Below are 57,671 nucleotides of genomic sequence, written 5' to 3' on the forward strand. Positions count from 1 at the left end.
CGCGGCGCTGGCCCGGCCGGGGGGGGGGGCGGCCCCCCCCCCCCCCGGGGGGGGGGGGGGGCCCCCCCCCCCCCCCCCCGGCCGCTCTCACTCCGCCTCGAACTCCGAGAGCAGGGCGTCGAGGGAGTCGTCGCCCTGCCCGGTCGCGATGATCTGCCGGGCCATCTCGTGCAGGGTCAGCTGCTCCAGGAACAGGGTGATGGGGACGTCGAGACCGAAGTCGTCCCGCAGGCAGCCGACCAGGTGGACGGCGGTCAGCGAATCGCCGCCCGCCGCGAAGTACGTCATCTCCGGGTCGTCGGTGTCCGACAGCCCCAGGGCCTCGGCGAGCAGCGCGCGCACCCCCTGCTCCAGACCGCCGGAGGCATCGCCCCGCTCCGGCTCCGGTCCGACCGGCGCCGCCGTGCCCAGCCGGTACGCACCGTGCCGCTCCCCGGCGAAGGGGTACGTGGGCAGCGCGACCCGGCGGCCGCCGCCCTCCCGGACGACCGGTTCGCCGGCCAGCCACGCCTCGCCCAGCGGGTCGGGGCCGCCCTGGCCCAGCGGACCGCCCTTGGCCAGCTCGTTGAGCAGCTCCGCCGCCTCGGCCGTGTCCCCGGCCCGGACGTAGCCGCGCACGGCCAGTGGGGCACGGCCCCGGTGCAGGGTGTACGCGGTGTCCGCGAGGGACGGAGCGCCCGGCGCGCGCAGGGCCTTCGCCAGCCGGCCCGCCAGCGCGGAGAGGTCCTCCCTGGTCCGGGCGGACAGCAGCAGCACCTCCGGCCCGTTCTCCGCGTCCGGCTCCCCGGCTCCCCGGGGCGGCGCCTCCTCCAGGACGACATGCACGTTGGTGCCGCCGATACCCACCGAGCTCACCCCGGACCGCCGGGGGCCGTGCTCCGGCCGGGGCCAGGCCGCCGTCCGCTCGATCAGGTGGAACGGCGAGTCGTCGAAGCCGAGTTCGGGGTGCGGGCGGCCCGGGTCGGCGTTGGGCACCAGGATCGCGTTCTCCAGCATGAGCACCGACTTGATCAGCGCGGCGACGCCCGCCGCCGCGTCCAGATGCCCGATGTTCGACTTCACCGAGCCGATCCCGATCCGCCCGGTGCCGAGCGCCCCCTTGAACGCCGCGCCGGCCGCCGCGGCCTCGATCCGGTCGCCGAGCGCGGTGGCCGTGCCGTGTGCCTCCAGGTACTGGGCGTCGGCCGGGTCCAGCCCGGCCGCCGTCCACGCCTCCACGACGGCGGCGGTCTGCTGGTCCACGCCGGGTGCGGTGAACCCGACCTTGGTCGCCCCGTCGTTGGTGACGGCACTGCCCCGGACGACCGCCCGGATCGGGTCGCCGTCGGCGAGCGCGTCGGAGAGCCGGCGCAGGACGACGACGCCCACCCCGTTGCCGGGGACGGTGCCGTCGGCCCGCTCGTCGAAGGGGCGGCAGCGGCCGTGGCGCGAGTAGATCCCGCCCTGCTGGTGGACGTAGCCCCGCCGGTGGACCGCGTCCACGGCGACGCCGCCGGCCAGTGCCGTGTCGCACTCGCCGAGCAGCAGCGACTGCACCGCGAGGTGAACCGCCGTCAGCGAGGTGGAGCAGGCCGTCTGCACGGACATGCTCGGCCCTTCGAGCCCCAGCCGGTAGGAGAGCCACGGGCCGAGGAACTCCCGGTCGGTGAGGATACGGACCTGGAGCGCGCCGATCGACGCGGCGAGGCGCGGATCGGTCTGCGCGGCCAGCATGTGCTCGGTCGGGCCGCCGCCGACGTACACCCCGGTACGGCCGCCGCCGAGCGGGTCGCGGCCGGCGTCCTCCAGCGCGGCCCAGGCCGTTTCCAGCAGGAGCCGGTGCTGCGGGTCGAGGGCCGCCGCCTCGGTGCGGTTGAAGCCGAACAGCTCCGCGTCGAACCGGTCCGCGTCCGCCAGGTGCCCCTTGGCGGGTACGTAGTCGCGGCCGCGGACCTCCTGCGGGTCGGCGCCGTCGGCGAGCAGCTCCTCCTCGGTGAAATCGGTCACTGAGCAGTGCGCGTCGAGCAGGTTGGCCCAGTAGGCGTCCAGGTCGGGGGCGCCGGGGAACCGGCCGCTCATCCCGACGACCGCGATCGCGGAGTCGGCGGCGAGGGGCTCGTTGGCGCTGATGTTCTCGGTCATCGGGTGGAACCTTTCCGGGAGGTGAGACGGCGGGCCGCGGCGGTGCGTCGTGCGTGCCGGTCACCGCCGCGCGCGGCGGCCGTGTCGGCGGTGGGCGTGGGGTCGGGCGCCCCGGAGCCGGGCTCGGCGGCCGCGGCGGCCGAGTGGTCCAGGAACGCCGCGAGGGCGCTGACGGTGGGGTGGCGGAACAGGTCGACCAGGCTCAGCTCGCCGTACGTACCCCGCTGGCGCAGGGCGGACAGGACGTTCAGCAGGCGGATCGAGTTGCCGCCCAGGTCGAAGAAGTGGTCGGTGACGGCGACGAGTTCGACGTTCAGCACCCGGGCCCACAGACCGGCCACCAGCTGCTCGGTCGGGGTGCCCGCGACGCTGGTCGAGCCGTCCGGGAGGCACCGCACGGTGGCGGGCTCCGGGAGCCGGGCCCGGTCGATCTTGCCGTTGCTGCTGAGCGGCATCTCGTCCAGGCGCACGAACACCTCGGGCACCATCGAGCCGGGCAGCCGCCGGGCGAGATGGGCGCGCAGATCCGCGTCCGGCGGGGCCTGGCCGTCCCGGCCCACGACGTACGCCACCAGCCGCTGGGCGGTGCCCGTGCCGCGTACGGTGGCGGCTGCCAGGGCGACTCCGGGGGCGCCCGCCAGCAGGGTCTCGATCTCGCCGAGCTCCACGCGTACGCCGCGCAGCTTGACCTGGAGGTCGGAGCGCCCGAGGTAGTGGATGAGGCCGTGCGCGTCGATCCGGCCCAGGTCCCCGGTGCGGTACATCCGGCTGCCCGGGGCGCCGTGCGGGTCGGCGACGAAGCGTTCGGCGGTCAGGGCCGGCCGGCCGATGTACCCCCGCCCGAGCGAGGCGCCGCCGACGTAGATCTCCCCGGCGACCCCGGCGGGGACCGGCCGCAGCAGTTCGTCGAGCACGGCGATCCGGGAGCCGGGCACCGCCCCGCCGAGCGCCACGGGCTCGCCGGGGGAGAGGTCGCCGGTGGTCGCGTAGACGGTCGTCTCGCTGGGTCCGTACGCGTTCACGATGCGGCGGCCGGGCGCGGCGAGCCGCTCCACCAGCTCGGCCGGGCACGCCTCGCCGCCGACCGCGACGGTCCGCAGCTCGGGCAGCTGGCCGGTCAGGTCGGGCAGCAGCATCGCGGCGGACGGCGGCAGGAACACATAGGTGATCCGGGAGTCCCGCAACCGCTCCAGCAGGGCCTCGCCGATCCGTTCGTCCTCGCTCGGGACGTGCAGCTCGGCACCGGCCACCCAGGGGAAGAAGAGGTCGGACACGGCGACGTCGAAGCCGAACGACACGAACTGGAGCACCCGGTCGTCGGCGTTGACCGGGAAGGAGTGCCGGACCGCCCGGGTGAGGTTGAGCAGTGCCCGGTGCTCGATCGCGACGCCCTTGGGGACACCGGTGGAGCCCGAGGTGAACAGCACATAGGCGAGGTCCTCCGGGCCCGGCGCGGTGCGGCCGGCGGGGAGGCCGGACGGGGGCGGCGGGTCGGTGACGGCCGGGCGGTCGATCCGGATGCACGGTACGCCCAGGTCCTCGCCGCGCCCGGCGGTCTCCTCGGCGGTGATCAGCAGGCCGGTGCCGGAGACCGTCACCATGTGGCGGAGCCGGGCCTCGGGGTGGGCCTGGTCCAGCGGGACGTACGCGCCGCCCGCCCGCAGCACGGCCAGCGCCGCGACGCCCTGGTACGCCGAGCGGGGCATGAGCAGCCCGACCCGGAACCCCGGCCGTACCCCGGCGGTGCGCAGCCGGGCGGCCAGCGCGTCGGCCTGCTCCATCAACTCCGCGTAGCTGAGCCGTAGTTCACCGAAGACCAGGGCCGTGGCGTCGGGGTGCTCGGCGGCCCGGTCGGCGATCAGGTCGGGCACCAGGCGGTCCAGCGGCGCGGCCTCGGCCAGGCGGTCGGCGCCCGCGATCGTCCGGCGGCTCTCCTCCTCGGGGACCAGCTCCACGGTGGACAGCGGGGCCGACGGGTCGGCGAGCAGACCGTCCAGCAGCGTACGGAAGTTGACCGTCCAGCGGCGGACCGTGGCGGCGTCGAACAGGTCGCTGCGGTAGATGAACTGGGCGGCGAGCCCCTCGTCCCACCGCTCCATGAACAGATGGAAGTCGAACTTGGCGGTGTCCAGGGTCAGCGGGAGCCGCTCGGTGTCCGTTCCGGCCAGCGACAGGCCCGGCGCGGCGTCGTCCTCGTAGCTGAGCGCCACCTGGACCACCGGGTCGTGGCTGGTCTCCCGGACCGGGGCGAGCGTGTCGACGACCGCCTCGAACGGCGCGTCGAGATACGGCCGCGCCGCCTGCGTCGAGGCCCGGATCCGACGGACCAGCTCGTCCAGCGAGGGGTCGCCGGACAGGTCCACCCGCATCGCCAGGGTGTTGGTCAGCATCCCGACCATCTCCTGGAGCTCGGGCCGGTCGCGGCCGGCCGCCGGGTAGCCGATCACCAGGTCCTCGCCGCCCGAGAGCCGGGAGAGGAACGCGGCGTACGCGGCGAGCATCGTCATGAACGGGGTGGCGCCCCGTGCCGCCGCCACCTCGGCCAGGCGCTCCCTGACCCCGGCGCCGAGCAGGAACCGCTCGGTGCCCCCGGCGGCCGTACGGACCGGCGGGCGCGGGTGGTCCAGCGGCAGTTCCATGAGGGCGGGGGCGCCGCGCAGCAGCTCCACCCAGTGCTCCACGGACGCCTCGAACGCCCCGGCGGCGGCGCACTCCCGCTGCCAGGACGCGTAGTCGGGGAACTGGAGCGGAAGCGGGGCCGGGCGGTACGGCCGGCCCCCGGACTCCTCCCGGTACCCCTCGGACAGCCCCTCCAGCATCAGGCTCAACGACCAGCCGTCGCAGATCAGATGATGGGCGACGAGCAGCACCCGGTGGCTGCCGTCGTCGACGGCGAACACGGTGCAGCGCAGCAGCGGCCCCCTGCCGGTGTCGAAGGGGAGGGCGGCCTCGGCCCGGACCAGGTCGTCCGCCCGGTCGGCCGGAACACCCCGGCGGACGGTGAGCGGCACCCGGCCCCCGGCGGAGACCCGCTGGACCGGGGTGCCGTCCTCGGCGGTGCGGAAGACGGTGCGCAGCGCCTCGTGCCGGGCCACCAGCGCGTCCAGGGCCCGGCCGAACGCGATCGTGTCGAACGGCCCGCGCACTGCGAAGGCCACCGGCACGTTGTACTGCGGGGAGCCCGGGTTCAGCTGGTCGAGGACGAGCAGGCGGCTCTGGGCGTCGGAGGCGGGGAACTCGTACTCCTCGTCCCCGCCGGCCTCCGTGGCGGTTGCGTACGGGTCGATGAGATCGACGGCGTCGACGGTCATGGTGTTCAGTCCCCTCGGAGGGCGGATTCGAGGACCGAGGCGACCACGGCCGCCGGGCCCGGAGTGAGTACGTCGCTGTGACCGCAGTCCAGTTCGTGCACGTCGAGCGCGGCGGTCACGCGCTGCCATGCCTCGGTCTTCTCGGCCGTGGTCGGCCACGCGTCATGGGTCGCGGAGAAGAGCGTCACCGTGCCGTCGTAGCCGGACGGCTGCCACGCGCGGAGCAGCCGGGTGTGGTGCGCCCCGAGGTCGACCAGGGTGTGCAGCTGCTCGGTGGTCAGCCCGTCGAAGGCGCCCGGGCCGGACGCGGCGAACAGGGCGTCCCGGGTCAGCGGCCCGTCCGGCAGCGGCAGTCGCGGCGCGTGCGAGTGGTGCAGGATGCGCAGCATCTCGTCCTCGACGGCGGCCGGGTCCGGTACGGTGCCCCGGCTCTCCTCGGGCATCGGCATCGAGTCCACCACGGCGAGCATCGAGACCTCCTCGCCCGCCCGGCGCAGCCGCACCGCCAGTTCGTAGGCGAGGGGGCCGCCGAAGGACCGGCCGGCCAGCAGGTACGGGCCCTTCGGCCGGAGCGCCCGCACGCTGGGCAGGTACTGGTCGGCCATCTCGTGCAGCGTGGCCGGGAGCCGGTCCGTGCCCGAGAGGAGGGCCGGGCTCTGCAGGGTGTGCACCGGACGCTCCGGGTCCAGGTGCGGCAGCAGGTTCATGTACGACCAGCTCAGGCCGAGGCCCGGGTGCACGCAGATCAGCGGGGCGCGGCGGCCGTCGGGCCGCAGGGTCAGGACCGGGTCCAGGCTGGTGTGGTGCGGCCGGGCCGCGACCGGGGCGCGCGACGCACGGTCCGCGGCCTGCCGCAGCGGTGTCCGGGGAGCGGGGCGCGCGGTGGCGGAGCCCGCTTCGATCAGGGCGGCGAGCGCGGCCGGGGTCGGCGCGTCGAACAGGGCGGAGACCGGCAGCCGCACCCCGAGCACCGTCTCGATCTTCGACTTCAGCCGCAGGGCGGTCAGTGAATGGCCGCCCGCCCGGAAGAAGTCGGTGTCGGGGCCGACCGAGGGGACGCCGAGCACCGTGCCGAAGACGGCGCACAGCTCCCGTTCCCGCTCCGTCGCCGGCTCCCGCCGGGCCGCCGGTTCCCCGTGGGGGACGGGATCGGGCAGCGCGGCCCGGTCGGCCTTGCCGTGCCGGGTGAGCGGCACATCGTCGATCCGGGTCCACAGCGAGGGCACCAGGTGCGCGGGCAGCCGCTGTGCGGCGTGGGCCCGAACCCGGTCGCGCATCCGCTCCCAGGGCTCCGCCCGGTCCGCGGGCCCGGCCGGCACCAGCCAGGCGGCCAGCAGCTTGCCGCCCGCCGCGTCCCGCCGGGCACCGACCACCGCCCGGGCCACCCCGGGGCAGCCCGCCAGCACGGCCTCCACCTCGGCGGGCTCCACCCGGAAGCCGCGCACCTTGACCTGGTCGTCGGCGCGGCCCGCGAACTCCAGGAGCCCGTCCGCCGTCCAGCGCGCCAGGTCGCCCGTGCGGTACATCCGGCTGCCCGGCGGCCCGTACGGGTCGGCGACGAACCGTTCCGCGGTGCCGGCCGGCCGGCCCAGGTAGCCCAGGGCCAGCCCGCTGCCACCCAGGTACAGCTCGCCGGTTCCGCCCTCGGGAACCGGGCGCAGCCGCCCGTCGAGCACCCGGGCGCGGGTGTTGTCCAGGGGCCGCCCGACCGGGACGGGGCCCGGCCGGTCCGCCGACGACGGCCCGGCGGCGGTGTGCGCGGCGGCGAACACGGTCGTCTCGGTGGGGCCGTAGCCGTTGACGACGACCGTGTCCGGGCAGTGCTCCCGGATCCGGCGCACGGTGTCCGGGGCGAGGACGTCGCCGCCGGACCACACCTCGCGCAGCCCGGACAGGGCCCCGGGCGCGATCTCCGCGACGGTGCGCAGCAGTTCCGGGGTGAGCATCAGCGCGGTGACGCCCCGTTCCCGGACCATCCGCTCCACCAGTTCGGCGGTCACCGCCTCGGCCGGGGCGACGACCACCGTCCCGCCGGTCAGCAGCGGCACCCACACCTCGTACGTCGAGGCGTCGAAGGTGTACGGGTTGTGCAGCAGCACCCGGGCGTGGGCGCCGCCCGCGAAGCGGCCGTCCGCGGCGAGTTCGGCGACGGCCCGCTGCGGGACCACCACCCCCTTGGGCTCCCCGGTGGAACCCGAGGTGTACAGCACGCACGCGGCGGCGTCGGGCGGGACGGGGACGGCGGTGAAGGACGCGTCCCCGCCCTCCTCGGCGATGTCCAGCACCGGCGTGCCGCCGGGCAGTCGGCCGGTGGCCGGGTCCGGCCCGGCGACGAGGACCAGGGCGGGCGCGGCGGCGGCCATCAGCCGGGCCAGCCGCGCCGGCGGCTGCGCCGGGTCGAGCGGGAGCCAGCAGGCCCCCGCCTTGAGGACCGCGAGCTGCGCCACGACCAGCCGGGCGGAGCGGGGCAGGAGCAGGGCCACGGTCCGCCCCGGTGCCACGCCCGCCCGGACGAGCCGGGCGGCCAGCCGGTCCGAGGCCGCGTCGGTGTCCGCGTAGCTCAGCACCTCGCCGCCCTCGTCCACGGCCGGTGCGTCGGGCGTACGGGCGGCCTGGGCGGCGAACGCCCCGGCGAGGGAGGCCGGTGCGGCGGGTTCCCGGACCGGGCCGTCGGCCAGCGCCAGCAGCCGGTCCAGCTCCGCCGGCGGCAGTACGCCGATGTCGTCCACCGCCGTCCGGTCCGCACCGGCGAGCTGCTCCAGCACCCACGCCAGGCGGGCGCCGATGCCGGTCGCCCCGAGCCCCCGGCGGCAGCTCACCGACAGCAGCAGCCGCTCCTCGGCGACCGCCGCGACCGTGACCGGGTAGTGCGTGGCGTCCGCCGCCTTCACCAGCCGGAGGGCGGGGGCCGCGCCGTCGGCGGGCTCGTTGCGGGGGAAGTTCTCGAAGGCGACGACCGAGTCGAAGAGTTCACCGGCGCCCACCGCGCGCTGTACCTCGGCGGTGCGCGCGTGGTGGTGCTCCAGCAGCCGGGACTGCTCGTCCTGGACGCGGCGGAGCAGCTCCCCGACCTCCTCGCCGTCCCGCAGCCGTACGCGTACCGGCAGGGTGTTGATGAACAGGCCCACCATGGACTCGACACCGGGCAGATCGTGCGGGCGCCCGGAGACGACCGCGCCGAAGACCAGGTCGCGCGAGCCGGTCAGCCGGGACAGCACCAGCGCCCAGGCGACCTGCACCAGGGTGTTGAGGGTGACGCCGGTGTCGGCGGCCCGCCGCACCAGCGTCGCGGTGAGCGCGGCGGGGAGCCACCGCCGGTCCTGGTCGGAATCCGTCTCCGGTCCGGACGGGGCCAGCAGCGCGGGGTGCTCCAGGCCGGCCAGCGACTCGCTCCACGCGGCCTCGGCCTTCTGCCGGTCCTGACCGCCCAGCCACACCAGGTAGTCCCGGTAGGGCGCGGCCGGCGGCAGCGGGGCACCCGCCACCAGCGCGGCCAGATCCCGTTCGACGACCCCCAGCGACCAGCCGTCCAGCAGGATGTGGTGGAAGGAGACGACCAGTTCGGCCCCGTCCGTCCGGTGCAGGAACGTGGCCCGGACCAGCGGGGGGCGGGCCAGGTCGAAGCGGAGCGCCGCGTCCTCGCGCAGCACCTCCTCGGTACGCGTCCGCACCGCGTCCGGCCCCAGCTCCGTCAGGTCGACCTCTCTCCACGGCACCCGGGCGGCCTTCGGCACGACCTGGACCGGCCGGTCCAGACGCTCGTGACGGAAGCAGGCCCGCAGATTGGGGTGCCGGTCCAGGAGTGCGGTGAGCGCCTTGCGGGCCGCCGCCGCGGTGACCGAGGGACCGGCCCGGAACCGGGCCTGCACCAGATAGGGGTCGGGGCCCTCGCTCTCCCGGGCCGACTGGAAGAGCAGCCCCTCCTGGAGCGGGGAGAGCGGCAGCACGTCCGCGATGCGCGCGTTCATCGCCGTCCCTGCCCGTCGTCGGAGCCGTCGAAGGCATCGAGGTCGTCGGGGTCGTCCAGTTCGTCGAAGTCCATCTCCTGGCCGAGCAGTTCGAGCTGGTCGCCGGTGAGGTCGACGAGCGGGAAGTCGGACGGGCTGTGCGCGGCCCCGCCGTCCGGCGCGCAGTGGTCCGCGAGCACCCCGAGCGCCTCCGTCCACACCCCGGCCAGCTCCCGGATCCCGGCCTCGGTGAACACGTCCTCCGGACAGGAGAAGCTCGCCTCCACCACCAGCTCGCCGTTCTCCTCGCGGGCCAGTACGTCCACCTCCAGGGCGTGCGCGAGGGGTACGGCGTCCGGGCCGGATTCGAGCAGCCGCCCGCCCGCGGCGCCGTCCGCGTCGAACCGCCCCAGGTAGTTGAAGCGGACGTCCGGCGCCGGAAGCGCGGCGAGCGCCGGGCCGTGCTCCGGGGAGAGGTAGCGCAGCAGACCCCAGCCGAGCCCGCCGCCGGGCACCGCCCGCAGCTGCTCCTTGACGTTCTTCACCGCCTCGCCGGGCTGTCCGTCCGGGGTCACCGACGCGGCGCCGAGGTCCAGCCGCACGGGGTACTGGGTGGTGAACCAGCCGAGGGTGCCGGAGATGTCCACCCGGGCGGAGACGGTCTCCCGGCCGTGGCCCTCCAGATGGACGGCGAGCGCCGATCCGGTGCCCCGGCGCCGGACGGCCGCCGAGGCCAGCGCGGTCAGCATCACCGCGTCGGGGCGGCAGTTGAAGGCGGCCGGGAGGGTGGAGAGCACCTGGTGGCTGAGGGTCGGATCGAGGGTGAAGGTGAGGGTCCGCCGCTGTCCGCCGAACGTCCCGCCCTCGGTCAGCCGGTCCGCGCCGCCCGTCAACTGCCGTGTCCACCAAGGCAGTTCGTCGGTACGTAGCGCCGCCTCGCGGGAGAGCAGCCGGGACCACCGGGTGAACGAGGTGCTCCTCGCCGGTACCGTGTCGTCGCCGTTGCCCGCGAGCGAGGCGGCCAGCTCGTCCCCGATCACCCGCCAGGAGATTCCGTCCACGGCCAGGTGGTGGACGACCAGCAGCAGGGCGCCGGGGCGGTCGCGGCCCGGGTCGAGCCACACCGCCCGCACCATCTCGCCCCGCTCGGGCCGCAGCGTCGTCGCCCGGGCCAGCTCCGTGGCCCGCGCGTGGAGATCCGTGTCCGCGTCCACGGGCAGCCGGACGGCCGGCGGCTCTCCGGGCACGTCCTCCTCGGGCACCTCCAGCTCCCGGCCGCCGTCCTCGCCGCGCACCAGGCGTATCCGCAGCGCGGCGTGCCGCCCGATCAGTGCGGCCAGCGCCTCCCGGATCGCCGCGAGGCCGGTGCCGGACGGCAGCGGGAAGAGCATGGACTGGGTGAACGTCGAGGGGTCACGGGTCTGTTCGAGCCACCAGTGCATGATCGGGGTCAGCGGCAGCCGCCCGGTCCCGGTGTCGACCGGTTCCCCGTCCCCGTCCCCGCTGTCGGGCGTACGGGCCAGCACGGCCAGCCGGGCCGGGGTGCGTACGGTGAACACGTCGTGCGGGGAGATCACCAGACCGGCGTTCCGGGCCCGCGCGGCGAGCTGGATCGCCATGATGCTGTCCCCGCCGAGCCGGAAGAAGTCGTCGTCCGCACCGGCCTGTCCGAGCCCCAGCAGCTCCGCGAAGAGCCCGCACAGGACCTCCTCGCGCGCCGATCCGGGGAGCCGGACCGTGTCGGCGGCCCGGACGGCGGGCGCGGGCAGGGCCGCCCGGTCGATCTTGCCGTGCGAGGACAGCGGCAGTGCGTCCAGCGCCATCACGACGGCCGGCACCATCGCCGCGGGCAGCCGCTCCGAGGCGTGCAGCAGCAGCGCGTCCTCGTCGACGCGGGCCCCTCGCGCGGGCACCACGTACGCGACCAGCCGCGGGCTCTCGCCCCGGTCCTGCCGGACCACGGCCACCGCCCGCTCCACGTCGGGGTGCTCCACGAGCGCGGCGGCGATCTCGCCCGGCTCGATCCGCAGACCGCGCAGCTTCACCTGCTCGTCGCCGCGCCCCAGGTAGTGGGCCGCCCCGGTGGCGTCGCGGTGGACGAGGTCGCCGGTGCGGTACATGCGGCTGCCGGGCGGGCCGTACGGGTCGGCGACGAACCGCTCGGCGGTCAGCGCCGGGCGCCCCAGGTATCCCCGGGCCAGCCCGGGGCCCGCCAGGTACAGCTCGCCGCCCGCACCGGCCGGCACCGGGCGGAGCGAGTCGTCCAGGACGTAGGCGGTGGTGCCCGCGACCGGGGTGCCGATGGGCGGCGCCGTGCCGTCGGCGGCCAGCGGATCGGAGACGGTGATCACGACGGTCGCCTCGGTCGGCCCGTACGCGTTGTGGAACCGCCGCCCGTCCACGGCCCAGCGGGCCACCAGCTCGGGCGGGCAGGCCTCCGCGCCGACCAGGACCGCGCGCAGCTCCGGATACGGTCCGGCCGGCACGGTCGCCAGCACGGACGGCGGGACGAACGCGCAGGAGATCCGCCGCCCCGTCAGGACCGCGCCCAGCTCCTCGCCCACCAGCGGACCCGGCTCCGGCAGCACCAGCGTGCCGCCCGAGCCGAAGGCCAGGCACAGTTCGCCGACGGAGATGTCGAAGGAGGGCGGGCCGAGCTGGAGCACCCGGCTGTCACCGGCCAGTCCGACCCGGTCCAGCAGGCTCCGGGTGAGCCCGGCCACCCCGGCGTGCGTCACCACCACCCCCTTCGGGACACCGGTGGAGCCCGAGGTGTGGATGACGTACGCGGCGTCGTGCGGGGCCGGCCCGCCGGGCGCCGCCGGCTCGCCGGACCAGGCGTCCGCGTCGAGCGCGAGGACCGGCAGCCCCGCCACGGGGGAGACGGCGCCCGCCTCGGTGACCAGCAGGACCGGCGCGGCCTCGGCCAGCACCCGGCGGATCCGCTCGGCCGGGTGGGCCGGGTCGACGGGCAGACAGGCGGCCCCGGCACGCTGCACCGCCAGCGCCGCGACCGGCCAGTCGCTGCCCCGCGGCAGGGCCAGGGCCACGATCCGCCCCGGGCCCGCCCCGAGCCCGGCCAGCCGGCCCGCCAGCCGGGCCACCCGGTCGTCGAGTTCCGCGTAGCTCAGGGTGTGCTCCGGTCCCTCCAGGGCCGGGGCATCCGGGGTACGGGCCGCCTGCGCGGCCACCAGGCCGGGCAGCGTGAGCGGGGCCGGCGCGGCGGGCCCGGCGGAGTCGGCGAGCAGCCGCTCGCGCATCGCCGCGGGAACCAGGTCGAGATCGCCGATGAGCGCGTCCGGGTCGGCGGTGATCCGGCGCAGCAGCTCGACGTAGCACTCCGTCCAGCGGGCCACCGTCTCCGGGGCGAACACGTCGGTCCGCAGGCCGAAGCTGCCCTCCATGCCGTCGTCGCTGTCCTTCACCACCCCGACCAGGTCGTGCTCGCCACCGGTGTGGATGCGCTCCGGCTCCGCGAACTCCTTCAGCACCGAGACGCTCGGCTGCTGCGTCAGGTGCATGAACACCCACTGGTAGAGCGGGGCCCGGCCCGCGCTGCGCTCCGGCGCGGCGGCCGACACGATCCGGCCCACCGGGATGTCCGCGTTGGCCATCAGGTCCGGGAAGTCGACGGCGAACCCGGCGAGCAGATCGGCGAACGACCGGTCCCCGGCCATCTTCCAGCGGGTCGGCACCGCGTTCATGACGTACCCGATGACCCGGTCCAGCCCCTTGGCCGCCCGGTTGGCGATGGGGGTGCCGATCACCAGGTCGTCGGCGCCGCTCACCCGGTGCGCCAGCACCGCGAACGCGGCCATCAGCACGACGTAGACGGAGGCGCCGCGCTCACGGGCCAGCGCCCGCACCGCCGCGGTGGTCTCCGCGTCGACGTGGAAGGGGATCTGTGCGATGCCGTCGCCGGACGGGCCGGCGGAGCCGGTGCCGGGCACGGTGAGCGGGCCGGGCGGGTCGGCGAGGTAGCGCCGCCAGAAGTCGAGCCGGCTCGCGAACACCCCGGACTCCGCCAGCTCGCTCTGCCAGGACGAGAAGTCGGCGTACTGCACGGCGGGCCGGGTCAGCGGCGGCTCCTGGCCGTCGCGCAGCGCCTGGTAGGCCAGCGCGAACTCGTTCTGCAGCACATCGAAGGACCACCAGTCGCTGATGGTGTGGTGCAGGCTCAGCATCAGGGTGGAGCGCCGCTCGTCGACCCGGACGAACCGGGCCCGGACCAGCTTCTCCCGGCCCAGGTCGAAGGGGCGGTTGCGGAAGGTCTCGAACGCCTCGTCGATGGAGCGGCCGGTGCCCCGCAGGTCCTCCCGCTCCAGGTCGAAGTCCGCGTCGTCGTGGAACTCGACGTGCGGTTCGCCCGGGGTGTCGGTCACGATCCGGGTCCGCAGGATGTCGTGGTGGCTCTGGAGCAGGCCCAGCGCCGCCGCCAGGTGCGCGGGGTCGACGGGCCGGTCGAAGTGGTAGGCGGCGCACAGGTTGAGGGCGGGGGTGCCGGGATAGAGCGAGTCGTACACCCACAGGTCGTGCTGGGCGGGGCTGAGCGGCACCCGGCGCGCCGGGTCGCGCGGCGGTATCACGGCGGGTATCTCACGGGCCCGGCCCGCCTCCAGCATGCGGCGCATCAGACGGATCCGCTGCTCCCTGCCGAGCGCGGTGAACCGCTCGGCCAGGGACGGGGGCGTCGCGACCGGGGCGGTGCGCGAAACGGTGGGGGCGCTCATCACAGGTTCTCTTTCAGCTCGGCCAACCGGTGCAGCCCGGCCAGTACGTCGTCACGTCCGATCCCGAAGTCGATGAAGCAGGCGACCTCGTCGACGCCCAGCTCGGCCAGATCGGCGAGCATCTTGGCGCAGTGCCCGGGGGAGCCGAGCAGGCTTCCCCAGTTCAGATAGCGTTCGAAGGCGAAGTCGGTGAGCATCGCGGTCTGCGCCTCGCTGAGCTCCGCGGTGGTGCTGTCCGCCGCCTTGTTGGCGGCGGTCTGGCGGACGTACGAGGCGAGGTAGCTCTTCAGCGGGGCGCCCGCCAGCCGGCGGACCTCGGCGTCGTCGGTACCGACGTACGTGTGGGCCATCAGCGTGACCCGGCCGTGCGCGTCGGTGCCCCGCTGGTCGGGGGCGGCGGCACAGGCGGCCCGGTACCGGGCGATCCGGTCGGCCAGCTCCTCCCGGCTCTGCCCCACGGTCGCACCGAGGACCCCGGTGCGCAGCCGCCCGGCCGCCTCCCAGGTCTCCGGGCTGCCGGACGTGGTCAGCCAGAGCGGCAGGGTCTCCTGGACGGGCCGGGGCTGGGGTGCCAGGGAGACCGGGGCACCCGTGCCGTCGGGGTACTCGGCGGACTCGCCGGCCCACAGCGCGCGCAGCAGGGGGATCGTCTCCAGGGCGGTGCGGCGGCGGTCCGCGTACCGCTCCGGGGCGATCGCGAAGTCCCTGGAGTGCCAGCCGGTGGCGACGGAGAGCCCCACCCGGCCGTGCGACAGGTTGTCCACGACGGCCCAGTCCTCCGCCACCCGCAGCGGGTGGTGGAGCGGCAGGACCACGCTGCCGGCCCGGATACCGATCCGTTCGGTGGCGACGGCCAGCGCCGCGCTGAGCACCGGCGGGCTGGGGAAGACCTGCCCCACCTGCTGGAAGTGGCGCTCGGGGGTCCACAGCGCGTGGAACCCGAGCCGGTCGGCGGTCCTGGCCACGGCGAGGATGTCCTCGTACGCCTCGGTGTGCCGGGCCCCGCCGGTGGTGCTGTCGGCACCGAAGAACATCACGCTGAGGTCCACTGCCACTCCTCCTGCTGCTTCCTGCTCGTCTGGTTCCGGTCCTGGGCCGGTGCGCGGCGCGGCACCCGGGGGCGGCGCGGGATGGGGGACACCGTGCTGATCTCGGGTCGGGCGGTCGCCCGTTCCAGCTCCGCGGCGAAGGCGGCGACCGTGGGAGCGGCGAACAGCTGCGCCGTGGTCACCGGCCGTCCGGCGGCCAGCCGGGCCACGGTCCGTACCGCACGCAGGGAGTTGCCGCCGAGGGCGAAGAAGTCGTCGTCCGGGCCCACGCCCCGCACCCCGAGCACCTCGCACCAGACGGCGGCGACCTCCTGCTCCAGTGCGGTCATCGGCCGTCCGGCGGCGAGGGGGGTGCGGCGCCGTTCCGGCACCGGGATCCGGTCGGCGTCACCGGCCCGCCGGGGCGGAGCGGTGAGGGCCAGCCGGGACAGCGGGGTGTCGGGGGAGGCCACCTGGGCCTCCAGTGCCTCGGGCAGGGCCCGGGCGAGCCACGGGACGAACGCCTCCTCCAGGGACTCGTCGCGGTACTCGAACGTCAGGGTCAGCCCGTCCGGTTCGCCGCTCGCCGACGTGGAGTCCGTGACGTCCACCAGGAGTTCGAACCGGGCGGCACCCGTGCGCACGATCTCCACCCCGTGCTCGGCGCCGGGCAGGGCGACCTCGGCCCGCGCGTTGTTCTGGAGCGCCAGCACCACGTCGGTGAACGGCTGACGCCCCGGGGTGCGCGGCGGGTTGAGCTCCCCGACCACGTCCTCGAACGGCACGTCCTGGTGGCCGAAGGCGGCGAGGTCCGTCTCCCGCACCCGGGCGAGCAGCTCGGCGGGGGTGGGGTCGCCGGACACATCGGTGCGCAGCACCAGCATGTTGACGAAGAACCCGACCGCGTCCTCGACGGAGCCGTCCCCGGCGCGTGAGGCCACCGGGGCGCCGATCGCCAGGTCCTCGTCCGCGCCCGCCCTCAGCAGCGCCGTGGCCAGCGCGGCGTGCAGCGCCATGAAGAGCGTGGCGCCCCGGGCCCGCGCCGACTCCACCACCCGGGCGTGCGCCGCCGCGTCGAGCCGGTGCACCACGACCCGCGCCCGGGGACCGGGCACGGCGGGACGTCCGGGACGGCGCGGCAGCAGCGGCCCGCCGGCCGGCAGCCCGTCCAGCTCCTTGCGCCAGTAGGTGAGCTGGCGGGCGGCGAGGGTGTGCGGGTCGGACGCCGGGCCGAGCCGCGCCAGCTGGCGGCGGGCGTGTTCCGCGTACGGGACGTCGAGCGGTTCGAGCCCGGCGGAGGTCCCGCCCCCGGCACGTGCCCGGTAGGCGCGGGACAGGTCGCGGAACAGCGGCCGCAGCGACCAGCCGTCCCCGGCGATGTGGTGCACCAGGACCAGCAGCGCATGCGCGTCGGGGTCCTCGTCGACGGTGAACAGGGTGGCCCGTACCGGGAGTTCGGTGCGGAGGTCGAAGTGGTGGCGGGCCTCCCGCTCGATCTCCCGGTCCATCGAATCCCCGGGGGCCCGCAGCCGCCGCAGCGGGGGCCGGGCGGCGTCCCCGTCCAGCACCCGGCGTACGGGGGCGCCGCCGCACTCCTCGAAGAGGGTGCGCAGCACGTCGTGGCGGCCGGCGACATCGGCCAGCGCGCCGGCCAGCGCGTCCGCGTCGACCGGCCCCCGCAGCCGCACCAGCATCGGCAGGTTGTACGCGGCGCCCGCCCCGATCCGGTCCAGGAACCAGAGCCGGTGCTGCGCGGGCGACACCGGCAGCGCCCCCGGTACCGCGGTGGACGGGGCCGGGTCCTCGGGGGACACCGGGGGAGCGGTGTCGACGAGCGGGGCCAGCAGCGCCGGGGTGGGCGCCTCGAAGAGGGTCCGGATGTCGAGCTCCGCGCCGAGCGCGCCACGGACCCGGCCCAGCAGCCGGGCGGCCAGCAGCGAGTGGCCGCCGAGCGCGAAGAAGTCGTCGTCCGGGCCGACCTCCCCGGCGCCCAGTACCTCGGAGAAGAGCGCGCACAGGACGGCCGCGGTGGAGCCGTGGCGTACGCCGGGACCGGCCGGGCCGGGGGCCTTCGGGGACCGGGGCTCCGGCAGGGCGGCCCGGTCCAGCTTGCCGCTCGGCGTCAGCGGCAGCGCGTCCAGCGGTACGAAGGCGGCCGGGACCAGGTACTCGGCCAGCACCTCGCGGGCGTGGGCGCGCAGGACGTCCTCCCGGAAGTGCTCCCGGTCGCCGCCGCGCGGCACCACGTACGCGGTCAACTGCCGGTCGCCCGATGGGTGTTCGTGGGCGACGACGGCCGCCCGGTCGACGTCGGGGTGGCGGGCCAGGACGTTCTCGACCTCGCCCGGCTCCACCCGGAAGCCCCGGATCTTGACCTGGCCGTCGGCCCGGCCCAGGTATTCGAGGACCCCGTCGGCGCGGCGCCGCCCGAGGTCGCCGGTGCGGTAGAGCCGCTCGCCGGACGGGGCGGCGACGAAGCGCTCGGCGGTCAGCGCGGGCCGGCCCCGGTACGCGAGGGCGAGGCCCTCCCCGGCGGCGTAGATCTCACCGGTCCGGCCGTCGGGGGCCGGTCGCAGCTCCTCGTCGAGGACGTACACCCGCTTCCCGGCCAGCGGGCGGCCGATCGGCACCGGGCCCTCGCCCAGTTCGGCGGCCGCCACCGGGTGGACGGTCAGGAAGACCATGCACTCGACGGGCCCGTAGCCGTTGCTCAGCCGCAGGCGCGGGTGGCGCTCCAGGGCGCGGGCCGCGTGCGGGGCGGAGAGTGCCTCGCCGCCCACCACCAGTTCCCGCAGCCCGTCCAGCACCTGCGGGTACTCGTCGACGACGACGTTGAACAGGGAGGAGGACAGGTACAGGGAGGTGATGCCGTGCTCGGCGACGAGCCGTGCCATCGTGAAGGGCTCGGGCCGCGCCCCGGGGTGCAGGACGCAGGTCCCGCCGCTCATCAGCGGTCCCCACAGCTCCATGGCGAAGGCGTCCCAGGACAGCGGCGCGCACTGGAGCCAGACCGCACCGGGGCCGAAGGAGGCGAAGGTCTGTCCGGTGAGGGTGGCGGTGACCGCCCGGTGCGGGGAGGCGATGCCCTTGGGCCGCCCGGTCGAGCCGGAGGTGAACATCACGCAGGCGAGGTCGTCGGGCCGGACGGTGACGGCGCCGCGCGGCAGCGGCCGCGCCCCGTCCGCGTCCTCGACGTGCACCAGGTCCGTGCCGGGCGCCCCGGACGCGGCGGCCCGGGTCGTCACGACGGCGACGGCCGCCGAGTCCTCGGCCATCGCGGCCAGCCGGGCGGCGGGGAAGGCCGGGTCCAGCATCACGTAGCAGGCGCCGGCCTTGAGGATGCCGAGCACCGTCACGACGAGTGCGACGGAGCGCTCCAGGTGGACGCCGACGGTGTCCCCGGGGCGGATGCCCCGCTCGGCGAGCAGCCCCGCCAGCCGGGCGGCCCGCTCGTCGAGCCCGGCGTAGTCGATCCGTTCGTCGTCGTGGATCAGTGCGGTCGCGCCGGGCGTCCGGGCCGCCTGCTCCTCGAACCGTTCATGCACGCACCTCATCCCGCTCACCTCCCAGGTTCTCGCTGTCCCCGGCCGGCTCCCGCGGAGTGTCGAGGTCGGGCAGCAGGGTGTCGATTTCTCTGATCGAGCGGCTGGCCAGCCCCCACAGGGCCACCGCGGTCCCGCCGATCCCGGCGAGCAGCAGCATGGCCGCCATCCCGCTGCCCCGGCCGTGGCCGACGAGCGGCCCGATCAGGGCGAACAGTCCGGAGTCCCGGGCGGCCAGTGGTTCGAAGACGTGGTCGGCGAGCGGCCCGGAGACCGCCATCGCCACCGGCACCGAGATCTGCGACAGGAACATCACCGCGCCGAAGACCCGGCCCTGCCAGTCATGGGGGACCTTGGTCTGCACGATGGTCTGCATCGAGGCGTTGACCACCGTCATCAGCAGGGCGCCGACCAGGATGGCCGCGCACCAGCCGGGCACGCCGCGCACCATGCTCATCACCACCAGCGCGGACAGGCACATGCCGACGATGCCGAGCATCATGCCCCGGCCCCGGTTGGCGGGTCCGCCCCAGGCGGCCATGAGCAGCGCACCGGCCACCCCGCCGACACCGACCGAGGTGTTGACCGCGGCCAGCGCGCCGTTCCCGGCCCGGAGCAGCACCATCGGCGAGATGATCGCGAAGCCGAAGACCATCACCAGGTTGACCACGCAGAAGTTGATGATGAGTTCGCGCAGGCCGGGTACCCGGAACAGGTAGCGCAGCCCCTCGGCGGCGTCGGCGGTGATCCGGCGGCGCGGCGCGGCGGCGTCCCTCTCGGGGACCCGGTCGCCGTTGAACCGCACGATCCGGATGCCGACGAGGGCGAAGGCGTAACTCGCCACGTCGACCAGGAGGGTGGGGCCGATCCCGAAGAGCGCGACGAGCAGTCCGCCGAGTGCCGGACCGCCGATACCGGCGGCGCTCTTCGCCCCGGCCAGCAGGCCGTTGGTGCGGTCCAGCTGGTCCTTGCGGACGAGGAGCGGAACGGCCGAGGACAGCGCCGGGAACTGGAAGGCGGCACAGATGCCCAGCAGGACCGTGGCCGGGTAGACCTGCCAGGCGTGGAACGCGTCGAGGTAATGGAGCGCGGCCAGCGTGCCGACGACGAGCAGTCCGCCGATGTCGGCGACCTGGAGCGCGCCGCGTTTGGTCATACGGTCGACGATTGCGCCCGCGAACGGGCTGAACACGGCCTGCGGCAGCATGGCGCACAGGGAGAGCAGGGTGACGGAGGTCGCGCTCCCGCCGGAGGCCCACACCTCGACGATGAAGGCGAACCGGACCGCGGCGCTGCCGGCCAGCGACACCGCCTGGCCGGACCAGACCAGAAGAAAGGGGCCCATCCCCGAGAATCGGCCGGGAATGTCCTTCGATATCCGGGCGCCCATCAGGGATCGATCCCCTTGCGCACCGGCACTCGGCACATCGTGCCCGAGCCGTCGAACGGATTGGTTGCCACGCCTCAATCCCCCAGGATGTCGCATCCGTTGCGGATCTCCACGGATCCCTGTCTGAGTCGAACGGTGGCCATCATGCGGTGACCGATTACCGCTGCGTTCCCTTGGCGAACGAGCGAACGGGAAGGAAACGGGAACGGATCGGGAGGGGATCGGGAGTCCCGACGGCAAGAGTCCTCCGTGTAGCTGTCTGCAGAAGGAGTACTCACGTGAAGGACCCCAGGGATCGTTCCCCCGACGGGAAGGGAATGCGTCAGGCCCTTCAGGACCTGTCCACCGTCGAGCGGTGGGCCGAGCGGGTGGCGTCCGGCACCCTGTCCCATCCGTACGCCGCTTCGGAGTCCTGGGAGGGGCCTCAGCTGAGTGTGGAGACCAGGACCGAGAACGGCATGCACATGGTGGCCGGGATCGTGGAGTGGCCGCCCGGGGCGGACACGGGTGTGACGGTCCTGGACGAGACGGAGCGCGCGGTGCTCCGTTCCCTGGTGAGGTCGCTGCTCGATCTGGCCGGCCACGAGTCGGGAACCGCGCGCACCCGCGTGGTGCTCACCCCGCTCGGCCCCCGGGTCGCCGCCTGCCAGCTCTACGCGGAATAGCGGAGCGTTCCCGAACCGCCGCCGTCGCCCCTGGGGCGGCGGTTCGGGAACGTGCCGGAAGACGCGTGATCACCGTGCCGACCTGGCGATTCCGTTCCGTTCCCGAGGCAGTTCGGGGCGGCGGTAACAGGGCAGGAACGGTCCGGGAACGCCCGCCAGCAACATCTGTGGTGTCAGGAAGCGGAACACCGCAAACCTCACAAACACTTAGGGGCGGGACCATGGGACGCAAGCTTGCTGGGATCTTCGGAATCGTCGCCGCGACGCTGGCCTTCGGTATCGGTACCGCGGTCGAGACGGGGCACGGCTTCGGGAACGCGCAGCAGGTTGTCGCCGACGACAAGGGCCCCACGGTCATCGGGACCACGGGCACCGACGACGACAAGGGCCCCACCACCGCCACCCGCCTGCTCGCCGACGACAAGGGCCCGACCATCGTCGGCACCCTCGGCACCGACGACGACAAGGGCCCGACCCTGACCGGTACCACGGGCACGGACGACGACAAGGGCCCGACCCTGACCGGTACCACGGGCACGGACGACGACAAGGGCCCGACCCTGACCGGTACCACCGGTACGGACGACGACAAGGGCCCCACGGTCATCGGCACCACGGGCACGGACGACGACAAGGGCCCGACCCTGACGGGCACCACCGGTACCGACGACGACAAGGGCCCGACGTCCCCCGTCATGTGATCTCCCCCCTCCCCCCCCCCGCACGAGAGTCCCCCCGCACCGGTCACGGTGCGGGGGGACTCTCTGCGTGTGTGCCGTGCGCCCCGCCGCCCGTACGTTCCCGTTGGGCGGGGGCGGTGGGCGGGCGTCAGCGGCGGCGGTGCTCCGCGGGTACGCCCAGCTCGGTGAAGATCTGCTCGGCCTCCTCCCGGTACCGGGCGGCGGCCGGGTCGTTCCCGAGGGCGTCGGCCATACCGGTGAGGGCGTACGCCTGCTCGACGCGGTAACCGAGGGAGGCGGCGAGCTCGTGGGCGTGCCGGTGCAGTTCGAGGGCGGCCGCCGTGTCGCCCTGCCGGCGGCGCAGCCGGCCCACCACGTTCTCCACCTTGGCGCGGCGCAGGGGCGAGGAATTCTTCCGCATCATGTCGAGCGCCCGCTCCGCCTGGTCCGGATCGCGGACCGGCTTCCCCAGCCGGTGCTCCACGTCGGCGGAGAGGGCCAGGGTCAGGGCGAGGTTCGCCTCGTTCCCGGTGTCCCCGTACAGGGCGCGCGCCTCCGTCAGACAGCGGTCGGCCTCCTCGTGGGCGCCCAGCCCGACATGGGCGAAGGCGAGGTCGGTCATGGCCCCGGGAAGTCCCTCGTGCTGGCCCAGCCGGCGGCTCAGATCGGCCGAGCGCCGCGCCGCCTCCCGGGCCTCCTCGTACCGGCCCCACTGTTCGTACAGGGTGCTGAGGATGGTCAGGCTCTCCGCCTCGGCGCGCGGCATGTCCAGGTCGCGCTCGTGCGCGATCGCCGTCTCCATGTGCTCCAGGGCCGCGGGGAAGTCGCCGAGCAGGCTGTTGAACTGGCCGAGGATGCTCTCGCTGTGCGCCTGGGTGTACAGGTCGCCGAGCTCGATCGCGACCTCCCGGCCCCGCCGGGCGGCCTCCAGCCCCTCGGCGAGCCGCCCGAGCTTCCAGCAGGCGACGCCCAGGTTGGACAGGCTCACCCCGAGCAGCGACAGGTCCTGGAGCCGGTCGGCGGCGGCCACCGCGACCCGGCTCAGCTCACCGAACTCCTCCAGGAGACCGAGGTCGTTGAGCTGGAAGACGAGGTTGCGGGCCAGGCACACCACATAACGGTCGTGCCCCCTGCGCTCGGCGAGCGTCACGGCCGCGAGTAGCGAACCCTGCTCGCGGCGGAACCACGCCCGTGCCCGTTGCGGGGTGTCCAGGGCGGGCAGTTCCGAGGTGGAGGGATCGATCCCGGTACTGCGGCGGCGCCGCCCGGAGTACAGGAGGTCGCACGCCACCTCGGTGGTGGTCAGGTAGTAGCCGAGCAGCCGCTCCACCGCGTCGGTGTCCTCGGGCGCCTCGGCGAACAGGCTCTGCGCGAAGCTGCGGACCAGGTCGTGGAAGGTGTAGAGGCCGATCTCCGGCTGCTGCACCAGGTGGACGTCGAGCAGCATCTCCAGCAGGTCCTCCGCGTCCCGGGCGGGGACACCGAGCAGCGCGCCGGCCGCGTGCGCGTCGATCTCGTTGCCCGGGTGCAGCGACAGGGTCGAGAAGGCGTGGCGGCACTCCTCGTCCAGGGCCTGGTAGGACAGGCGCAGGGTGGCGGAGACGCTGCGGGCACCGGAGCTGAGCTCGTCGAGCCGCCGGGTCTCGTCGCGCAGGCGCTCCGCCAGGTACTGCAGGGTCCAGCGCGGGCGGTTGCGCAGCCGGGCGGTGGCGATCCGCAGGGCCAGAGGGAGGTGGCCGCAGAGCCGGGCCAGTTCCGCGGCGGCCTCGGGCTCGGCGGCGACGCGCCGGTCCCCGAGCGTCTCGGCCACCAGCATCGCGCTGTCCTCCGGCGACATCTCCCCGATGGAGATCCACTGCGCGCCGTCCAGGTCGACCAGCCGGGCCCGGCTGGTGACCATGACCAGGGAGCCGGGGGAGAGCGGCAGCAAGGGGTGGATGGCGGCGGCGTCGGCCGCGTTGTCGAAGAGGATCAGCATCCTCTTGCCGAGCAGGGTGGACCGCCACAGGGCGGTGCGGGCGGGCACGTCGTCGGGGATGAGCTGGCCCGGTACGCCGACCGCCCGCAGCAGGGTGTCGAGTGCGATGCCCGCGGTCACCGGCTGGTCGCCCGGCGTGTGTCCGCGCAGGTCGAGATGGAGCTGGCCGTCCGGGTAGTCCGGGGCGAGCCGGTGGGCCGCCCGCACCGCGAGCGAGGTCTTGCCGCAGCCGCCCATGCCGTCGATGGCCACGACGAGGGGGCCCTGCTCGCTGCCGCGCTTGGCCCCGTCGAGGATCTCGGCCAGTTCCTGGTCGCGGCCGGTGAAGTCCGCGAGGTCGTAGGGCAGGGTGCTGGGGGGCTCGGCGGGCAGCGCCACGGCCATGACGGGGGCGGCGGCGGGGGCGGGCTCGGGGCCGGCCAGTTCCGGGCTCTCCCGCAGAATGCCCTCGTACAGCTTGGTGAGGTGCGGGCCGGGGTCGATGCCCAGCTCGTCGGCGAGGAGCTCGCGTACCTTGCCGTACTCGTCCAGGGCCTCGGCCTGCCGGCCGGAGCGGTACAGGGCGAGCATCAACTGGCCGCGCAGGGACTCGCGCAGAGGGTGCCGCTCCGCCAGCTCCCGCAGTTCCACGACGAGTTCGGCGGCGTCACCCAGGGCGAGACGGAGGTCGATGCGCTGCTCCGCGGCCGTCATCCGGCGTTCCTCGAAGGAGGTGGAGGCCCGCTCGATGACCGGACCGCCTCCGCCACCGAGGACCGGTCCGCGCCACAGTTCCAGGGCACTCCGCAGCATTTCCGCGGCCTCGGCCGCCCGGCCGTCGGACGCGGCCAGCTTCGCATTGCGTATGAGTAGACCAAATTCGGCCACGTCGATTTCGCATTGCTCCTCGTCGACGCGGTAGCCGGGGCCATCGGTCACCAGGACTTCGGCGCCCCCGGGTATTCGTCTTCGGAGGTCCGCGACGGCCTTGCGCACTTGATGGGAGGCGGTGGTCGGCGGGTCCTCGTCCCAGGCGGCCTCTACCAGACGGGAAACGGGCAGCACCTTCCCGGGCTCCAACAACAAAGTGGCCAGAACTCGCTCCTGAATGACTCCGCCCAGCCGGAGCCGCTCGCCGTTGGACCAGCCCTCGATCGGGCCAAGGATGTTGAAGCGCAGCCGAAACTCCTCTGCAGTTGACACGCTTCCGCCCCCTCAGTTTTGTGCAGCCGCAGCGCTCCACCAGCGCGAAGCGATCGTATCCGCTGCCGAGGGAACTGGCGGTACCGCACCGGGAAGAGTTCGGGAATGGCTCGATGGAATCTGTTCATCGACAGCAAGCTTTCGCCGCCGCGGAAGGTACCGAGCGCACGGAGCGTGAGCGGACCGGAAAGATCCCGTTCAGGGCCGTGCGTTCCGGACAGTCCTGAATGGTCGGGTAGCCGGACATTGCGATTTCTGAGTACGTGGAGACCTAGGAGACAATGATGAATTCCCAGCCCGCACCCGGGCTCGACGTTCTGCTGCAGAATGCGCGCAAGCGGGCGGGACTCACCCAGGAACAGCTCGCCGGTCTTTCCACCGTGAGCGTGCGCGCCATTCGGGATCTGGAACTCGGCAAGGTCCAGCACCCTCGCAGGGAGACGCTGAAGCTGCTTGCCAACGCCATGCGGCTCAGCGACGCACGGCGTGTCGAACTCGAACTCGCCGTGGACACGAAGTCCGCAGGTCGAGTCTTCCAGGACATCTACGGGACCGGCCTCGCCACCCCGCCCCCTCCGCTGCGCCCGCTGATCGGGCGGCGCGCGGAACTGGACGCGCTGACCGCCCGGCTCCGCGCCGATCACGAGCGGCTGCTCACCCTGGTGGGTCTGCCGGGAGTGGGAAAGTCGCGGCTCGCCCAGGAAGCCGCCTCGGTGATGCATACCCAGTACGGGGTTCCGGTTCTCTGGGTCGATCCGGCCGACGATGCGGAACGTGCCGACGGCGCCGTCGCTAATCCGCAGGCGACCGTAACGGGATGGGTCCGCGCACTCGTTCGAAACGGTGAAGAATTCGAGGAACTTGCCGCACTCATCGGGTCGAAGGACACGCTGATCGTACTGGATGGTTACGATGTGTCACCATCTGTCACCTCTCGGCTGCTGAGTCTGCTGCGGGTCTGCGAACGCCTGAAAATACTCACGACCACCGACCGGCCCGTCCAGCTGCCCGGCGGGCGACTGCTCCCGCTGGCCCCGCTCGCGGTACCGACCGCCGCCGATCTCGCCGCCGAGGCCCCGGGCGGATCGCTCGTCGCGGACCGGCACGCCGTCGAGCTGACCCTCTCCCACGTCAGTTACATGCGGCCGGACTTCCTGCCCACCGACTCCGTCGTCACCACCGTGGCCCACATATGCCGCGCCCTGGACGGCATGCCCCAGGCGCTGGAGGCCGCCGCCTCCTGGCTGCTCCTCTACTCCCCGCGCCAGCTCCTGGACATCGCCCGGACCAGCCCGCTGATCCTGCTCGACGGGGTCACCCCCGCCGCCCCCGGCTCGGAACCGACCCTGGGGGAGCGGCTCACCGCGGCCGTGACCGGGCTCGACCCGCAGGCCGCCGAACTGCTGCGCGCCCTAGCGGAGCTGGAGGACCCGTGGACGGTGGACGGTGCGGCGCGGCGCCGCGGCACCTCCCTGGCCAGGACCGCCCGTGACGTGCACGCCCTGCTGGTCCGTGGCCTGATCCGCCGGCTTCCCACCGCCGCGGGCGAACCGGTCGGCTTCACCGTGCTCAACCTGGTCCGCGCGGTGCTCGACGCGGAGCCGACGGCGGACTCCGCCGAACTGGTCGCCGTACCCGCCGAATAGGGACCGCCCGTGCCGGCCACGGGCCCCGTTCCCCCTTCTGCTCCTGTCACCACTTCTGCCCGCACCGTCGTACCGAAAGGCACCCCACCCATGCGCAACCTGATCTCCCTCGCCGACCTCACGCCCGCCGAGCTGGACCACCTGGTGCGGCGCGCGGTCACGTTCGGCCGGGACGGCATCGTCCCGAAGCCGCTGGCCGGACGCCAGGTCGGAACGTACTTCCGCAAGTCCTCGACCCGGACCCGGACCTCCTTCTGGACCGCGGCGACCCGCCTGGGCGCCGACGTGATCACCTTCGGCCCGAACGAGCTCCAGCTCAGCACCGGCGAGACCGTCGAGGACACCGCCCGGGTCCTGGGCCAGTACCTGGACGCGCTGGTCGTGCGGACCAACGGGGACGTCGAGGAGATCCGCCGGCTCGGCAGCAGCGAGGACCTGGCCGTCGTCAACGCCCTGACCCTGGACGAGCACCCGACCCAGGCGATCGCCGACCTGGCCACCCTGACCGAGGAGTTCGGCTCGCTCGACGGACTGCATCTGCTCGCCGTCGGCGAGGGCAACAGCTCCGGCGCGGCCCTCGCGCTCGCCGCGGCCCTCACCCCCGGGCTGCGTGTCACCCTGCTCTGCCCGCGCGGCTACGAGGTCCCCAAGGAGACCCTGGACCTGGCGGCCGAACTCAGCGGCGGCAAGGCCCTGGTGAGCCAGGTCGTGACGGCCGACGACGTCGAGGGGCCGGTGGACGCCGTGTACACCAGCCGGTGGCAGACCATGGGCGTGGAGAAGGAGAACCCGGACTGGCTCGAGGACTTCGAGGGCTTCCAGATCGACCGCGCGTTCCTCGACCGCTTCTCCGGCCCGCGCACCGTCTTCCTCCACGACCTGCCCGCCGTGCGCGGCCAGGAGGTCACCGACGAGGTGCTCGACGGCCCGGCCAGCAGGGCCTGGCGGCAGGCCCACCACAAGATGACCGCCGCCGCGGCGGTCCTGGAGTGGTGCGTGGTCGGCGTCCAGGACTGACATCCGCAGGAGCGTCCGCCGCGGGAACGTCCGCGCCGCACGCCCCGCACCACCCCGCACCGCACACCGCCACGGGCTCCCGGCGGACAGAGGCCACCCCTGTCCGCCGGGAGCCCGCGCGTGCTCCGGGACCGGCCGCTCCGTGCGCCCGGGTGACCGGGTGACCGGGTGACCGCGCACCCGGTGACCGTGAGCCCCGGGAAGTGGGACCGGGGAGTGGGACCGGGAAAGGGAAAGGACGGGTGCGGGGCACGGTGTTCGTGCCTCGCACCCGTCCTTTCCCCGGACGGGCGGCCCCGGAATCAGCCACCCATCGCCGCGACCACCGAACGCGGTCGCATATCGGTCCAGTTGGCCTCGATGAATTCGCCGCACTCCTGCTTTCCGGCCTCCTCCTTCACCAGCTCCCAGCCCGCCGGCTGCTGAATCCGGGCCGGCCACAGCGAATACTGTCCCTCTTCGTTGGCCAGCACGACATAGCGGCCCTGGGGGTCCTCGAACGGATTGGTTGCCATGATTTCCACCTCGGTTGGGCGACGTTGGAAAGTGATCTCATCGGGTGCGCCTGAGTGTTTCGCTCAATGAAACGGTAGAAGGCTCGGGCCGGTCCGCCGGGCAGTGGAACGGGCAGATCGGCGGCACCACCGGCCGTACGGTCAGGCGGCCACCCGGGACTCCCGACGGGTGTGGGTGAGCGCCACACCGGTCGCGACGGTCGCCGCGCGCACCGCGCCCAGCGCCTCGCGCACCAGCTCCGAACGCTCCACCGTCATCACCCCGACGCCGGGCTGGCCTGCGCGGACGATGTTCACCGCGGCCTCGAGCACCGCGACCTGGGCCTCTCCGAGCGCCTCGCGCCGGTCGACCCGTTCCCTCACCTCCGCCAGGACGTCCGCGAGCACGTCCGCCGCGGGGGCACTGTGGCCGGTCTCTTTCATGTCGTGACTCCTCGGTCTTCCGCCGGCGGTGTGCCGCGCGCTCGGTCTGCTGGTGCAGTACGGCCAGTCTCGCCGTCCGCCGACACCCCGGCACCAGGCATTCGGTCAACTGCTGCTCTGCTGCCGCCCAGTTGCCGCCGGGGGCGCCGGAATCGCCCTCGCGGCGAATCTACGGTGGTGGCCGAAAGGAAGTTACGGGCTCGTCCCGGACCTCTTTCTCCCCTGTCATCCAATGATGTGGACGAAGCGAACAATGAATCCTGCGGAATGTGCGGCTCCTCATCGATCCGGGCCGCTGGACGTTGTTGTCACCGGACTCCAGTCCGACTCGCACACCTGGAATCTCATCTACATCCAATTGCTGATCGAAGACCTCGGGCACAAGGTCGTCAATCTGGGTTCCTGTGTCCCCGAGGACGAGATCGTCGAGTCCTGCTGCAAGCTCCAGCCCGACCTGCTGGTCGTCAGCAGCGTCAACGGACACGGTTTCCACGACGCCGAGCCGCTGATCGGGGCCATCCGGTCGCGCTGGGAGCTCACCGGCCTGCCCGCCGTCATCGGGGGCAAGCTCGGCGTGTCCGGGAACGGGGAGGAAGGGACGAAGGCCCTCATCCGGGCCGGCTTCGACGCGGTCTTCCAGGACGGTGTGGACATCGCGGCCTTCGAGTCGTACCTCGACTCCCTCCCCAAGGAGGTGGAGCGGTGACCGCCCCGGTCCAGGAGACCGCCCCGGTCCAGCAGACGCCCCCGGCCGCCCGGGCCACCGTGCACCGCCGCCCGCACTCCTTCGGCCGCTTCGTCGCCGAGGCGCAGGCCCGCGGCACGCTCGTGGTGCAGCCCCGGATGGGCTTCTCCGACCCCGCGCTGATGCGGGCCGGCCTGCTGGCCACCAGGAACGCCACCGACGGGGTCGTCGGCACGATGACGATCGACAGCTACACCCGGGTCAACGACGAGCCCTCGGCGGCCCGCGCGTTGAACGGCGGCGTCCCCCTCAACGGCTTCCCGATCACCCACTACAGCCCGCAGACCTCCCGCTGGGTCCTCGACGGCGTCGAGGACGCCGGGTTCCCGGTACAGATCCGGCACGGCTCCGCACGCCCCCAGCGCATCGTGGCCGCGCTGGCCCGGCTGGGCCTGGACGCGACGGAGGGCGGCCCGGTCTCCTACTGCCTGCCCTACGGGCGCACCCCGCTCCTGGACTCCGTACGCAACTGGCAGGAGAGCTGCGACTTCCTGGCCGGGCTGCGCTCCACCGGGGCGGAACCCCACCTGGAGACCTTCGGCGGCTGCATGCTCGGCCAGCTCTGCCCGCCCGGACTGCTCGTGGCGATCAGCGCGCTGGAGGCGCTCTTCTTCCACCGGGCGGGACTGCGCAGCATCTCGCTCAGCTACGCCCAGCAGACCAACGCCGCCCAGGACCGGGAGGCGGTGCACGCCCTGCGTCGACTGGCCGGCGAGTTCCTGCCGGACACCGAATGGCACGTCGTCCTCTACACGTACATGGGCCTCTACCCGCAGACCCGGACCGGCTCCCTGGAGCTCCTGGAGCGTTCGGCCGAACTGGCCGTGGAGACCGGGGCGGCCCGGCTGATCGTGAAGACCGCCGCCGAGGCGCACCGCATCCCCACGGTCGCGGAGAACGTCGAGGCGCTGCGGGTCGCGGCGCGGGCCGCCGCCCGCCACCGCACGGCGGCCGCCGACCGGAACCCGGCCGTGCCGACTCCGGCCGGCGACCCGGCGGACAACCCCGTGTACGCCGAGGCCCGCGCCCTGGTGGACGCCGTGCTGAACCTGGACGACGACCTGGGACAGGCCCTGCTGAAGGCGTTCGCCCGCGGATATCTCGACGTCCCCTACTGCCTGCACCCCGACAACGCGGGCCGCACCCGGAGCCACATCGACGGGTCCGGCCGTCTCACCTGGTCCGAGATCGGGGCGATGCCCCTCGGACCCGTCCGCGACCGCGGCCGGCGGCTCACCGCCGCCGGACTGTTCGACGCCCTGTCCTTCGTACAGCGCCGGCACGACCGCGTCATTCCCCGGACCGCACACCGCTCCACTCTTCCCACGGCGGCCCGTCGCCCGGCGGCCCCTCGGCAGCACACCCAGGAGGTAGCACCATGACCAGCCCGACCGCCGAGTCCCCGGACCGCTTCGTCCCTCCGTTCCCGGACTCTCCCGACCAGCACCTGATGGCCCCGACGACCCGTGCCACCCTGCGGGTGCAGAGCCGGATGCTCGCCGCGACCCGCGCCTTCCTGACCGGGCAGGGCTTCCAGGAGCTGCTGCCGCCGGTCATCGGCCCGGTCACCGACCCGGGCATCCGGGGCTCCAAGCAGGTGGACGTCGACTTCTACGGCCACAAGTACAAGCTGATGACCAGCGCGATCCTCTACAAGCAGGCTTCGCTGCTGGCCTTCGACAAGATCTTCTACATCGCCCCCAACGTGCGGCTGGAGCCGCTGGAGACGGCGGTCACCCACCGCCATCTCGCCGAGTTCCACCAGATCGACGTGGAGATCCGCGACGCCCGCCGCGAGGACGCGATGGAACTGGCCGAGCGGCTCGTCTCCCACGTCGTGGCGGAGGTCGTCCGCGAGACGCCGCAGGACCTGGAGCTGCTGGGGCGGGACGTGGACGCCTTCCGCGAGGTCGTCGAGGGCGCCTTCGGACGCACCACGCACCGGGAGGCCACCGCGGACCTGGTGGCGCTCGGCCACCCGCAGGACCCGGCCGCCGAGATCGACTGGGAGGGCGAGGAGATCCTCTCCGCCAAGTCCAGCCGCCCGTTCTTCGTCGTCGACTACCCCAAGGGGTCGCGCGGCTTCTACGACCAGGAGGACGCCGAACGCCCCGGCATCCTGCGCAACTTCGACCTGATCGCCCCCGAGGGCTACGGCGAGCTGTGCAGCGGCAGCGAGCGCGAGCACGACTACGCGGCCCTGGTGACCCGGATGCGGGAGACCGGCGAGAACCCCGCCAAGTACGGCTGGTACCTCGACCTGGCCCGCCGTGGCATCCCCGCCAGCTCCGGCTTCGGCATCGGCCTGGAGCGCTTCACCCGGTACGTCACCGGCCGCACCGCCGCCTGGGAGGCCAGCGCCTACCCGAAGCTCCCCGGAGTGGTGTCGGCATGACCACGACACTGAGCGCCGACGGCTTCCCCGAGGCCCAGGTACGGCACCGGGCCAGGGCCGGGGCGGCGGGCGCCTTCCCCGAGCTCAAGACCTACGGCTCCAGCATGCTGGGCGCCCTCCCGGCCGGCCACGACCCCGACGACCTGCTGGAACGCGCCAGGATCGTCCCGCCGGTGTTCATGCCGCAGCGGCTGGCGAAGCTCATCGACCTGGCCCGCGAACCGCTGTACACCGACGTCGCCCTGGACACCCGCATCGGCGGCTTCGCCTCCCGGCTGCCGCTCTACGTCTCCGCGTTCGGCTCGACCCAGGTCGCCAGCCACGACCTGGGCGAGGCGGCCGGACGCCAGGCCGGACAGCTCGGCATCCCGATGGTCATCGGGGAGAACGTGGTGCCCGTCAACGGCTTCCGCTCCGCGGCCGACGCCGCGGCCTCCCCGTTGATCGGCCGGATCGCCGCCTACACGGCCGCCGCCGACGACGAGCACGGCGGCGTGGTGGTCCAGCAGTCCACCGAGGACGCCGACGCCGAGGTGTGGAACCTGGTCTACAGCGACCCGGTCTCCGCACCGCTGCTGGCCACCGGCCGCCTCGCCTTCGAACTCAAGGTGGGGCAGGGCGCCAAGCCCGGCCTCGGCGGCCTCACCGTCCTGGGCCGCGACGCGGGCGACCGGGTCGCCGGACAGTACGCCATGGACCCGGTGTTCGGCGACGACAGCGAGTCGGTGCTCCGGGTCAGCAGCCCCGGCACCTTCACCGAGGAGATCCTGCGCCAGCAGATCCGGCTGATGCGGAACAACTTCCCCCGCGCCAAGGTGTGGGTGAAGCTGCACCCGGGCCGCGACGTGGCGCAGGCCGCGGCCACCGCCTGGGCGGCCGGGGCGGACTCCGTCACCGTGGACGGCGCGGAGGGCGGCACCGCCTGGGCGCCGACCGCCTTCCTCTCCCAGGTCGGCCTCCCGCTCGGCGAATGCCTCACCCGTATCGGCCGCACCGACCACTGCCTGCTCGCCAGCGGGCGGATCTGGGAGGGCGGCCGGGCCGCCAAGGCCCTGGCGCTCGGCGCCCGCGCCGTCGGCCTCGGCCGGGCCGCGCTCCTCGCCGTCGACGAGGACACCGAAGCCGGCCTGGTCCGCCTGGTCGAGTCCATCGCCCTGGAACTCCGGCTCCTGATCAGCGCCGTCGGTAAGTACGACGTCGCGGCCCTGGACGCCGAGGACGTCCTGCTGCCGACGGACACCCGCACCGGCTGACCCCGCCCCACCACCCCGCATCCGCTTCGCACTTCGCACCAACCGCACGTCATCCACCGTGGCTCCGTCGGTCTCCCGGCACGCCGCGAGACCACGAGATCCGAGCTACCGAGAAGGTGTCGAGATGTCCCAGCCGCAAACCGATCCGGCTCTCTCCCACAGCGCCGACGTCCCCGCGCACGTCGCCGCGTACAACGACACGGCCGAGAACCTCCCCGAGGGCGCTCTGCACGTACTCTTCGCCGCGCAGGCGGCCCGCACACCCGAGGCCGTCGCCCTGGTCCGCGAGGACCACAGCCTGACCTACCGGGAGCTGGACGGCGCGGCCAACGCCCTGGCGCACCGGCTCGTCGCCGAGGGCGTACGGCCGGGCGACGCGGTCGGACTGCTCTTCGACCGCTCGTTCGCCTACGTCGTCACGGTCCTCGCCGTGCTGAAGAGCGGCGGCGTCTACGTCCCCCTCGACCACCGCCAGACCGACGAGCGGCTCGCCTGGATCCTCGACAACACCGGCGCCACCCTCCTGGTCACCGACCGCCCGGCCGCCGAGACCGGCTTCGCGGCCGGCCTGCCCGCCCTGCGGCTCGACGACGCCACGGCCACCGCCGACACGGCCCCCACCGGCCCGGACGTCGAGGTCCACCCCGACCACCCGCTTTACATGATGTTCACCTCCGGCTCCAGCGGCACCCCCAAGGGTGTGGTGAACACCCACCGCAACGTCGTCGAACTCGCCCTGGACCCGGGCTTCGGAGCCGCCGCCCACGAACGGGTCCTCGCCTACTCGCCGCTGCCCTTCGACTCCTCCACCTACGAACTGTGGGTGCCGCTGCTGCGCGGCGGACTCGCCGTCGTCCTCCCCGCCCGGAAGATCGACATCGGCGAGCTGGCCGAGGCCGTCACCCGGTACCGGGCGACCGCCGCCTACTTCACCACCGCCCTCTTCGACGCCATGGCCAGCGAGGCCATCGACGGGCTGGCGCAGCTGCGCGAGATCTGGACCGGCGGCGACGTCCTGTCCGCCACCGCCCTGCAACGCGCCATGGACCACTGCCCGGACACCACGTTCGTGCACGTCTACGGCCCCACCGAGGCCACTGTCTTCTGCAGCTACCAGAGCTTCACCCCCGAGGTCCGCACCCTGGACCGGCTGCACCTCGGCATCCCGATGGCCAACACCGCCATGTACGTCCTCGACGCCGAGCTGCGCCACACCGCCCCCGGCGAGACCGGTGAGCTCTACGTCGCCGGCCCGCACCTCGCCCAGGGCTACGGCCGCCTCCCGGCCCTCACCGCCGAGCGCTTCACCGCCGACCCCTACGGCCCGGCCGGCACCCGGATGTACCGCACCGGCGACCTCGCCGCCTGGAACGAGCACGGCGAGATCGTCTTCCTGGGCCGGGCCGACCAGCAGGTCAAGCTGCGCGGCAACCGCATCGAGCTCGGCGAGATCGAGACCGTCCTCGTCCGCCACCCCGCCGTCGCCCAGGCCGCGGTCGTCGTCCGCGAGGACCGGCCCGGCGACAAGCGCCTGGTGGCCTACGCCGTACCCGTCGAGGAGGGCGCCCTGGACGGGGCCGAGATCCTCCGGTACGCGGCCGAGCAGCTCGTCGAGTACATGGTGCCCTCGGCGCTCGTCCCGATGGGCACACTGCCGCTGACCCCGAACGGCAAGCTCGACCGGCGCGCCCTGCCCGCCCCCCGGGCCGGGGCTGCCCCCGGCGGACGGGCCCCGCGCAACCCCGTCGAGGAAGTCCTCTGCGGTCTGTTCGCCCACTCCCTCGGCCTGCCGTCGATCGGCATCGACGACGACTTCTTCACCCTCGGCGGCCACTCCCTGCTGGCGACCCGGCTGGTCAGCCGGGTCCGCACGGTCCTGGACGTCCAGCTCACCCTGCGGCAGTTCTTCGAGTACCCGACCGTCGCGCTGCTCGCCGAGTACGTCGCCACCGGCGGCGGCGAGTCCGCCCGCCCCGCCCTGACCGCCCAGGAGCGCCCGGAGCCGCTGCCGCTCTCCGCGGCCCAGCAGCGGCTCTGGTTCCTCGACCAGATGGAGGGCCCCTCGGCGACCTACAACATCCCGCTGGCCGTGCGGATCCGCGGCTCCCTCGACACCGCGGCCCTGGAAGCGGCGTTCACCGACGTCGCGGGGCGCCACGAGAGCCTGCGCACCGTGTTCGGCCAGGCCGAGGGGCAGACGTACCAGCGCATCCTGCCCGCCGACGAGGTCCGGGTGGAGGTGCCGGCCACCCCCGCGACCGAGGAGGACATCGCCGCGCTGCTGACCGCCGAGGCCGAGCGGATCTTCGACCTGGCCGCCGACCTCCCCTTCCGGGCCCGGCTGTTCACCCTCGGCGAGCGGGAGTCCGTACTCCTGGTGGTCATGCACCACATCGTCTCCGACGGCTGGTCCTACCAGCCGCTCATGCGCGACCTGAGCACCGCGTACGCGACCCGCTCCCGGGGCGAACGCCCCGCCTGGGAGCCGCTGCCCGCCCAGTACGCCGACTACACCCTCTGGCACCGCGACGTCCTCGGTGACCCGGCGGACCAGGACAGTGTCGCCGCCGGTCAACTCGACTACTGGCGAAGGACGCTGGCCGACCTGCCGGAAGAGGTCACCCTGCCGTCCGACCGGCCCCGGCCGGCCGTCGCCTCCTACCAGGGCGCCACCCACACCGTGCACCTCTCCGAGGAGAGCCACGCCGCACTCGCGGAACTGGCCCGCGAGACCGGGGCCTCGATCTTCATGGTGGCCCAGGCCGCGGTGTCGACGCTGCTGTCCCGGTCCGGTGCCGGGCACGACATCCCGCTCGGCTCGCCCATCGCGGGCCGCACGGACCAGGCGCTGGACGATCTGGTGGGCTTCTTCGTCAACACCCTGGTGTTGCGGACCGACACGAGTGGTGATCCGACGTTCCGGGAGCTTCTGGACCGGGTCCGGGAGACCGACCTGGCGGCCTGGAGCCATCAGGACCTGCCGTTCGACCGGCTGGTCGAGGCGTTGAACCCGGAGCGCACCACCGCCCGCCACCCCCTCTTCCAGGTCATGCTGACCCTGACCGACGCCGCCACTCCGACGCTCGTCGCCGAACGGCTGGAGACCGAGTCGGAGTTCACCTGGCTGCGGGTCGCCAAGTTCGACCTCACGTTCTCCTTCGCGGAGCACCGGGACGCGGACGGTCGGCCCGGTGGTCTGGACATCACCATCGAGTACGCGACGGATCTGTTCGATGCCCGTACGGCGGAGTCGGCGGGTGAGCGTCTGGTGCGGTTGTTGGACGCGGTGGTGGTGGCGCCGGATGTTCCGGTGGGTGAGTTGGAGTTGTTGGCGCCGGGTGAGCGCGGTCTGCTTCTTGAGGAGTGGGCGGGCAGGGTGACCGAGGTTCCTGATGGGGGACTGGGTGGGTTGTTCGCGGCGCAGGTGGTGCGGACGCCGGATGCGGTGGCGGTGGTGGGGGAGGGGCGTGAGCTTTCCTATCGTGAGCTGGATGCGTTGGCGAATGGTGCGGCGTACCGGTTGATCGGGGAGGGGGTGCGGCCGGGGAGTCGGGTCGCGCTGTTCCAGGAGCGGTCGGTTGCCGCGGTGGTGACGACGCTGGCGGTGGTGAAGGCGGGTGCGGTGTATGTGCCGTTGGACACCCGTTATCCGGCGGAGCGGGTGGAGTTGATCGTCGGTCAGTCCGGTGTCACTCATCTGGTCACCGATCGTGACCCGGGGTCGGTGGCCGTGCCTGCGGGTGTGCGGGTGTTGGGGCCGGTGGCGGGTGAGGCGGTGGCGTCGTCGGATCCGGGGGTGGTGGTCCATCCGGACCAGCCGGTGTACGCGATGTTCACCTCGGGTTCGACCGGGGTCCCGAAGGGGGTCGCGGTCACCCACCGCAACGTCGCCGATCTGGCCGGGCAGTCGATGTACGCCAATGGGAACCATGGCCGGGTGCTGTTCCACTCGGCGATGGCGTTCGACGCGTCGACGTACGAGATGTGGGTGCCCTGGCTCAACGGCGGAACGCTCGTCGTCGCCCCCGCCGGCCACCTCGACGCGGCGGCGTACCAGGAGCTGATCGCCCGGCACGGCATCACCGCGCTGTGGCTGACGGCCGGACTGTTCCGGGTCATCGCGGAGGAGTCCCCGGAGGCGTTCGCGGGGGTGCGGGAGGTGTGGGCCGGTGGCGACGTCGTCCCGCCCGAGGCCGTACGCAGCGTACTGGCGCACTGCCCGGAGATCACGGTCGTCAACGGCTACGGCCCGACCGAGACCACCACCTTCGCCGCGACCCACCACGTCCGCCGCCCCCTGGACCATGCGGGTGCGATTCCGATCGGTGAGCCGTTGGACAACCACCGGTTGTACGTTCTGGACGAGGGGTTGCGGCTGGTGCCGCCGGGCACGCCGGGCGAGCTGTACATCGCGGGTGCGGGGCTGGCCCAGGGGTACCTGGACCGGCCGCAGCTGACGGCGGACCGGTTCGTCGCCGACCCGTACGGTCCGGCCGGTGCCCGGATGTACCGCACCGGTGACCTGGTCCGGTGGAACCGGGAGGGCTCCCTCGAATACCTGGGCCGGGCCGACCAGCAGGTCAAGCTCCGCGGCTTCCGCATCGAACTCGCCGAGATCGAGACCGCACTGACCGCACACGCCGACGTGGGCCAGGCCACCGTGGTCGTCCGCGAGGACCGGCCCGGCGACAAGCGCCTCGTCGCCTACCTGGTCGCCGCCGACGGCGCCCGGATCGATGTCACCGAGGTACGCGGTCAGGTCTCCGGGGCCCTGCCCGAGTACATGGTCCCGTCCGTCCTCATGGTCCTCGACGCGATCCCGCTCACCGTCAACGGCAAGGTCGACCGGCGCGCCCTGCCCGCCCCGCAGGTCGCCCTCACCACCAACGGACGCGCCCCGCGCACCCCGCAGGAAGAAGTGCTCTGCGGACTCTTCGCCGCCGTCCTCGGACTTCCCTCGGTCACCATCGACGACCACTTCTTCCACCGGGGCGGCCACTCGGTGCTCGGCACCCGGCTGATCAGCCGCATCCGGCGCGCGTTCGGCGTCCAGCTCGGGGTGAAGGACCTGTTCCGCAACCCCACGGTGCTCGCGCTCTCCGAGTGCGTCACCGCGGGCAGCGGCGAACAGCCCCGCCCCGCGCTGGTGCCCGAGGAGCGTCCGGAGCGCGTACCGCTGTCGTCGGCGCAGCAGCGGCTCTGGTTCCTCGACCAGATGGAGGGGCCGTCCGCCACGTACAACATTCCCCTCGCGCTGCGGCTGAAGGGGACGTTGGACCGGGAGGCGCTGCGGCTGGCGCTCACCGACCTCACCACCCGTCACGAGGGACTGCGCACCGTCTTCCCCACCGACGGGGGAACCCCGCACCAGCACATCCTGCCCCCGGCCGACCTCGAACTCCCCCTGACCGAAACCTCCGAGGAGGAAGCCACCGCACGACTGGCGGAGCTGTCCGCGGGCACCTTCGACCTGTCCGTCCAGCGACCGATCCGTTGCCACCTGCTCGCGCTCGGCGAGCAGGAGCACATCCTCCTGGTGGTCATCCACCACATCGCCTCGGACGGCTGGTCCAACGGGCCGCTCCTCCGCGACCTGGCCACCGCCTACACGGCCCGCACCGGCGGCACCGCCCCCGCCTGGGAGCCGCTGCCGGTCCAGTACGCCGACTACTCCCTCTGGCAGCAGCGTCTTCTGGGGAGTGACGAGGAACGGCAACTCGACTACTGGCGCTCCGCGTTGGCGGACCTTCCCGAGGAGGTCACGCTTCCCACCGACCACGCCCGGCCGGCCGTCGCCTCCAACAAGGGCACCATGCACACCGTGCACTGCTCGCCCGAGCTGCACGAAGCGCTCGGCGCCCTGGCCCAGCACACCGGCACCACCCTGTTCATGGTGGCCCAGGCCGCGGTGTCGACGCTGCTGTCCCGGTCCGGTGCGGGGCACGACATCCCGCTCGGCTCACCCGTCGCCGGACGCACCGATCCGGCGCTGGACGATCTGGTGGGCTTCTTCGTCAACACCTTGGTCCTGCGGACCGACACGAGTGGTGATCCGACGTTCCGGGAGCTTCTGGACCGGGTCCGGGAGACCGACCTGGCGGCCTGGAGCCATCAGGACCTGCCGTTCGACCGGCTGGTCGAGGCGTTGAACCCGGAGCGCACCACCGCCCGCCACCCTCTCTTCCAGGTCATGCTGACCGTCAGCGACACGTCCGCCGAGGCCCCCGAACTCCCGGGGCTGGAAGCGTCGTACGAGTTCTCCAAGGTGGAGACCGCCAAGTTCGACCTCACGTTCATCTTCACCGAGCACCACACCCCGGATGGCCGTCCGTCCGGTCTGGACATCACCATCGAGTACGCGACGGATCTGTTCGATGCCCGTACGGCGGAGTCGGCGGGTGAGCGTCTGGTGCGGTTGTTGGATGCGGTGGTGGTGGCGCCGGATGTTCCGGTGGGTGAGTTGGAGTTGTTGGCGCCGGGTGAGCGCGGTCTGCTTCTTGAGGAGTGGGCGGGCAGGGTGACCGAGGTTCCTGATGGGGGACTGGGTGGGTTGTTCGCGGCGCAGGTGGTGCGGACGCCGGATGCGGTGGCGGTGGTGGGGGAGGGGCGTGAGCTTTCCTACCGTGAGCTGGACGGGTTGGCGAATGGTGCGGCGTACCGGTTGATCGGGGAGGGGGTGCGGCCGGGGAGTCGGGTCGCGCTGTTCCAGGAGCGGTCGGTTGCCGCGGTGGTGACGACGCTGGCGGTGGTGAAGGCGGGTGCGGTGTATGTGCCGTTGGACACCCGTTATCCGGCGGAGCGGGTGGAGTTGATCGTCGGTCAGTCGGGTGTCACTCATCTGGTCACCGATCGTGACCCGGGGTCGGTGGCGGTGCCTGCGGGTGTGCGGGTGTTGGGGCCGGTGGCGGGTGAGGCGGTGGCGTCGTCGGATCCGGGGGTGGTGGTCCATCCGGACCAGCCGGTGTACGCGATGTTCACCTCGGGTTCGACCGGGGTTCCGAAGGGGGTCGCGGTCACCCACCGCAACGTCGCCGATCTGGCGGCGCAGTCGATGTACGCCAATGGGAACCATGGCCGGGTGCTGTTCCACTCGGCGATGGCGTTCGACGCGTCGACGTACGAGATGTGGGTGCCCTGGCTCAACGGCGGCACGCTCGTCGTCGCCCCCGCCGGCCACCTCGCCCCGGCCGACTACGTACGGCTGCTGACCCAGCACCGGATCACCTCGATCTGGCTCACCGCCGGGCTCTTCCGGCTCATGGCGGAGGAGATCCCGGAGGCGTTCGCGGGGGTGCGGGAGGTGTGGGCCGGTGGCGACGTCGTCCCGCCCGAGGCCGTGCGCCGGGTCATGGACCGCTGCCCCGACACCACCGTCGTCAACGGCTACGGCCCCACGGAGACCACCACCTTCGCGACCACCCACCGCATCCGCCGCCCCCTGGACCATGCGGGTGCGATTCCGATCGGTGAGCCGTTGGACAACCACCGGTTGTACGTTCTGGACGAGGGGTTGCGGCTGGTGCCGCCGGGTACGCCGGGTGAGCTGTACATCGCGGGTGCGGGGCTGGCCCAGGGGTACCTGGACCGGCCGCAGCTGACGGCGGACCGGTTCGTCGCCGACCCGTACGGTCCGGCCGGTGCCCGGATGTACCGCACCGGGGACCTGGTCCGGTGGAACCGGGAGGGCTCCCTCGAATACCTGGGCCGGGCCGACCAGCAGGTCAAGCTCCGCGGCTTCCGCATCGAACTCGCCGAGATCGAGACCGTCCTCGCCGGCCTTCCGGGTGTCGCCCAGGCCACCGTGGTCGTCCGTGAGGACCGGCCCGGCGACAAGCGCCTCGTCGCCTACCTGGTCGCCGCCGAGGAGAGCGCCGGGGCCGAAACCGCCGACCTGCAGCGGCAGATGGCCGGGCTGCTGCCCGACTACATGGTCCCGTCCGCCTTCGTGGTCCTCGACGCGATCCCGCTCACCGTCAACGGCAAGGTCGACCGGCGCGCCCTGCCCGCCCCGCAGATCGACAGCGCACCCGCCGGACGCGCCCCGCGCAACGCCCGGGAGGAAGTGCTCTGCGGACTCTTCGCGGAGATCCTCGGACTTCCCTCGGCCACCATCGACGACCACTTCTTCGACCTCGGCGGGCACTCGCTCCTCGCCACCCGGCTCGTCGGCCGGATCCGTACCGCGCTCGGAGTCGAACTCTCCGTCGCGACCCTCTTCGAAAACCCGATCGTGGCCACGCTCGTCGAGAAGCTCGACGCCGGCGGGGCCGCACGGCCCAAACTTCGGCCGATGCGCCGGATGGGAGTGACCAAGTGATTCCCTTGTCCTTCGCCCAGCAGCGGCTCTGGTTCATCGCGCAGATGGAAGGGCCGTCCACCACCTACAACATCCCGCTCGCGGTCCGGCTCGGTGGTGACCTCGACCGCGGGGCCCTCCACTCGGCGCTCCTGGACGTGGTCGGCAGACACGAGAGCCTGCGCACCCTCTTCCCCGACCAGGACGGCACCCCGTACCAGCACATCCTGGCGGAGGAGGACGTCGAACTCCCGCTGCCCGTCGTCCCGGCCGACGACGAAACGCTCCAGGCCGTCCTCACCGAGGAGTCCGCGCAGGTCTTCCACCTGGAGAAGGACCTGCCGCTGCGGGCCCGCCTGATCGCCCTCGGCGAGCGGGAGCACGTCCTGCTCGTCGTGATGCACCACATCGTGTCCGACGGCGGCTCGACCGCCCCGCTCCTCGAAGACCTCGCCACCGCCTACGAGGCCCGCGCCAGGGGCACGGCCCCCGCCTGGGAGCCGCTGCCGGTCCAGTACGCCGACTACACCCTCTGGCAGCAGGAACTCCTCGGCGACGGCGACGACCCGGAGAGCGCCGGGGCGCGCCAGCTGGAGTTCTGGCGGCAGACCCTGGACGGTCTGCCCGAGGAGGCCACCCTGCCGGCCGACCGGCCCCGCCCCGCCTCCGCCTCGTACGTTGGCGCGACCTGCGACGTCCGGCTGCCCGCCGAACTCCACATCGGGCTCACCCACCTCGCCCGGGAATCCGGCGCCACCCTGTTCATGGCCGTCCAGGCCGCCGTGGCGACCGTCCTGTCCCGCTCCGGCGCCGGGCACGACATCCCGATCGGCTCGCCGGTCTCCGGGCGCATCGACGAGGCGCTCGACGGACTCGTCGGCTTCTTCGTCAACACCCTGGTGCTCCGCACCGACCTGACCGGCGACCCGAGCTTCCGCGAACTGCTCTCCCGGGCCCGCAGGACCGACCTGGCCGCCTGGGACAACCAGGACCTGCCCTTCGACCGGCTCGTCGAGGTGCTGAACCCCGAACGCTCCGCCTCCCGCCACCCGCTCTTCCAGGTGATGCTCACCATGGGCGAGGCCGGGTCCGACGCCATCGGGTTCCCCGGGCTCGACGCCCGTACCGAATACCGGTCCCTCCAGATCGCCAAGTTCGACCTGACGTTCGGCTTCGCCGAGCACCGCACCCGCGACGGCCGCCCCGACGGCCTGGACATCACCATCGAGTACGCCACCGACCTCTACGACGCCCCGACCATCGACGCCCTGATGGCGCGGCTGAACCGGCTGCTGGAAGCCGTGGTCACCTCGCCCGACACCCCGCTCTCCGTCCTCGACCTCCTCGGCGAGCACGAGCGGCGGCTGCTCCTGGAGGAGCGCGGCGGCACCGCCACCGGCAGCCCGGACCTCAGCCTCGCGGAGCTGTTCTCCGCGCAGGCCGCCCGCACCCCCGACGCCATCGCCCTCGTCGACGAGGACCACGACCTGACCTACGCCGAACTCGACGACGTCACCAACCGGCTCGCCCACCACCTCGTCAACACCGGCGTCCGGCGCCACGACGTCGTCGCCGTCCTGATGGAACGCTCGACCGACCTGCTCACCGCCCTGCTCGCCGTGGTCAAGGCCGGAGCCGTCTACGCCCCGCTGAACACCACCGACCCGGACAGCCGGCTCGTCCAGATCCTCGCCGACACCCGGGCCCCGGTCGTCCTCACCGACCGGGCCCTCGCCGACCACCAAGTCGTCCTCGACACCGAGGCCCAGGTCATCGTCCTGGGCGAGGACCTCGACCTCGACCGGCTGCCCGCCACCGCCCCCGACCACACCATCCACCCCGACCAGCCGGTGTACGCGATGTTCACCTCCGGCTCGACCGGGGTCCCGAAGGGCGTCGCGGTCACCCACCGCAACGTCGCCGACCTGGCCGCGCAGACCATGTACGGCAACGGCAACCACCGGCGGGTCCTCTTCCACTCGCCGGCCGCCTTCGACGCGTCGACGTACGAGATCTGGGTGCCCTGGCTGAACGGCCGGACGGTCGTCGTGGCCCCGCGCGGCCACCTCGCCCCCGCCGACTACCAACGGCTGCTCTCCGAGCACCGGATCACCGCCCTCTGGATGACCGCCGGGCTCTTCCGGGTCATGGCCGAGGAGGCCCCCGGCGCGTTCGCCGGGGTGCGGGAGGTGTGGGCCGGTGGTGACGTCGTCCCGCCCGAGGCGGTCCGCCGGGTCATGGACCACTGCCCCGACACCACCGTCGTCAACGGCTACGGCCCGACCGAGACCACCACCTTCGCCGCCACCCACCGCATCCACCGCCCCCTCGACCAGGCGGGCGCGATTCCGATCGGCGAGGCCCTGGACAACCACCGGTTGTACGTCCTCGACGAAGCATTGGGGCTCGCCCCGCCCGGCGCCCCCGGCGAGCTGTACATCGCCGGAGCCGGTCTCGCCCAGGGCTACCTCAACCGCGCCTCGCTGACCGCCGAACGCTTCGTCGCCGACCCGTACGGCCCGGCCGGCACCCGCATGTACCGCACCGGGGACCTGGTCCGGTGGAACCGGGAGGGCTCCCTCGAATACCTGGGCCGGGCCGACCAGCAGATCAAGCTCCGCGGCTTCCGCATCGAACTCGGCGAGATCGAGAGCGCCCTGGCCGCCCACCCGAGCGTGGGCCAGGCCACCGTCATGGTCCGCGAGGACCGGCCCGGCGACAAACGCCTCGTCGCCTACCTGGTCGCCGCCGACGGCGCCCGGATCGACACCGAGGAGGTGCACCGCGAGATCGCCGGCGCCCTGCCCGAGTACATGGTCCCGTCCGCCTTCATGGTCCTCGACGCGATCCCGCTCACCACCAACGGCAAGGTCGACCGGCGCGCCCTGCCCGCCCCGCTCCACACCACCGGCACCGACGGCCGGGCACCCCGGACACCCGCCGAGGAAGTCCTCTGCGGACTCTTCGCCGCCGTCCTCGGACTCCCGTCGGTCACCATCGACGACCACTTCTTCCGGCGCGGCGGACACTCCCTGCTCGCCACCCGGCTCATCAGCCGCATCCGGGCGGTGTGGGAGACCGAGATCACCATCCGGGACCTGTTCCAGTACGCCACCGTCGCCCAGCTCGCCGAACGGATCGCCGCCGAGAACAGCGAGGCCCGGCGCCCCGCGCTGATGGCCGAGGAGCGTCCGGAGCGCGTACCGCTGTCGTCGGCGCAGCAGCGGCTCTGGTTCCTCGACCAGATGGAGGGGCCGTCCGCCACGTACAACATTCCCCTCGCGCTGCGGCTGAAGGGGACGTTGGACCGGGAGGCGCTGCGGCTGGCGCTCACCGACCTCACCACCCGTCACGAGGGACTGCGCACCGTCTTCCCCGTCCACGAAGGGACCCCGCACCAGCACATCCTGCCGCCGGCCGACCTCGAACTGCCCCTGACCGAGACCACCGAGGAGGAACTCGACCAGCACCTGGCCGACCTGGCCGGCCGGACCTTCGACCTGGCGGCGGAACCGCCGCTGCGGGCCCGACTGCTGCGGACCGGGGCCGACGACCACGTGCTCGGGCTCGTCATCCACCACATCGCCTCCGACGGCTGGTCCAACGGGCCGCTCTTCCGCGACCTCGCCACCGCCTACGAGGCCCGCACCGGCGGCACCGCCCCCGCCTGGGAGCCGCTGCCCGTCCAGTACGCCGACTACTCCCTCTGGCAGCGGCGCCTCCTGGCCGACGTCGAGGAACGCCAGCTCGACCACTGGCGCGGGGTCCTCGCCGACCTGCCCGAGGAGGCCACCCTCCCCACCGACCACGCCCGCCCGGCCGTCGCCTCCAACAAGGGCCGCACCCATGCCGTGCGCTGCTCCGCCGAACTGCACACCGCGCTGACCGAGCTGGCCCAGGAGACCGGCACCACCCTGTTCATGGTGGCCCAGGCCGCCGTGGCGACCCTGCTCTCCCGGTCCGGCGCCGGACACGACATCCCGCTCGGCTCACCCGTCGCCGGACGCACCGACCAGAAGCTCGACGACCTCGTCGGCTTCTTCGTCAACACCCTGGTCCTGCGCACCGACACCAGCGGAGACCCCACCTTCCGCGAACTGCTCACCCGGGTCCGGGAGACCGACCTCGCCGCCTGGGCCCACCAGGACCTGCCCTTCGACCGGATCGTCGAAGCGCTCAACCCGGAACGCACCAGCGCCCGCCACCCGCTCTTCCAGGTCATGCTCACCGTCGGCGACACCGGCGGCGCACCGCCGCAACTGGCCGGGCTGGAGACCGGCTTCGACTTCCCGCCGGTCGCCGTCGCCAAGTTCGACCTCACCTTCGCGTTCGCCGAGAACCGGACCCCGGACGGCCGGCCCGACGGCCTCGACATCATGATCGAGTACACCACCGACCTCTACGACGCACGGACCGTCACCACCGCCGCCGACCGGCTCGTCCGGCTCCTCACCGGCGCAGTCGCCGGCCCCGACCTGCCGCTCGGCGCCCTGGAGATGGTCTCCGGGCAGGAGCGGGAGCAACTGCGGGAGTGGAGCGGCGCACGGACCCAGCCCCCCGCCCTCGGACTCGACGCGCTCTTCGTCGAACAGGCCCGGCGCACCCCGCACTCCGTCGCCCTGGTCCACGAGGAGCAGCGGATCACCTACGAGGAACTCGACATCTGGTCGAACCGGCTGGCCCGCCACCTCACCTGGCGCGGCGTCACCCCCGGCAGCATCGTCGCCATCCACGTCGAACGCTCCCCGCAACTCGTCGCCACCCTGCTCGCCGCGCTGAAGGCCGGAGCCGGATACACCCTGCTCGACCCGCAGTTCCCGGCCGACCGGCTGAACACCGTCCTCGGCCAGACCGGCCCGGCGGCCCTCGTCACCCAGGCCCACCTCACCCCCCTGTCCACCCGGGCCACCCTGATCGACCTCACCGAGGAGATTCCCGCGATCAGCGCCCTGCCCGGAACACCGGTGGAGACCGGCGGGCACCCCGAGTCCATCGCCTGCGTGATGTTCACCTCCGGATCCACCGGCATGCCCAAGGGCGTCGCCGCCTCGCACCGGGCGCTCGCCGCCACCTTCATCGGCCCCGACTACCTGGACTTCGGCCCCGGCCAGACCTATCTGCAGAGCTCCCCGGTCTCCTGGGACGCCTTCGCCCTGGAGGTCTTCGGACCCCTGCTCCACGGCGGAGTCTGCGTCCTCCAGCCCGGCCAGCACACCGACCCGCACCAGATCGCCGAACTCGTCGAACAGCACGGCATCACCACCCTCCAGATGTCGGCGAGCCTCTTCAACCACATGCTCGACGAGCACCCGGCGGTTTTCTCCCGGATCAAGGAGGCCATGACCGCGGGCGAGGCCGCCTCGCCCGCCCACACCGCCCGCGCCCTCGCCGACCACCCCCACCTCCACCTCGTCAACGGCTACGGGCCCGCCGAGAGCATGGGCTTCACCACCACCCACACCCTCACCGGACCCGCCCCCGCCATCCCGATCGGCCGCCCCATCGCCGGCAAGCACGCCTACGTCCTGGATGAGAACCTCCGGATGCTGCCGCCCGGCGTCCCCGGCGAGCTCTACGTCGCCGGCCACGGCCTCGCCCACGGCTACATCGGGCAGCCCGCGCTCAGCGCGGAACGCTTCGTCGCCGACCCGCACGGCGCACCCGGCTCACGGATGTACCGCACCGGCGACCTGGCCCGCTGGAGCCAGGACGGAGCCCTGGAGTATTTCGGCCGGGCCGACCAGCAGATCAAGTTGCGGGGCTTCCGCATCGAGCCGGGTGAGATCGAATCGGCGCTGCTGCGGCACCCCTCCCTCGCCCAGGTGGCGGTGCTGATCCGCGAGGACCGGCCCGGCGACAAACGACTGGTGGCGTACGTGGTGCCCGTCGAGGGCGCCGAACCCGACCTTCCCGAGCTGCGCCGGCACGCGGTGGCCGCCCTGCCCGAATACATGGTCCCCGCCACCATCGTGCCGCTGGACGCGCTGCCGCTGACCGTCAACGGCAAGCTCGACCGGCGCGCCCTGCCCGAACCGGCGCAGGCCGACACGGCCGGCGGCCGGGCCCCGCGCACCCCCGCCGAGGAAGTGCTCTGCGGCCTCTACGCGGACGTCCTGGGCCTCGGCCAGGTCACCATCGACGACCACTTCTTCCAGCTCGGCGGGCACTCCCTGCTCGCCACCCGGCTCATCGGCCGCATCCGCTCCATCTGGGACACCAAGGTCACCATCCGCGACCTGTTCCAGTGCCCGACCCCCGTCCTGCTCGCCGAACACATCGCCACCAGCACCGGCGGCGACCCGATGGAGACACTCCTCCCGATCCGGGCCGCGTCCGCCGCCTCCACCGAGGCCCCGCTCTTCTGCGTCCACGCGATCTCCGGGATGAGCTGGTCGTACGCCGGACTGCTCCGGCACATCGGCCGGCGGCCGCTCCTCGGCCTCCAGGCCCGCGAGCTGACCCACCCCGCGGACCGGCCCGCCGACATCGAGGAGATGGCCGAGAGCTATGTGGCCCAGATCCGGTCGGCCCAGGCCCACGGCCCGTACCACCTGCTCGGCTGGTCGTTCGGCGGGCTGGTCGCGCAGGCCATCGCCGCCCGGCTGGAGGAGCAGGGCGAGGAGGTCGCCCTGCTGGCCCTGCTCGACTCCTACCCGCTGCCCGACGGATTCCGGGCACCCGTCATCACCGGCCGGGAGGTGCTGACCGCCCTGCTCGGCGGTCGCGGCGCCGACATCGGCGTACGGTGCGCCGACACCGCCCCGGACGCCGGGGAACTGGCCGCCGTCCTGCGCGCCGAGGACGCCGTTCTCGGCGCACTCGAACCCGACCAGGCCGCCGCGGTCGTCACCGCGACCGCCGCCAACCTGGAGATGCGCTACCGGTACGTGCCCCGGCGCCGGTTCGGCGGCGACGCGGTGTTCTTCAACGCCGCCCGCACCCCCGCCGCGAGCACCGGGTCCCAGGCCTGGGCCCCCCATGTCCGGGGCCGCGTCGAGGAGTACGACATCGACTGCGAGCACTGGGACATGACCACGGCCGAACCCCTGCGCGAGATAGGGAAGATCCTGGCCGAGGAACTGCGGGGGGTGCGCCACTGACCCACGCCCCCCAGGTGCCCGGACCCGCCGATCACGGCGGGGCCGGGCACCTTCGCGTGCGGCGGACCGGCACCCCCAATTGCCCGCGGGCTGCCGCTTCCTCCGCCGGGCAGGGACTCGTCGCCCGCATAGCGTGAGGTCATCCGCAGGCCCCAGCTCCCGGCGACAGAAAGTCAAGGAAATGGTTGATCATTCCGGCTGGCGTGTCGGGGTAGCTTCGGCCCCCGTCCACCACGGCGAGATCCTGCAAGGCGTGTTCCCCGGCGACGGCGGGCTCACCCGAGGACTCGTCACACTTCCCTGCACCATCCACGTGACCCGCGCGACCTTCATCCCCGCCCCCGGCGCCGAGGTCACCGTCACACCGTCCTGGAAGGGCAAGGCCCGGCGCGCCGCGGAACTCGCGGTCCGCGCCGTGACCCCGCCGGACGCCGGGCCGGCCGGGGGACACCTGGACCTCAGCGGCGACGTACCGCTGTGCCGGGGCTTCGGCTCCTCCACCAGCGACGTCCTGGCGGCGATCTGGGCGGTGAAGGACGCCTTCGTCAGCCCCCTCCCCGCACAGGAGGTCGCCCGCATCGCGGTACGGGCGGAGACCGCGTCCGACTCCCTGATGTTCGAGGACTCGACCGTCCTGTTCGCCCAGCGCGAGGGCACCGTGATCGAGGACTTCGGCTACCGGATGCCCGCCCTGCGGGTCCTCGGCTTCGGCTCCCGTCCCGAGAACGGCGGACGCGGCGTGGACACCCTGGCCCTCTCGCCGGCCCGCTACGGACAGGACGAGGTCGACCTGTTCACCCGGCTGCAGGCGATGCTCCGGGAGGCCATCCAGATGAAGGACGTGGCCCTGCTGGGCTCGGTCGCCACGGCCAGCACGGAGATCAACCAGCGTCATCTGCCGATCCCGGAACTCGACCGCATCCGGGACATCGCACGGACCACCGGAGCCGTCGGCATACAGGCGGCACACAGCGGGGACATCGCGGGACTCCTCTTCGACCGGGACGACCCCGAGGTCGAGGCGCGCACCGAACTGGCCCAGGACCTCCTCCAAGAGCTCGGAATCCACGAGCAGTGGAACTACACAACGGGTGACTGACATGACGACGACCACACTCCCCAAGGCGCACTCCTCGATCGTCGAGGCGACGGAGCTGCCCCGCATCATCAAGGTGACCGACAACCTCTACGCCGCGGCCTTCAGCCTGATGAAGCTGCTGCCCGCCCGCTACATCCTCGACCGCGCCGAGGCGGCCGGACTCATCTCCCCGGGCACCCGGATCATCGAGACCTCCTCGGGAACCTTCGCCCTGGGCCTGGCCATGGTCTGCCGGCTGCGCGGCTACCCGCTGACCATCGTCGGCGACTCCGCGATCGACCGGGACCTGCGCACCCGGCTCGAAATGCTCGGCACCACCGTGGAGATCGTCGAGCACACCGGCCAGGCCGGCGGCATCCAGGGCGCCCGGCTCGCCCGCGTCGCCGAGCTGCGCCGCCAGTACCCCGACGCCTTCGTCCCCGGCCAGTACGACAACCCCGACAACCCCGGCGCCTACGGCATCGTCGCCGACCTGATCGGCGACACCGTCGGATCCGTCGACTGCCTGGTCGGCCCGGTCGGCTCCGGCGGCTCGACCGGCGGCCTCGGCGCCGCCCTGCGCCAGACCGGCCCGGCCCTCCACCTGATCGGCGTCGACACCCCCGGCAGCATCATCTTCGGCAGCCCCGACGGCCCCCGCATGCTGCGCGGACTCGGCAGCAGCATCCACCCCGGCAACGTCAAGCACGCGGCGTACGACGAGGTCCACTGGGTGACCGCCCCCGAGGCGTTCCACGCCACCCACGAGCTCTACCGCGCCCACGGCCTGTTCATGGGCCCGACCAGCGGAGCCTCCTTCCAGGTGGCGTCCTGGTGGGCCGAGCGCAACCCGGACAGCACCGTCGTCATGGTCCTGCCCGACGAGGGCTACCGCTACCAGTCCACCGTCTACAACGAGAACTGGCTGCGCGAGCAGGACATCGTCCCCGCCCCCGCCGCCAACGGCCCGGTCACCGTCGAACACCCGCTGGACGCCCCCGCCGCCTGGTCCCGGCTGCTGTGGGCCCGCCGCGGCTTCGACGACGTGGTGATGCCGGTGGTCGAGTCATGAGCGAGCGCCTGCTGCTCCTGGTGGAGAGCAACACCACCGGCACCGGGCGGCTGTTCGCCCGGCGCGCCGCCGAACTCGGCGCGGTGCCCGTGCTGCTGTGCGCGGACCCCGGCCGCTACCCCTACGCCGCCGAGGACGGACTGCGGACCGTCGTCGTCGACACCTCCGACGAGACCGCGCTGTGGGCGGCCGTCCGCGCCCTGGAGGGCAACGCCACCCTCGCGGGCGTCCTGACCAGCTCCGAGTACTACGTGCCGACCGCCGCCGCCCTGGCGTACCGGCTCGGACTGCCCGGCCCTTCGGCCGAGGCCGTACGGGCCTGCCGCGACAAGGCCGAGCAGCGCCGGACACTCACCGACGCCGGCATCGGCTCGCCGGGCTTCGAGGTCGTCACCGAGGCCGCCGGCGCCGTCGCCGCCGCCCGCTCCCTCGGACTGCCCGTCGTCGTCAAACCTGTACAGGGCTCGGGCAGCCTGGGCGTACGGCTCTGCTCCGACCTGACGGAGGTCGCCGAACACGCCGGGAACCTGCTGGCCACCACCGTCAACGAACGGGGCATCGCCGCTCCGGGCCGGATCCTGGTCGAGGAGTACCTGACCGGACCGGAGTTCTCCGTCGAGGTCTTCGGCACCGAGGCCGTCGTCACCGTCGCCAAGCACGTCGGCGCACCGCCCTCCTTCGTCGAGACCGGCCACGACGTGCCCGCCGCACTCCCCGGCGCACAGGAGATCGCGCTGCGCGAGACCGCCGTCCGCGCCGTCCGCGCGCTCGGCCTGGGCTGGGGGGCCGCCCATGTCGAACTGCGCCTCACCGGGCCCGGGTCCGCCGCCGTCATCGAGGTCAACCCCCGGCTGGCCGGCGGCATGATCCCCGAACTGGTCCGTCGCGCCTGCGGCATCGACCTCGTCCGCGCCCAGGTGCTCGCCGCCCTCGGCACCGCACCCGAACTGGACCGCACCGGCTACGCCCGCGCCTCGATCCGGTTCCTCACCGCCGCCCAGGACGGCATCCTCGCCCCGGCCGCCGCACTCGCCGACGCCGTGGAACGCGCCCGCACGGTCCCCGGCGCCGTCGAGGCGGTGCTCTACCGGGCCCCCGGCGAACCGGTGGGCCCCGCCGAGGACTTCCGGGGACGGGTCGGCCACGCCATCGCCGTCGCCGACCGCTCGGTACGGGCCGCCGAGGCCGCCGGACGCGCCGTCGACCTGCTCGGCCGGGCCCTGATCCACGCCGTGCACACCGAGGAGGCACTCGCATGACCGCGGCGACCGCGCGCGGCGTCGACACCGGCCGGCTCAAGGCCGCGCTCGACGCCGAGGCGCACCGCATCGTCTACGACCAGTACCTGCCGGAGGCCACCGACGGGCTCGGCGACGAGCTCCGCTGCATCAGCGAGGTCGACCGCGCCCACCTGGTCATGCTCACCGAACGCGGCATCGTGGACGCCGACCGGTCCGCCGCCCTGCTGCGCACCATCGGTGAACTGCGCGAGCAGGACTTCGCACCGGTCCGCGCCCTCCCGATGCCGCGCGGCGTCTACCTGGCGTACGAGGGACACCTCATCGAACAGCTCGGCGACCGCATCGGCGGCATCCTGCACACCGGCCGCTCGCGCAACGACCTCAACGCCACCACCACCCGGCTCAAGACTCGCGCCCCCTACCGGGCCCTGCTGGACGCGGTCGACCGGCTGGCCGGGGTGCTCCTGGCCAAGGCCGAGGAGTACCGCGACGTGGTCATGCCCGCGTACACCCACGGCCAGCCGGCCGTCCCGATCGGCTACGGCCACTACCTCGCCGGAATCGCCGCCGGAGTGCTGCGGGCCTACCGGTCGCTGCTGGACGCCGGACGCCAGCTCGACGTCAACCCGCTGGGCGCCGGTGCGATCGGCGGCACCTCCGTACCCATCGACCCCCGGCGCACCGCCGAACTCCTCGGCTTCGACTCCGCCGCGCCCAACTCCGTCGACGCGGTGGCCTCCCGGGACTTCGTCCTGGAACTGCTCTCCGCCTCCGCCGTCCTCGGGGTCGTACTGGCCCGTGCCGGACGGGACCTGAGCACCTGGACCTCCGAGGAGTTCGGACTGCTCCGGGTCGGTGACACACTCGTCGGCTCCAGCTCGATGATGCCGCAGAAACGCAACCCCTTCCTGCTCGAACACATCCAGGGCCGGTCCTCCGCGAGCCTCGGCGCCTTCGTCGCCGCCGCCTCCGCGATGACCACCGGCGGCTACACCAACGCCATCGCGGTCGGCACCGAGGCCGTCCGCCACCTGTGGCCCGGACTGCGCGGCACCACCGACGCGGTGACCCTGCTGAGCCTTGTCGTGGCGGGCACGGAGCCCGAGCGGGACCGCATGGAGCGACGGGCCGTGGACGGTTTCACCTCCGCCACGTACCTGGCGGAACGGCTCGTCCTGGACGGGACCCCGTTCCGGGCCGCGCACCACCAGGTCGGCGAGACCGTACTCGACGCCCTGGAGACCGGCCGGTCCCTGGAGGACGCGGCGGCCTTCGACGCCGTCGAGGACGGCGGGCTCGCCCCCGACCGGGTGATGGCGGCCTGCGCCCACGGCGGCGGCCCCGGCTCGACCGCCGGCGGAATCCACGCGCTCACCGCCCGGCTGGACGCCCTGCGGGCCGAGTCCGCCGCCCGGCACGCCCGCTGGAGCGACGGAGCCGCGCTGCTGTCGCAGGCCGTGGCCGAGGCGGTGACGTCATGTCGGCAGAAGTGACCGAGCGCCCCATGGACCACGACAACGGGCACCCCCCGGGGAAGGGACTGCGCGGCCACCGCGACTTCCGGCTGCTGTGGATCGGCGAGACGACCAACCGCGTCGGCATCAACATCACCGCCGTCGCCATGCCCCTGGTGGCGGTGGTCACGCTCGACGCGAGCACCTTCGCGGTGAGCGTGCTGGCCGCCGCCCCCTGGCTGCCCTGGCTGCTGATCGGCCTGCCCGCCGGAGCCTGGGTGGACCGGATGCGGCGCCGCCCGATCATGATGGTCTGCAACGTGCTCCCGCTGGTCCTCCTGGCCAGCGTGCCGGTGGCGGGCTGGCTCGGGGTCCTGACGATGACCCAGCTCCTCGCCGTCGCCCTGGCCAACGGGTTCGCCGCGGTGTTCTTCGGGATCTCGTACAAGGTCTACGTGCCCTCCCTCGTCGGCCCCGAGGACCTCCAGGAGGCCAACGCCAAGCTCCAGGGCAGCGAATCGGTGGCCCAGGTCGCCGGACTCGGAGGCGGCGGCCTGCTCGCCCAGATCTTCGGCGCCACCTCCGGGCTCCTCGTCAACTCGGGAACCTTCCTGGTCTCCGCGCTCTGCCTGCTGGGCATCCGCAGCAAGGAACCGGTCCCCGAACGGCCGACGGAGCACCGGGCCCTGCGCCGGGACATCAAGGAGGGCGTCCGGTACACCTTCAAGGACCCCTACCTGCGCGTCCTCACCCTGTACGGCACCGCCACCAACCTGCTCCTGACCGCCGAGGCGGCGATCATCCCGGTCTTCATCATCCGGGAACTGGGCGTCCCCGAGGGCGCCACCGGCTGGCTCCTCGCCTCCAGCAGCGTCGGCGGCATCCTCGGCGCCACCTTCTCCAAACGGCTGATCGCACGGTTCGGATCGGCCCGCGGTCTGCTCGTCACCACCATCGCCAGCGCCCCGTTCGCCCTGCTCATCCCGATGACGGGAACGGACTGGACGCTGTCCGCACTGGTCGTCGGGAGCGCGGTCCTCTCGCTCGGCGTCGTCCTCGCCAACGTGATCCAGGGAGCGTTCCGCCAGCGCTACTGCCCGCCCCAGCTGCTCGGCCGCGTCTCGGCCAGCGTCTCGGTCGCGAACTTCGGCGCCATCCCCTTCGGATCCCTGCTCGGCGGAGCTCTCGGCACCGCCCTCGGTCTGCGGCCCACCCTGTGGCTGCTCACCGCGGGACTCGCCCTGACCCCGCTGCTCCTGCTGATCGGGCCGCTGCGCCGCCGGCGCGACCTGCCGGTCGCACCGGCGACGCCATGACGCCCGACTCACCTGTCACTCTCGCAAGAACAGGAGAGACCCCGTGGAACAGATGCTGCCCAGAATCGTCCGTGAGCTGCCACCCCCTGGCTCACTCGATCTCTGGCTCCTGAGGGTCTCGGATGTCCCCAACGGCATCCTGGACGAACAGGTACTCGACGCGACCGAGCGTCAGCGTGCCGCCACCCTCATGCACGCCGCCGACCGCACCCGGTTCACGGCCGCGCATGTCGCCCTCCGCCGGCTGCTCGGCTCCTACCTGAGCCTGCGCCCCGAGGACGTCCACCTCGGCAGGGACCTCTGCCCCTGCTGCGGCGGACCGCACGGCAGACCCACCGTGCTCGATATCGACGACCGGCTGTTCTTCTCGCTGTCCCACCGCGGCGACCTCGCGGTCGTCGGGACCGCCGCGGCCCCCATCGGGGTCGATGTGGAACTCGTGCCGGACCAGGACGGCACCGCCGATCTCGCCGCGATGCTGCACGTGGACGAACAGGCCGAACTGGCGGCGCTGGCACCGCCCGCCCGGCCCCGAGCACTGGCCCGGCTGTGGACCCGCAAGGAGGCCTACCTCAAGGGCCTCGGCACGGGGCTCGGCCGCGACCCGTCCCTCGACTACGTCGGCTCGGGACGCCCCGAAGGACCGTACCCGCCGTCCGGCTGGACCCTCGTCGACGTTCCGGTGGACCGGGGCTACGCGGCGGCGGTGGCGGTCCACGGAGAGCTCACCATGGACGGCCTCCTGGTCCGCCGGCTCGCCGGCATCGACGTCGTACGGCATACCTGCGACGTCCCGCAGACGGCGAAGAACCCACCCTGACCACCACCGGGACCGCCGGGTGCGTCCGTCGCGGTGACCACCCGGCGGCGGGCCCGCACCACCCGGCCGCTCCCGCCGCGGCTGCCGTTCCCCGCGACGTCCTCGCCCCCATCCCTCCGGACCCTTGGAACTGACGATGTCAAACGCTGTGAAGCAGGCCCCCGCGGCCCTCCTCCCGCACACGCGACCCCGTACCACCGGGCAGCCGGACACCGGCGCCGAGCACGTGACGGGCGCCCAGTCCCTCATCCGGTCGCTCGAAGAGGCCGGCGTGGACACCGTGTTCGGCATTCCCGGCGGGGCGATCCTGCCCGCCTACGACCCGATGATGGACTCCACCCGGCTCCGCCACGTACTGGTCCGCCACGAGCAGGGCGCCGGGCACGCGGCCACCGGCTACGCCCAGGCCACCGGCAAGGTCGGTGTCTGCATGGCCACCTCCGGCCCCGGCGCCACCAACCTGGTCACGCCGATCGCCGACGCGTACATGGACTCCGTCCCGTTGGTCGCGATCACCGGCCAGGTCTCCTCCAAGTCCATCGGCACGGACGCCTTCCAGGAGGCGGACATCGTCGGCATCACCATGCCGGTCACCAAGCACAACTTCCTGGTCACCCACGCGGACGACATCCCGCGGACGGTCGCCGAGGCGTTCCGGATCGCCTCCACCGGCCGCCCCGGACCGGTGCTCATCGACATCACCAAGGACGCCCTCCAGGCGAGCACCATCTTCCGCTGGCCCACCGCCACCGAACTGCCCGGCTACCGCCCCGTCACCAAACCGCACGCCGGGCAGATCCGCGAGGCCGCCCGGCTCATCGCCGACGCGAGCCGCCCGGTCCTCTACGTCGGCGGCGGCGTGCTCAAGGCACGGGCCACGGTCGAACTGCGCGCCCTCGCCGAACTGACCGGCGCCCCCGTGGTCACCACCCTGATGGCGCTCGGCGCCTTCCCCGGCAGCCACCGGCAGCACGTGGGCATGCCGGGCATGCACGGGGACGTCGCCGCGGTCGCCGCCCTCCAGAAGGCCGACCTGATCGTCGCCCTGGGCGCCCGCTTCGACGACCGTGTCACCGGCAGGCTGGACGGCTTCGCCCCGTACGCCAAGGTCGTCCACGCCGACATCGACCCGGCGGAGATCTCCAAGAACCGCCTCGCCGACATCCCGATCGTCGGGGACGCCCGCGAGGTCCTCGCCGCCCTCGCCGCCGCCGTACGCTCCGACCGGGAGGACGGGCGCGTCGGGGACTACGCCGCCTGGTGGCGGGAGCTGGACCACTGGCGCTCCACCTACCCGCGCGGTTACGAGCCCCCCGCCGACCCCGGGCTGCTCTGCCCGCAGCAGGTCATCCAGCGGATCGGCCAACTCGCCCCGGCGGGAACACTGTTCGCGTCCGGTGTGGGGCAGCACCAGATGTGGGCGGCGCAGTTCCTCCCGCACGAGGAGCCGGGCACCTGGTTCAACTCGGGCGGTGCCGGGACGATGGGGTACGCGGTCCCCGCCGCGATGGGCGCCAAGGCCGGCCGCCACGACCGCACGGTCTGGGCGATCGACGGCGACGGCTGCTTCCAGATGACCAACCAGGAACTCACCACCTGCGCGCTCAACAACATCCCGATCAAGGTCGCCGTCATCAACAACGGCGCCCTCGGGATGGTCCGCCAGTGGCAGAACCTCTTCTACGGGGCACGGTTCTCCAACACCGTGCTGCACGACGGCGCCACCAACGCCTCCACCGGATCGGCCCGGGGCACCGGCTCCGCGACCAACCGGGGCACCCGCGTCCCGGACTTCGTCCAGCTCTCGGAGGCGATGGGCTGTGTGGGCCTGCGCTGCGAGAGCCCGCTCGAACTCGACACGATCATCGAGAAGGCCAACGCGATCAACGACCGCCCCGTCGTGGTGGACTTCATCGTCCAGCAGGACGCGATGGTGTGGCCGATGGTCCCGGCCGGTACCTCCAACGACGACATCATGGCCGCACGTGACGTACGCCCCGACTTCGGCGACTTCGCGGACGACTGAGAGGACCCTCCGACATGTCCCAGCACACGCTCTCCGTCCTGGTCGAGGACACCCCCGGCATCCTCGCCCGCGTGGCCGCCCTGTTCTCGCGCCGCGGCTTCAACATCGACTCGCTCGCGGTCGGCACCACCGAGCACCCCGACCTCTCCCGGATCACGGTCGTCGTCCGGGTCGAGAACCAACTGGCCCTGGAACAGGTGACCAAGCAGCTCAACAAGCTGGTCAACGTCCTGAAGATCGTGGAGCTGGAGGCGGACTCCGCCGTCCAGCGCGAACTGGTCCTGGTCAAGGTCGCCGCCGGCAACGGGACCCGGGCCCAGGTCATCCAGATCGGTGAACTCTTCCGGGCCAGAACCGTCGACGTGTCACCCGACGCCGTCACCCTCGAAGCGACCGGCTCCGGCGACAAGCTCGACGCGATGCTCCGGATGCTGGCCGGCTTCGGCATCAAGGAACTCGTCCAGTCCGGCGCCATCGCGATCGGCCGCGGCTCCCGGCCCCTGGCCGACCGCTCCACCCGCGAGACCCGCCCGATCCGCCTGACCCCCGCCACCGCCCCGGTCACCGCCGAGGCGCAGAGCGCCTAGTACGCACGAGGCGCAGAGCGCCTAGTACGCACCCCGCACACCTGTCCGCACACCCTCACGATCCAGGAAACAAGGAGAACCACCATGCCCGCCGAGCTGTTCTACGACGACGA

General features: G+C 73.2%; 29 protein-coding genes (1 of these 29 cut by a window edge). 19 read left to right on the forward strand and 10 right to left on the reverse strand.

Annotated features, from left to right (window positions below; translation table 11 throughout):
- Positions 1-87: 87 nt before the first annotated feature.
- Genes ACF08W_RS31090 through ACF08W_RS31120 form a run of 7 tightly spaced genes read right to left on the reverse strand, consistent with a single transcriptional unit; the run spans position 88 to position 20,069 of the window.
- Positions 88-2,121 (reverse strand): beta-ketoacyl synthase N-terminal-like domain-containing protein, encoded by a 2,034-nt coding sequence (locus ACF08W_RS31090; protein WP_392281309.1) that lies wholly within the window; start codon positions 2,119-2,121, stop codon positions 88-90.
- On the reverse strand, positions 2,118-5,432 hold the full coding sequence (locus ACF08W_RS31095) for an amino acid adenylation domain-containing protein (RefSeq protein ID WP_392281310.1): 3,315 nt from the start codon (positions 5,430-5,432) through the stop codon (positions 2,118-2,120). The genes ACF08W_RS31090 and ACF08W_RS31095 overlap by 4 nt, the downstream gene beginning before the upstream one ends.
- A gap of 5 nt (positions 5,433-5,437) precedes the next feature.
- The gene (locus ACF08W_RS31100; RefSeq protein WP_392281311.1) at positions 5,438-9,400 is read right to left on the reverse strand and encodes an amino acid adenylation domain-containing protein; all 3,963 of its coding nucleotides are present in this window, start codon (positions 9,398-9,400) and stop codon (positions 5,438-5,440) included.
- Positions 9,397-14,109 carry an amino acid adenylation domain-containing protein gene (locus tag ACF08W_RS31105; protein ID WP_392281312.1) on the reverse strand — a complete coding sequence of 1,571 codons (4,713 nt, stop codon included), beginning with the start codon at positions 14,107-14,109 and terminating at the stop codon, positions 9,397-9,399. The genes ACF08W_RS31100 and ACF08W_RS31105 overlap by 4 nt, the downstream gene beginning before the upstream one ends.
- Positions 14,109-15,158 carry a MupA/Atu3671 family FMN-dependent luciferase-like monooxygenase gene (locus ACF08W_RS31110; RefSeq protein WP_392281313.1) on the reverse strand — a complete coding sequence of 350 codons (1,050 nt, stop codon included), beginning with the start codon at positions 15,156-15,158 and terminating at the stop codon, positions 14,109-14,111. Before ACF08W_RS31110 ends, ACF08W_RS31105 begins: the two co-directional genes overlap by 1 nt.
- Positions 15,143-18,691 (reverse strand): amino acid adenylation domain-containing protein, encoded by a 3,549-nt coding sequence (locus ACF08W_RS31115; RefSeq protein ID WP_392281314.1) that lies wholly within the window; start codon positions 18,689-18,691, stop codon positions 15,143-15,145. Before ACF08W_RS31115 ends, ACF08W_RS31110 begins: the two co-directional genes overlap by 16 nt.
- Positions 18,675-20,069: an MFS transporter gene (locus ACF08W_RS31120; protein WP_385216694.1), complete on the reverse strand. Its 1,395-nt coding sequence runs from the start codon at positions 20,067-20,069 to the stop codon at positions 18,675-18,677. Before ACF08W_RS31120 ends, ACF08W_RS31115 begins: the two co-directional genes overlap by 17 nt.
- A gap of 278 nt (positions 20,070-20,347) precedes the next feature.
- On the opposite strand from ACF08W_RS31120, the gene ACF08W_RS31125 reads away from it, so the two are divergent.
- Positions 20,348-20,734 carry a hypothetical protein gene (locus ACF08W_RS31125; RefSeq protein WP_392281315.1) on the forward strand — a complete coding sequence of 129 codons (387 nt, stop codon included), beginning with the start codon at positions 20,348-20,350 and terminating at the stop codon, positions 20,732-20,734.
- Positions 20,735-20,955: 221 nt separating this feature from the next.
- Positions 20,956-21,435, forward strand: coding sequence for a hypothetical protein (locus ACF08W_RS31130; RefSeq protein WP_385216690.1), 480 nt, complete (start codon positions 20,956-20,958; stop codon positions 21,433-21,435).
- A 127-nt stretch (positions 21,436-21,562) separates the two neighbouring features.
- On the opposite strand, the gene ACF08W_RS31135 is transcribed toward ACF08W_RS31130, so the two are convergent.
- Positions 21,563-24,574 (reverse strand): BTAD domain-containing putative transcriptional regulator, encoded by a 3,012-nt coding sequence (locus ACF08W_RS31135; protein WP_392281316.1) that lies wholly within the window; start codon positions 24,572-24,574, stop codon positions 21,563-21,565.
- A 284-nt stretch (positions 24,575-24,858) separates the two neighbouring features.
- Here ACF08W_RS31135 and ACF08W_RS31140 point away from each other — a divergent pair, with 284 nt between their 5' ends.
- Together ACF08W_RS31140 and ACF08W_RS31145 are read left to right on the forward strand one after the other, a co-directional pair.
- Entirely contained in the window at positions 24,859-26,220 is a 1,362-nt protein-coding gene (locus ACF08W_RS31140; RefSeq protein ID WP_392281317.1) for a helix-turn-helix domain-containing protein, read from the forward strand.
- A gap of 90 nt (positions 26,221-26,310) precedes the next feature.
- The gene (locus ACF08W_RS31145) at positions 26,311-27,237 is read left to right on the forward strand and encodes an ornithine carbamoyltransferase (protein ID WP_385216681.1); all 927 of its coding nucleotides are present in this window, start codon (positions 26,311-26,313) and stop codon (positions 27,235-27,237) included.
- Positions 27,238-27,539: 302 nt separating this feature from the next.
- Here ACF08W_RS31145 and ACF08W_RS31150 read toward each other — a convergent pair whose 3' ends face one another.
- Both ACF08W_RS31150 and ACF08W_RS31155 read right to left on the reverse strand, forming a co-directional pair.
- Positions 27,540-27,752: an MbtH family NRPS accessory protein gene (locus ACF08W_RS31150; protein WP_352280784.1), complete on the reverse strand. Its 213-nt coding sequence runs from the start codon at positions 27,750-27,752 to the stop codon at positions 27,540-27,542.
- Between the two features lie 141 nt (positions 27,753-27,893).
- Positions 27,894-28,175, reverse strand: coding sequence for a hypothetical protein (locus tag ACF08W_RS31155; protein ID WP_352280786.1), 282 nt, complete (start codon positions 28,173-28,175; stop codon positions 27,894-27,896).
- Between the two features lie 253 nt (positions 28,176-28,428).
- Between ACF08W_RS31155 and ACF08W_RS31160 the strand changes: the two genes are divergently transcribed.
- From ACF08W_RS31160 to ACF08W_RS31230, 15 genes are all read left to right on the forward strand, one after another.
- A complete protein-coding gene (locus ACF08W_RS31160) occupies positions 28,429-28,881 on the forward strand; it encodes a cobalamin-dependent protein (RefSeq protein ID WP_352280788.1) in 453 nt (150 codons plus the stop codon).
- A 59-nt stretch (positions 28,882-28,940) separates the two neighbouring features.
- Positions 28,941-30,302 (forward strand): methylaspartate mutase, encoded by a 1,362-nt coding sequence (locus ACF08W_RS31165; RefSeq protein ID WP_352280796.1) that lies wholly within the window; start codon positions 28,941-28,943, stop codon positions 30,300-30,302.
- Entirely contained in the window at positions 30,299-31,315 is a 1,017-nt protein-coding gene (locus tag ACF08W_RS31170; RefSeq protein ID WP_385216668.1) for an asparagine synthetase A, read from the forward strand. The genes ACF08W_RS31165 and ACF08W_RS31170 overlap by 4 nt, the downstream gene beginning before the upstream one ends.
- The gene (locus ACF08W_RS31175) at positions 31,312-32,568 is read left to right on the forward strand and encodes a glutamate synthase-related protein (RefSeq protein WP_385216665.1); all 1,257 of its coding nucleotides are present in this window, start codon (positions 31,312-31,314) and stop codon (positions 32,566-32,568) included. Before ACF08W_RS31170 ends, ACF08W_RS31175 begins: the two co-directional genes overlap by 4 nt.
- A 124-nt stretch (positions 32,569-32,692) precedes the next feature.
- Entirely contained in the window at positions 32,693-40,885 is an 8,193-nt protein-coding gene (locus tag ACF08W_RS31180) for an amino acid adenylation domain-containing protein (RefSeq protein ID WP_392281318.1), read from the forward strand.
- On the forward strand, positions 40,882-47,964 hold the full coding sequence (locus ACF08W_RS31185; RefSeq protein WP_392281319.1) for an amino acid adenylation domain-containing protein: 7,083 nt from the start codon (positions 40,882-40,884) through the stop codon (positions 47,962-47,964). Before ACF08W_RS31180 ends, ACF08W_RS31185 begins: the two co-directional genes overlap by 4 nt.
- A gap of 181 nt (positions 47,965-48,145) precedes the next feature.
- Complete coding sequence (locus ACF08W_RS31190) at positions 48,146-49,063, forward strand: kinase (RefSeq protein ID WP_352281066.1); 918 nt, start codon at positions 48,146-48,148, stop codon at positions 49,061-49,063.
- A 1-nt stretch (position 49,064) separates the two neighbouring features.
- A complete protein-coding gene (locus tag ACF08W_RS31195; protein WP_352281068.1) occupies positions 49,065-50,114 on the forward strand; it encodes a pyridoxal-phosphate dependent enzyme in 1,050 nt (349 codons plus the stop codon).
- On the forward strand, positions 50,111-51,373 hold the full coding sequence (locus ACF08W_RS31200; RefSeq protein ID WP_385216651.1) for an ATP-grasp domain-containing protein: 1,263 nt from the start codon (positions 50,111-50,113) through the stop codon (positions 51,371-51,373). Before ACF08W_RS31195 ends, ACF08W_RS31200 begins: the two co-directional genes overlap by 4 nt.
- Positions 51,370-52,848 (forward strand): argininosuccinate lyase, encoded by a 1,479-nt coding sequence (gene argH / locus ACF08W_RS31205; RefSeq protein ID WP_392281320.1) that lies wholly within the window; start codon positions 51,370-51,372, stop codon positions 52,846-52,848. The genes ACF08W_RS31200 and argH overlap by 4 nt, the downstream gene beginning before the upstream one ends.
- Complete coding sequence (locus ACF08W_RS31210; protein ID WP_392281321.1) at positions 52,833-54,125, forward strand: MFS transporter; 1,293 nt, start codon at positions 52,833-52,835, stop codon at positions 54,123-54,125. Before argH ends, ACF08W_RS31210 begins: the two co-directional genes overlap by 16 nt.
- Before the next feature lie 52 nt (positions 54,126-54,177).
- Entirely contained in the window at positions 54,178-54,945 is a 768-nt protein-coding gene (locus tag ACF08W_RS31215) for a 4'-phosphopantetheinyl transferase superfamily protein (protein ID WP_352281079.1), read from the forward strand.
- Between the two features lie 136 nt (positions 54,946-55,081).
- Positions 55,082-56,971, forward strand: coding sequence for an acetolactate synthase large subunit (locus tag ACF08W_RS31220; RefSeq protein WP_392281322.1), 1,890 nt, complete (start codon positions 55,082-55,084; stop codon positions 56,969-56,971).
- 14 nt (positions 56,972-56,985) lie between these two features.
- Positions 56,986-57,558 carry an acetolactate synthase small subunit gene (gene ilvN, locus ACF08W_RS31225; RefSeq protein WP_352281077.1) on the forward strand — a complete coding sequence of 191 codons (573 nt, stop codon included), beginning with the start codon at positions 56,986-56,988 and terminating at the stop codon, positions 57,556-57,558.
- 84 nt (positions 57,559-57,642) lie between these two features.
- The coding region annotated (locus ACF08W_RS31230) for an NAD(P)-binding domain-containing protein (protein WP_392281323.1) crosses the window boundary (this coding region is incomplete at its 3' end): on the forward strand, positions 57,643-57,671 show 29 of its 410 nt. 381 nt of the annotated region lie beyond the right edge of the window.

The sequence above is a fragment of the Streptomyces sp. NPDC015144 genome, assembly GCF_043079735.1.
Taxonomy (GTDB): Bacteria; Actinomycetota; Actinomycetes; order Streptomycetales; family Streptomycetaceae; genus Streptomyces.

Coding starts and splice junctions, on each gene's coding strand:
- ilvN (WP_352281077.1), top strand. CDS start 56,986: ATGTCCCAGCACACGCTCTCCGTCCTGGTCGAGGACACCCCCGGCATC.
- ACF08W_RS31200 (WP_385216651.1), top strand. CDS start 50,111: ATGAGCGAGCGCCTGCTGCTCCTGGTGGAGAGCAACACCACCGGCACC.
- argH (WP_392281320.1), top strand. CDS start 51,370: ATGACCGCGGCGACCGCGCGCGGCGTCGACACCGGCCGGCTCAAGGCC.
- ACF08W_RS31215 (WP_352281079.1), top strand. CDS start 54,178: ATGCTGCCCAGAATCGTCCGTGAGCTGCCACCCCCTGGCTCACTCGAT.
- ACF08W_RS31105 (WP_392281312.1), bottom strand. CDS start 14,109: ATGAGCGCCCCCACCGTTTCGCGCACCGCCCCGGTCGCGACGCCCCCG.
- ACF08W_RS31210 (WP_392281321.1), top strand. CDS start 52,833: ATGTCGGCAGAAGTGACCGAGCGCCCCATGGACCACGACAACGGGCAC.
- ACF08W_RS31115 (WP_392281314.1), bottom strand. CDS start 18,691: ATGAGGTGCGTGCATGAACGGTTCGAGGAGCAGGCGGCCCGGACGCCC.
- ACF08W_RS31190 (WP_352281066.1), top strand. CDS start 48,146: ATGGTTGATCATTCCGGCTGGCGTGTCGGGGTAGCTTCGGCCCCCGTC.
- ACF08W_RS31150 (WP_352280784.1), bottom strand. CDS start 27,752: ATGGCAACCAATCCGTTCGAGGACCCCCAGGGCCGCTATGTCGTGCTG.
- ACF08W_RS31175 (WP_385216665.1), top strand. CDS start 31,312: ATGACCACGACACTGAGCGCCGACGGCTTCCCCGAGGCCCAGGTACGG.
- ACF08W_RS31140 (WP_392281317.1), top strand. CDS start 24,859: ATGAATTCCCAGCCCGCACCCGGGCTCGACGTTCTGCTGCAGAATGCG.
- ACF08W_RS31170 (WP_385216668.1), top strand. CDS start 30,299: ATGACCAGCCCGACCGCCGAGTCCCCGGACCGCTTCGTCCCTCCGTTC.
- ACF08W_RS31090 (WP_392281309.1), bottom strand. CDS start 2,121: ATGACCGAGAACATCAGCGCCAACGAGCCCCTCGCCGCCGACTCCGCG.
- ACF08W_RS31160 (WP_352280788.1), top strand. CDS start 28,429: ATGAATCCTGCGGAATGTGCGGCTCCTCATCGATCCGGGCCGCTGGAC.
- ACF08W_RS31100 (WP_392281311.1), bottom strand. CDS start 9,400: ATGAACGCGCGCATCGCGGACGTGCTGCCGCTCTCCCCGCTCCAGGAG.
- ACF08W_RS31220 (WP_392281322.1), top strand. CDS start 55,082: ATGTCAAACGCTGTGAAGCAGGCCCCCGCGGCCCTCCTCCCGCACACG.
- ACF08W_RS31095 (WP_392281310.1), bottom strand. CDS start 5,432: ATGACCGTCGACGCCGTCGATCTCATCGACCCGTACGCAACCGCCACG.
- ACF08W_RS31120 (WP_385216694.1), bottom strand. CDS start 20,069: ATGGGCGCCCGGATATCGAAGGACATTCCCGGCCGATTCTCGGGGATG.
- ACF08W_RS31195 (WP_352281068.1), top strand. CDS start 49,065: ATGACGACGACCACACTCCCCAAGGCGCACTCCTCGATCGTCGAGGCG.
- ACF08W_RS31155 (WP_352280786.1), bottom strand. CDS start 28,175: ATGAAAGAGACCGGCCACAGTGCCCCCGCGGCGGACGTGCTCGCGGAC.
- ACF08W_RS31180 (WP_392281318.1), top strand. CDS start 32,693: ATGTCCCAGCCGCAAACCGATCCGGCTCTCTCCCACAGCGCCGACGTC.
- ACF08W_RS31130 (WP_385216690.1), top strand. CDS start 20,956: ATGGGACGCAAGCTTGCTGGGATCTTCGGAATCGTCGCCGCGACGCTG.
- ACF08W_RS31145 (WP_385216681.1), top strand. CDS start 26,311: ATGCGCAACCTGATCTCCCTCGCCGACCTCACGCCCGCCGAGCTGGAC.